Source organism: Pseudoduganella albidiflava (assembly GCF_004322755.1).
GTDB lineage: Bacteria > Pseudomonadota > Gammaproteobacteria > Burkholderiales > Burkholderiaceae_D > Rugamonas > Rugamonas albidiflava.
This window is the reverse complement of the sequence record NZ_CP036401.1, coordinates 400,643-457,407: the sequence shown is the minus strand read 5'-3', so window position 1 is coordinate 457,407 and position 56,765 is coordinate 400,643. Positions and strand designations below refer to the sequence as shown.

Annotated in this window: 51 protein-coding genes (2 of these 51 running past the window's edge); 17 read left to right on the top strand and 34 right to left on the bottom strand. The window is 66.2% G+C overall.

The window, feature by feature from the left end; genetic code table 11:
• The 3 genes in view from EYF70_RS01965 to parC are tightly spaced (at most 30 nt apart) and all read left to right on the top strand, a layout consistent with a single transcriptional unit that may run on beyond the window.
• Window positions 1-742, top strand: partial view of a molecular chaperone HscC gene (locus tag EYF70_RS01965; protein WP_131143891.1) — the end only. It extends 962 nt beyond the left edge of the window; 742 of the gene's 1,704 nt are visible here — the last part of the coding sequence; the start codon falls outside the window, past its left edge; the stop codon is at window positions 740-742.
• Window positions 739-2,511: a J domain-containing protein gene (locus EYF70_RS01955; protein WP_165497555.1), complete on the top strand. Its 1,773-nt coding sequence runs from the start codon at window positions 739-741 to the stop codon at window positions 2,509-2,511. The genes EYF70_RS01965 and EYF70_RS01955 overlap by 4 nt, the downstream gene beginning before the upstream one ends.
• Window positions 2,512-2,541: 30 nt before the next feature.
• A complete protein-coding gene (parC, locus tag EYF70_RS01950) occupies window positions 2,542-4,884 on the top strand; it encodes a DNA topoisomerase IV subunit A (RefSeq protein ID WP_131143888.1) in 2,343 nt (780 codons plus the stop codon).
• 524 nt (window positions 4,885-5,408) lie between these two features.
• On the opposite strand, the gene EYF70_RS01945 is transcribed toward parC, so the two are convergent.
• The 3 genes from EYF70_RS01945 to EYF70_RS01935 form a co-directional block, all read right to left on the bottom strand.
• Window positions 5,409-6,473: a patatin-like phospholipase family protein gene (locus EYF70_RS01945; protein ID WP_165497554.1), complete on the bottom strand. Its 1,065-nt coding sequence runs from the start codon at window positions 6,471-6,473 to the stop codon at window positions 5,409-5,411.
• A gap of 281 nt (window positions 6,474-6,754) precedes the next feature.
• On the bottom strand, window positions 6,755-7,222 hold the full coding sequence (locus tag EYF70_RS01940) for a hypothetical protein (protein ID WP_131143886.1): 468 nt from the start codon (window positions 7,220-7,222) through the stop codon (window positions 6,755-6,757).
• Window positions 7,223-7,364: 142 nt separating this feature from the next.
• Window positions 7,365-8,774 (bottom strand): IgA Peptidase M64, encoded by a 1,410-nt coding sequence (locus tag EYF70_RS01935; protein ID WP_131143885.1) that lies wholly within the window; start codon window positions 8,772-8,774, stop codon window positions 7,365-7,367.
• A gap of 113 nt (window positions 8,775-8,887) precedes the next feature.
• On the opposite strand from EYF70_RS01935, the gene EYF70_RS01930 reads away from it, so the two are divergent.
• Both EYF70_RS01930 and EYF70_RS01925 read left to right on the top strand, forming a co-directional pair.
• Entirely contained in the window at window positions 8,888-9,487 is a 600-nt protein-coding gene (locus EYF70_RS01930; protein WP_371861699.1) for a sigma-70 family RNA polymerase sigma factor, read from the top strand.
• Complete coding sequence (locus EYF70_RS01925; protein ID WP_131143884.1) at window positions 9,484-10,179, top strand: anti-sigma factor; 696 nt, start codon at window positions 9,484-9,486, stop codon at window positions 10,177-10,179. Before EYF70_RS01930 ends, EYF70_RS01925 begins: the two co-directional genes overlap by 4 nt.
• On the opposite strand, the gene EYF70_RS01920 is transcribed toward EYF70_RS01925, so the two are convergent.
• From EYF70_RS01920 to EYF70_RS01880, 9 genes are all read right to left on the bottom strand, one after another.
• Window positions 10,180-12,177 (bottom strand): TonB-dependent receptor, encoded by a 1,998-nt coding sequence (locus EYF70_RS01920; protein ID WP_131143883.1) that lies wholly within the window; start codon window positions 12,175-12,177, stop codon window positions 10,180-10,182. It lies immediately after the preceding gene.
• 1 nt (window position 12,178) lies between these two features.
• Window positions 12,179-13,387, bottom strand: a complete 1,209-nt coding sequence (locus EYF70_RS01915) for a HupE/UreJ family protein (protein ID WP_131143882.1) — start codon at window positions 13,385-13,387, stop codon at window positions 12,179-12,181.
• The gene (locus tag EYF70_RS01910) at window positions 13,384-14,529 is read right to left on the bottom strand and encodes a tetratricopeptide repeat protein (protein WP_131148844.1); all 1,146 of its coding nucleotides are present in this window, start codon (window positions 14,527-14,529) and stop codon (window positions 13,384-13,386) included. Before EYF70_RS01910 ends, EYF70_RS01915 begins: the two co-directional genes overlap by 4 nt.
• 22 nt (window positions 14,530-14,551) lie before the next feature.
• A complete protein-coding gene (locus EYF70_RS01905; protein ID WP_131143881.1) occupies window positions 14,552-14,791 on the bottom strand; it encodes a hypothetical protein in 240 nt (79 codons plus the stop codon).
• A gap of 10 nt (window positions 14,792-14,801) precedes the next feature.
• Entirely contained in the window at window positions 14,802-16,301 is a 1,500-nt protein-coding gene (locus EYF70_RS01900) for a DUF4331 domain-containing protein (RefSeq protein ID WP_229420974.1), read from the bottom strand.
• Window positions 16,302-16,426: 125 nt separating this feature from the next.
• A complete protein-coding gene (locus EYF70_RS01895) occupies window positions 16,427-17,713 on the bottom strand; it encodes a cyanophycinase (protein WP_229420665.1) in 1,287 nt (428 codons plus the stop codon).
• 48 nt (window positions 17,714-17,761) lie between these two features.
• Complete coding sequence (locus EYF70_RS01890; protein ID WP_371861698.1) at window positions 17,762-20,530, bottom strand: TonB-dependent receptor; 2,769 nt, start codon at window positions 20,528-20,530, stop codon at window positions 17,762-17,764.
• 95 nt (window positions 20,531-20,625) lie between these two features.
• Window positions 20,626-21,060 carry a GNAT family N-acetyltransferase gene (locus EYF70_RS01885; RefSeq protein WP_131143880.1) on the bottom strand — a complete coding sequence of 145 codons (435 nt, stop codon included), beginning with the start codon at window positions 21,058-21,060 and terminating at the stop codon, window positions 20,626-20,628.
• Window positions 21,061-21,690 (bottom strand): hypothetical protein, encoded by a 630-nt coding sequence (locus tag EYF70_RS01880; protein WP_229420664.1) that lies wholly within the window; start codon window positions 21,688-21,690, stop codon window positions 21,061-21,063.
• A gap of 105 nt (window positions 21,691-21,795) precedes the next feature.
• Here EYF70_RS01880 and argH point away from each other — a divergent pair, with 105 nt between their 5' ends.
• The 3 genes from argH (at window position 21,796) to EYF70_RS01865 (ending at window position 25,572) form a co-directional block, all read left to right on the top strand.
• Complete coding sequence (argH, locus tag EYF70_RS01875) at window positions 21,796-23,196, top strand: argininosuccinate lyase (RefSeq protein WP_131143879.1); 1,401 nt, start codon at window positions 21,796-21,798, stop codon at window positions 23,194-23,196.
• A 131-nt stretch (window positions 23,197-23,327) separates the two neighbouring features.
• Window positions 23,328-23,900 carry a TRAP transporter small permease subunit gene (locus tag EYF70_RS01870; protein WP_131148839.1) on the top strand — a complete coding sequence of 191 codons (573 nt, stop codon included), beginning with the start codon at window positions 23,328-23,330 and terminating at the stop codon, window positions 23,898-23,900.
• A gap of 13 nt (window positions 23,901-23,913) precedes the next feature.
• On the top strand, window positions 23,914-25,572 hold the full coding sequence (locus tag EYF70_RS01865) for a TRAP transporter large permease (protein ID WP_131143878.1): 1,659 nt from the start codon (window positions 23,914-23,916) through the stop codon (window positions 25,570-25,572).
• A 391-nt stretch (window positions 25,573-25,963) separates the two neighbouring features.
• Here EYF70_RS01865 and EYF70_RS01860 read toward each other — a convergent pair whose 3' ends face one another.
• A complete protein-coding gene (locus EYF70_RS01860) occupies window positions 25,964-26,629 on the bottom strand; it encodes a hypothetical protein (RefSeq protein ID WP_131143877.1) in 666 nt (221 codons plus the stop codon).
• Window positions 26,630-27,151: 522 nt separating this feature from the next.
• On the opposite strand from EYF70_RS01860, the gene EYF70_RS01855 reads away from it, so the two are divergent.
• A complete protein-coding gene (locus EYF70_RS01855; RefSeq protein WP_131143876.1) occupies window positions 27,152-29,704 on the top strand; it encodes a M4 family metallopeptidase in 2,553 nt (850 codons plus the stop codon).
• 251 nt (window positions 29,705-29,955) lie between these two features.
• The gene (locus tag EYF70_RS01850; protein WP_131143875.1) at window positions 29,956-31,209 is read left to right on the top strand and encodes a M24 family metallopeptidase; all 1,254 of its coding nucleotides are present in this window, start codon (window positions 29,956-29,958) and stop codon (window positions 31,207-31,209) included.
• Window positions 31,210-31,217: 8 nt separating this feature from the next.
• Here EYF70_RS01850 and paaZ read toward each other — a convergent pair whose 3' ends face one another.
• The 12 genes from paaZ to paaA form a co-directional block, all read right to left on the bottom strand.
• On the bottom strand, window positions 31,218-33,254 hold the full coding sequence (gene paaZ / locus EYF70_RS01845; protein ID WP_131143874.1) for a phenylacetic acid degradation bifunctional protein PaaZ: 2,037 nt from the start codon (window positions 33,252-33,254) through the stop codon (window positions 31,218-31,220).
• A gap of 12 nt (window positions 33,255-33,266) precedes the next feature.
• Window positions 33,267-33,887: a phenylacetic acid degradation protein PaaY gene (locus EYF70_RS01840; protein WP_131143873.1), complete on the bottom strand. Its 621-nt coding sequence runs from the start codon at window positions 33,885-33,887 to the stop codon at window positions 33,267-33,269.
• Window positions 33,888-33,893: 6 nt separating this feature from the next.
• Window positions 33,894-35,114 carry a 3-oxoadipyl-CoA thiolase gene (gene pcaF, locus EYF70_RS01835; RefSeq protein WP_131143872.1) on the bottom strand — a complete coding sequence of 407 codons (1,221 nt, stop codon included), beginning with the start codon at window positions 35,112-35,114 and terminating at the stop codon, window positions 33,894-33,896.
• Window positions 35,115-35,116: 2 nt separating this feature from the next.
• A complete protein-coding gene (gene paaK, locus EYF70_RS01830) occupies window positions 35,117-36,439 on the bottom strand; it encodes a phenylacetate--CoA ligase PaaK (protein WP_131143871.1) in 1,323 nt (440 codons plus the stop codon).
• A gap of 39 nt (window positions 36,440-36,478) precedes the next feature.
• Window positions 36,479-36,931: a hydroxyphenylacetyl-CoA thioesterase PaaI gene (gene paaI / locus EYF70_RS01825; RefSeq protein WP_131143870.1), complete on the bottom strand. Its 453-nt coding sequence runs from the start codon at window positions 36,929-36,931 to the stop codon at window positions 36,479-36,481.
• Window positions 36,921-38,477 carry a 3-hydroxyacyl-CoA dehydrogenase PaaH gene (gene paaH / locus EYF70_RS01820; RefSeq protein WP_131148838.1) on the bottom strand — a complete coding sequence of 519 codons (1,557 nt, stop codon included), beginning with the start codon at window positions 38,475-38,477 and terminating at the stop codon, window positions 36,921-36,923. The genes paaI and paaH overlap by 11 nt, the downstream gene beginning before the upstream one ends.
• The gene (gene paaG / locus EYF70_RS01815) at window positions 38,477-39,268 is read right to left on the bottom strand and encodes a 2-(1,2-epoxy-1,2-dihydrophenyl)acetyl-CoA isomerase PaaG (RefSeq protein ID WP_131143869.1); all 792 of its coding nucleotides are present in this window, start codon (window positions 39,266-39,268) and stop codon (window positions 38,477-38,479) included. Before paaG ends, paaH begins: the two co-directional genes overlap by 1 nt.
• A gap of 48 nt (window positions 39,269-39,316) precedes the next feature.
• Window positions 39,317-40,399 carry a 1,2-phenylacetyl-CoA epoxidase subunit PaaE gene (paaE, locus tag EYF70_RS01810; RefSeq protein ID WP_131143868.1) on the bottom strand — a complete coding sequence of 361 codons (1,083 nt, stop codon included), beginning with the start codon at window positions 40,397-40,399 and terminating at the stop codon, window positions 39,317-39,319.
• A 74-nt stretch (window positions 40,400-40,473) separates the two neighbouring features.
• Entirely contained in the window at window positions 40,474-41,004 is a 531-nt protein-coding gene (paaD, locus tag EYF70_RS01805) for a 1,2-phenylacetyl-CoA epoxidase subunit PaaD (protein ID WP_131143867.1), read from the bottom strand.
• Window positions 41,005-41,008: 4 nt separating this feature from the next.
• Complete coding sequence (gene paaC / locus EYF70_RS01800; RefSeq protein WP_131143866.1) at window positions 41,009-41,773, bottom strand: 1,2-phenylacetyl-CoA epoxidase subunit PaaC; 765 nt, start codon at window positions 41,771-41,773, stop codon at window positions 41,009-41,011.
• Between the two features lie 8 nt (window positions 41,774-41,781).
• On the bottom strand, window positions 41,782-42,066 hold the full coding sequence (gene paaB, locus EYF70_RS01795) for a 1,2-phenylacetyl-CoA epoxidase subunit PaaB (protein ID WP_131143865.1): 285 nt from the start codon (window positions 42,064-42,066) through the stop codon (window positions 41,782-41,784).
• A 62-nt stretch (window positions 42,067-42,128) separates the two neighbouring features.
• Window positions 42,129-43,118, bottom strand: coding sequence for a 1,2-phenylacetyl-CoA epoxidase subunit PaaA (gene paaA / locus EYF70_RS01790; protein WP_131143864.1), 990 nt, complete (start codon window positions 43,116-43,118; stop codon window positions 42,129-42,131).
• A gap of 133 nt (window positions 43,119-43,251) precedes the next feature.
• Here paaA and paaX point away from each other — a divergent pair, with 133 nt between their 5' ends.
• The gene (gene paaX / locus EYF70_RS01785) at window positions 43,252-44,175 is read left to right on the top strand and encodes a phenylacetic acid degradation operon negative regulatory protein PaaX (protein WP_131143863.1); all 924 of its coding nucleotides are present in this window, start codon (window positions 43,252-43,254) and stop codon (window positions 44,173-44,175) included.
• 42 nt (window positions 44,176-44,217) lie between these two features.
• Here paaX and EYF70_RS01780 read toward each other — a convergent pair whose 3' ends face one another.
• Window positions 44,218-45,702, bottom strand: a complete 1,485-nt coding sequence (locus tag EYF70_RS01780; RefSeq protein ID WP_131143862.1) for a DUF6892 domain-containing protein — start codon at window positions 45,700-45,702, stop codon at window positions 44,218-44,220.
• An 85-nt stretch (window positions 45,703-45,787) separates the two neighbouring features.
• Window positions 45,788-46,276, bottom strand: a complete 489-nt coding sequence (locus tag EYF70_RS01775; protein ID WP_131143861.1) for a DUF1579 domain-containing protein — start codon at window positions 46,274-46,276, stop codon at window positions 45,788-45,790.
• Window positions 46,277-46,445: 169 nt separating this feature from the next.
• On the opposite strand from EYF70_RS01775, the gene EYF70_RS01770 reads away from it, so the two are divergent.
• A complete protein-coding gene (locus EYF70_RS01770) occupies window positions 46,446-47,186 on the top strand; it encodes a hypothetical protein (protein ID WP_131143860.1) in 741 nt (246 codons plus the stop codon).
• A gap of 17 nt (window positions 47,187-47,203) precedes the next feature.
• On the opposite strand, the gene EYF70_RS01765 is transcribed toward EYF70_RS01770, so the two are convergent.
• The 3 genes from EYF70_RS01765 to EYF70_RS01755 form a co-directional block, all read right to left on the bottom strand.
• The gene (locus tag EYF70_RS01765; protein WP_131143859.1) at window positions 47,204-47,554 is read right to left on the bottom strand and encodes a nuclear transport factor 2 family protein; all 351 of its coding nucleotides are present in this window, start codon (window positions 47,552-47,554) and stop codon (window positions 47,204-47,206) included.
• Window positions 47,555-47,655: 101 nt separating this feature from the next.
• Window positions 47,656-48,327 (bottom strand): aquaporin, encoded by a 672-nt coding sequence (locus tag EYF70_RS01760; protein ID WP_131143858.1) that lies wholly within the window; start codon window positions 48,325-48,327, stop codon window positions 47,656-47,658.
• A gap of 134 nt (window positions 48,328-48,461) precedes the next feature.
• On the bottom strand, window positions 48,462-50,060 hold the full coding sequence (locus EYF70_RS01755) for an alkaline phosphatase D family protein (RefSeq protein WP_131143857.1): 1,599 nt from the start codon (window positions 50,058-50,060) through the stop codon (window positions 48,462-48,464).
• A 229-nt stretch (window positions 50,061-50,289) separates the two neighbouring features.
• Here EYF70_RS01755 and EYF70_RS01750 point away from each other — a divergent pair, with 229 nt between their 5' ends.
• On the top strand, window positions 50,290-50,838 hold the full coding sequence (locus EYF70_RS01750; RefSeq protein WP_131143856.1) for a cysteine hydrolase family protein: 549 nt from the start codon (window positions 50,290-50,292) through the stop codon (window positions 50,836-50,838).
• A gap of 155 nt (window positions 50,839-50,993) precedes the next feature.
• Here EYF70_RS01750 and EYF70_RS01745 read toward each other — a convergent pair whose 3' ends face one another.
• The 3 genes from EYF70_RS01745 to EYF70_RS01735 all read right to left on the bottom strand — a co-directional run bounded on the left by EYF70_RS01745 (window position 50,994) and on the right by EYF70_RS01735 (window position 53,507).
• The gene (locus EYF70_RS01745) at window positions 50,994-51,860 is read right to left on the bottom strand and encodes an IS3 family transposase (protein WP_165497552.1); all 867 of its coding nucleotides are present in this window, start codon (window positions 51,858-51,860) and stop codon (window positions 50,994-50,996) included.
• A complete protein-coding gene (locus EYF70_RS01740) occupies window positions 51,857-52,204 on the bottom strand; it encodes a transposase (protein ID WP_131143854.1) in 348 nt (115 codons plus the stop codon). Before EYF70_RS01740 ends, EYF70_RS01745 begins: the two co-directional genes overlap by 4 nt.
• Before the next feature lie 217 nt (window positions 52,205-52,421).
• Window positions 52,422-53,507, bottom strand: coding sequence for a TRAP transporter substrate-binding protein (locus tag EYF70_RS01735; protein ID WP_131143853.1), 1,086 nt, complete (start codon window positions 53,505-53,507; stop codon window positions 52,422-52,424).
• 142 nt (window positions 53,508-53,649) lie between these two features.
• Here EYF70_RS01735 and EYF70_RS01730 point away from each other — a divergent pair, with 142 nt between their 5' ends.
• The gene (locus EYF70_RS01730; protein WP_131143852.1) at window positions 53,650-54,774 is read left to right on the top strand and encodes a M14 family metallopeptidase; all 1,125 of its coding nucleotides are present in this window, start codon (window positions 53,650-53,652) and stop codon (window positions 54,772-54,774) included.
• On the opposite strand, the gene EYF70_RS01725 is transcribed toward EYF70_RS01730, so the two are convergent.
• On the bottom strand, window positions 54,695-55,537 hold the full coding sequence (locus tag EYF70_RS01725) for a helix-turn-helix domain-containing protein (protein WP_131143851.1): 843 nt from the start codon (window positions 55,535-55,537) through the stop codon (window positions 54,695-54,697). The genes EYF70_RS01730 and EYF70_RS01725 overlap by 80 nt on opposite strands.
• A gap of 128 nt (window positions 55,538-55,665) precedes the next feature.
• On the opposite strand from EYF70_RS01725, the gene EYF70_RS01720 reads away from it, so the two are divergent.
• From EYF70_RS01720 to EYF70_RS01710, 3 genes are all read left to right on the top strand, one after another.
• A complete protein-coding gene (locus tag EYF70_RS01720; RefSeq protein ID WP_131143850.1) occupies window positions 55,666-56,061 on the top strand; it encodes a hypothetical protein in 396 nt (131 codons plus the stop codon).
• A gap of 85 nt (window positions 56,062-56,146) precedes the next feature.
• On the top strand, window positions 56,147-56,551 hold the full coding sequence (locus tag EYF70_RS01715; protein WP_131143849.1) for a hypothetical protein: 405 nt from the start codon (window positions 56,147-56,149) through the stop codon (window positions 56,549-56,551).
• Window positions 56,548-56,765: the start of a DUF2145 domain-containing protein gene (locus EYF70_RS01710; RefSeq protein ID WP_229420663.1), read on the top strand. The gene runs 577 nt beyond the window's last position; 218 of the gene's 795 nt are visible here — the first part of the coding sequence; the start codon lies at window positions 56,548-56,550; its stop codon lies off the right edge, out of view. Before EYF70_RS01715 ends, EYF70_RS01710 begins: the two co-directional genes overlap by 4 nt.

Here is a 56,765-nt window from a genome sequence, read left to right as displayed (position 1 = left end):
CCGCTTCCCCGCCATCCACCTGGATCCGGACGAAGCGATCGCGCTGGGCGCCGCCGTGCAGGCCGGGCTGAAGATGCGCGATGCCGCGCTGGACGAAGTGGTCATGACGGATGTGGCACCCTACTCGATGGGCGTGGCGGTATCGCGCCAGATGGGGCCGAACCAGATCAGCCATGGCCACTACCAGCCCATCATCGAACGCAACTCGCCGGTGCCGGTATCGCGCACCGAGCCTTTCCAAACCGCATCCGACTACCAGAAAACGCTGCTGCTGCAGATCTACCAGGGCGAGGCGCGCATGGTGGCGGACAACGTCTACCTGGGCAAGGTGGAGTTCCCGATCCCGGCCCGCAAGGCGGGCGAGGTCGCCATCGACGTGCGCTTCACCTACGACATCAGCGGCGTGCTGGAAGCGGAAGTCACGGTACTGGAAACGCAGGAAAAGCACCGTGTCGTCATTACCGACAACGCGGGCGTGATGAGCGAGCAGGAAGTCGCGCAGCGGCTCGAAGAACTGGCGGCGCTGAAGATCCACCCGCGCGACCAGATCGAGAACCGCACGCTGGCCGCGCGCGCCGACCGCATGTATGAACAGTTGCTGGGCGATGCCCGGCAATACCTGGGCAACCAGATTTCCGCCTTCCACGCCGCGCTGGAAACACAGGATCCCGCGCGCGTGCGCGATGCGCGCACGGCGCTCACGCAGGTACTGAAGCATTTCGAAGACGAGCACTATCTATGAATGCCGGTCCGTGGGAACTGCTGGGCCTGCGTCCCGGCGCGGACGAGCGCAGTGTCAAGCGCGCCTATGCGGCGCTGCTGAAGAAGACGCGGCCGGAAGACGATCCTGAAGCCTACCAGCGGCTGCGCGAAACCTACGAGCACGCGCTGGCCCTGGCGCGTCGGCATGCCGCGCAGGCGGAGCCGGTGGCCGAAGCCGCTGGCGCCGTCATGGTGGAAGCCGCCGTGGTGGAAACGGCGGTGGTGGAAGCCGCGGTGGTGGAAGCCGCCGTGGTGGAAACCGCGGTGGTGGAAACCGTCATGGTGGAAGCCGCAGGGGCTGCAGCCAGCGATGTGCAAGCCGCCGAGGTTCCCGTCCCGCCGGCCATGCCGGACGAGATGGCGTTGCGCCGGCAAGCCTGGAGCGACGCCGCGCCCCTGTGGCAGGATTTCCTGGAACACTGGGACGCTGACCGGCGCCTGTCACTCGACACGATCGCTGGTGGCGGTTCGCCGCTGTCGCTGCTGGGCCACGAGGCGCTGGAAGTGATGGCGGCGCGCTCGTGCGCCAGCGACGATTGCGATCCCGCCCTGCGCGAAGCCGTGGTCGAGTACTTCCGCTGGCACGAGGATCACCGCCACATGGAACGCATCGATGGCGATACCGTGCATCATGTGCTGGACCGCTACCGGGCCGACCTGGCGTTCCTCGACCTGTATGCACGCTACGACGCCAACGTACTGAGCGCCCTGGTCGCGAACGAGCCGCCACGCTTCGCCTTGCGGCTGGCCGACAGCAGCTTCGTCGGCGGCATGCGCCAGGCGGTGCGGCAGGTGCGCTGGCAGGCGCCGGAACTGCTGGGCTTCCGGCTGGACCGCACCGTGTTCGAGTGGTGGGAACAGCGGGTTCTCGCACCGCGCATCACGCTGCAGCTGATCGTGCTGTGCGTGGTTGCCGGCCTGGTCTTGTTCGGTATCTCCGCCGGCGTCACCGGCGGGTCGCTGGACGGGTGGGGCTGGTGGCGGTTCCTGGTCTGCGAAGCGGCAGCGCTGGCCGCCGGTGCCTGGGTGACGTTCAAGGCGCCGCCCATGGCGGGCGCGCTACTTCGCTGCAAGGTCGAGCATGTCGACCCGCTCCTGTTCGGCGACCGCTACCTGCTGGGCCGCTATGGCTGGCTGGCCCCGTTCACTGTCGTGACGCTGGCGATGTTCGTGCCGGAACCCGGGGCCGTGCTGTACGCGGCAACTGCCGTGGGTATGGCGGCCTGCGCCGCGGCGGCGCTGTTCGGCGCCTCGCCCGCGCTGACAATGCAGGGCTACGCGCTGGTGGCGGTATCCGGCCTCATGCTGAGTGGCTTCATGCATGAGGTTTTCCCGGGCTACCACGTCGTGGCCTTCGTGGGCGTGGTGGTGTGCCTGCAAACGCTGTTGCTGTCGCACGGCATGCGGCAGCACGACCTGGGCATGGCGGGGCCCCGGCTGCTGGCCGTGCGCATCGGCTGGCTGCTGGGCAGCGTGGCGTTGTTTCTCGCGCCTTATTACATGGCGCTGCCCGCCGGCGCCGCGCTCCTGCTGTGGCTATGGGTGCTGGGTGGCGTCATCATCGGCAGTTTCTCGGCCCGCCTGCTGATCGTGCTGCCGGCCTGGTTCGTGCTGTGGTTGCTGGCAGCCGCAAAGCGTGATTTGTTGGCGGTCCAGCCCGAAACGCGCGTCGTGGCGCTCGAATCGCTGCTGCTGGCATTGGCGATCTGCATGGCCCAGTCGTTGTGGCGCAACCGGCGCGCCCACTGAATCCGAATACTTTTCACCGAATACGAAACGATGTCCAATCAAGCAAACCTCTTCGACGAGACCCCCGGCAATAACGGGAATGGCGGCAACGACGGCAACGGCGGCGAATCGCTGACCCTGTCCACCTTTGCCGAACGCGCCTACCTCGACTACGCGATCTCCGTAGTCAAGGGCCGCGCCCTGCCCGACGTGTGCGACGGCCAGAAGCCGGTGCAGCGCCGCATCCTGTATTCGATGAACGAACTGGGGCTGAACGCCACGGCCAAGCCCCGCAAGTCCGCCACCGTGGTCGGCGACGTGCTGGGCAAGCTGCACCCGCACGGCGACCAGTCGGTGTACGACGCGCTGGTACGCATGGCGCAGGACTTCTCGCTGCGCTACCCGCTGATCGATGGCCAGGGCAACTTCGGCTCGCGCGACGGCGATGGTGCCGCGGCGATGCGTTATACCGAAGCGCGCCTGACGCCAATTGCGAAACTCCTGCTCGACGAGATCGACCACGGCACCGTGGACTTCATCCCGAACTACGACGGTTCGACGGAAGAGCCGGCGCTGCTGCCGGCGCGCCTGCCGATGGCGCTGCTGAACGGCGCTTCCGGCATCGCGGTCGGCATGGCCACCGAGATACCGTCGCACAACCTGCGCGAAGTGGCCGCGGCCACCGTGGCGCTGATCCGCAACCCGAAGATCACGCACGCCGAGCTGATGGACCTGATGCCGGGCCCGGACTTCCCGGGCGGCGGCCAGCTGATCACGCCGCAGGCGCAGATCGCCGACATGTACGCCTCCGGCCGCGGCAGCATGAAGGTGCGGGCCCGCTGGAAGATCGAGGAACTGGCGCGCGGCCAGTGGCAGGCTGTCGTGTACGAACTGCCGCCCGGCACCTCGGCACAGAAGGTGCTGGAAGAAATCGAGGAATTGACCAATCCGAAGGTCAAGCTGGGCAAGAAGGCGCTGTCGCCGGAACAGCTGGCGCTGAAGCAGCAGATCCTCGGCGCGCTGGACACGATCCGCGATGAATCGGGCCGCGCCGCGCCGGTGCGCCTGGTGTTCGAGCCGAAATCGAAGAACCAGGACCAGAACGAATTCATGCTGATGCTGCTGGCGCATACGTCGCTGGAAACGTCGGCGCCGATGAACCTGGTGATGATCGGCGGCGATGGCCGCCCGCGCCAGAAGGGCCTGACCGAGATCCTCACGGAGTGGATCGCCTTCCGCTTCGCCACGGTTACGCGCCGTACTCAACACCGCCTGGCCAAGGTCGACGACCGCATCCATATCCTGGAAGGCCGCGAAACGATCCTGCTGAACATCGACGAGGTGATCCACATCATCCGCAATGCGGACGAACCGAAGCAGGCGCTGATCGCCCGCTTCAACCTGTCCGACCGGCAGGCCGAGGATATCCTGGAAATCCGCCTGCGCCAGCTGGCACGGCTGGAAGCGATCAAGATCCAGCAGGAACTGGCCGAGCTGCGCAAGGAAAAGGGCACGTTGCAGGACCTGCTCGACAATCCTTCGTCGATGAAGCGGCTGATCATCCGCGAGATCGAAGCCGACGCCAAGCAGTATGGCGATGCGCGCCGCACGCTGATCGAGGAAGCGCAGCGCGCCACCGTCGAACAGAAGATCGTCGACGAACCGGTCACCGTGATCATTTCGCAGAAGGGCTGGGTGCGCGCGCGCACCGGCATCGGCCATGACCGCGGCCAGTTCACCTTCAAGGCCGGCGATGCGCTGCACGATGCGATCGAATGCCGCACCGTCGACACCCTGCTCGGCTTCGGCGACAACGGCCGCGTGTACTCGGTGCCGGTGGCCGCGTTGCCGAACGCGCGCGGCGACGGCGTGCCGATCACCACGCTGGTCGACCTGTCCGGCGGCGCGCGCCTTCTGCACTACTTCGCCGGCCCCGCCTCGACGCAACTGCTGATGGCCTCCGATGCCGGCTTCGGCTTCGTCACCAAGGCGGGCGACATGGTCAGCCGCCAGAAGAGCGGCAAGTCGTTCCTCACGCTGGACGATGGCGCCAAGCCGCTGGCACCCACCGTGGTGCTGCCCGAGGCCAGCGCGATCGCCGTGGTGTCCGAGAAGGCGCGCCTGCTGGTGTTCGGCATGGACGAGATGAAGGTGCTGTCGAACGGCGGCCGCGGCGTGACGCTGATGGAACTGGAGCCGAAGGAAAAACTGGTGGCCGCCTGCGCGATCACGCAGAAAGGCGTGACCGTCATCGGCATCGGCAACGCGCAAAAGGTCAAGGAAGAGAGGATGACGCCGAACGCGCTGGCCGAGGGCGAACACTTCGGCAAGCGCGCGAAGAAGGGCAAACCGATGCCGACCCGGATCAAGCCGACCGGGTTGCTGCCGAACTGATCTTTCAACGCGTGCTCTCGTGCGCTGCCGATACTGAAAAGCCCGGGATGAGTCCCGGGCTTTTTTACGCCCGCCAGCGCATTGGTGTCGGCATCGCATGGAATATCGGCGGCCCTGGGGTCAGACCCCCATCACCGCTACCGACAGGGCTCGCTGCCAATGGTGACGGGGGTCTGACCCCGGCACTTGCTGTCCGTGTATTTCAAGCAGCCGACCGCTTTCGAGCGCGTGCTCTGCTGCGCCGTCGATACTGAAAAGTTCGTGGCGCCAGCGCTGGTGTCGGACACTTTTTCCGGGTGATGTTCCCGGAAAAGGTGTCGGACACCGGTCTTCCCTTCCGGCGTCGGCATTGCATGCGAAACCGGCGGCCCCTGGGGTCAGACCCCCATCACCGCTACCGACAGGGCTCGCTGCCAGCGGTAACGGGGGTCTGACCCCGGCACTTCCAGCGGCAACGGGGGTCTGACCCCGGCACTTGCTGCCGCCGCCTGGGGTCTGACCCCGGCACTTGCTGTTACCGTGTTTCAGGCAGCCGACCGCAGCAGCGGCCGCGGCGCCGTGCGCGCCAGGTATTGCTGCGCCGCCGCGTATCCCGCCTCGTAGCGGCCCGCCACGCCCTGCTGCGAAAAATCGTGGTCGCCACCGGCCGGCGCCGGCGTGGCGGCGATCACGTGCAGGTTCTTCAGCGCGCGCAGGCGCATCAGCCAGGCGAATGCCGGCATCGCCTCCACGGCCGTGCCGGCCGCCACCGTCTCCAGCTTGTCGAGCATCGCCACGAAGCCGTCGAGCTTTGCATCGCCGCCATACTGCGCCCAGAAGCGGTTCTGGTATTGCAGCGCGATCGTGCGCGTCTGCACTTCCTGCATGGTGGCCGGCGTCGGTTGGCCCTCGGTCGGGAACAGGTCGACGACGAAGATCGGCAGCGAGCCGATTTCTTCCGGTTCCAGCAGGTTCAGCAGCGAATCGATCGGCGTGTTGGAAAACAGCCCGCCATCCCAGTAATCGGTGCCGTCGATGCGGGTGACGGGAAAGCCCGGCGGCAGGCTGCCGCTGGCGACGACATGGGATGGCGTGAGCTTCGTGCGCACCGCCCTGTGGTAGCAGCTGTCCACGTGCGCGCCATGGGCCACGTGGTTGGAGAACGTGGTTTGCCCGCCCGTGTGCAGGCTGGTGGCCGTCACGCCGAAGCGGATGTGCGCGGGATCGTTGAGCTGCTCGAAGTCCAGGTGGGCCGCCAGCGTGGCAAGCATCGGCGCCGTGGTGCAGAAGCTGGTCCAGCCGGCCAGGTTCCAGTAATCGGTACGGGACAGCCAGAAGTTCGGATTGCCCAGCAGTGACAGGTCGGCCTGCTTGTCGGCCGGCAGGAACGGCACGGTGGGCAGTGTGATCGCCTGCCACATCTTCTTCAGGCTGGCGGCGATATCGCCATCCTTCGCGCCGGCGATCGACGCCGCGTTGATCGCACCGATCGACACACCGGTGACCGCCCTCGGATACCAGCCTTCCTCGACCAGCGCCGTGACCACGCCATACTCGAACGCCCCCAGCGCACCGCCACCTTGCAGGATCAATGCCATCGGCTTTTTCATGAACTCCTCCATACGAACAGATCAAGAGAAGTTCCAGATTGCCGGGCGGACGCGAGGCGGTGTTGATCCGCGTCAATGGCTCACGGAAAGCAACAGCGGCGCAGAAACCGCCGATAGCGTTCGCGGATTTCGCAGGATGTCCGGAACGAACACCGGTGTCCGACACCACAGCGCTACAGCGTTGCTGCCCCTGACCGCATCGCATGTCGCTCACTGAACGGCAAAACGCCCGGGGCCGTGTCTTTCAACACGGCCCCAGGCGTTCTTACTGCGCTGCCGGCTTAGTGCTTGGCAGCTTCCTTCTTCACGTCGGCATTGGCCTTGGCGATGGCTTCATTGGTCTTGGCGGCGGCCAGCGCTTTTTCCTTGTCGGCTTCAGCCACTTCCTCGGCTACCTTGGCATCGGCCTTGGCGATTTTCTTGGCGGCCGTGGCATCGGCGGCGGCGATCTTCTTGTCGGCCTTGGCTTCAGCCTTCAGGCGGTCTTCCGGATCGGCGTCGGCCACTTTTTCACCGGCCTTCAGGTGTTCCTTGTTGGCCTTTTCCTGGGCCTTGGCGACCTTCTCATTGGCCTTCGACTGGGCTTTCGCTACGTCTTCATCCGCGTTGGCCACTTTCTTGGCCTGCTTTTGCTGTGCCTTGGCGATGTCCTGCTGGGCTTCGGCCTGGGCCTTGGCGACATCGTTCGACTGGGCGTAGGCCGTGGTTGCAAAGACGCCGGCGATCAGGGTTGCGAGCAGTTTGTTCATGATAGACACCTTTCCAGTGGTTTTATCGGAGTACGTTCTTGTACGTTGTTGAATGCGTTTTGTTCTGTCACGGGATCAGAATAAAGTTTCCAACCGATATCCACTGTGCGGTATCGAACCTAGTAACATTTTGTTATCTTTCTTACTTTCTTCCCGGTCGCGAGTAGAGATCGATGGTCTGCCCCACCGCCTCGGCGCACACGGCGCAGAAGGCTTCGCTGCGGTCGAACATCAGGCATTGCTGCTGCGAGCGGTAGTAACCCTTGGCCTCGTAGTTGGCGCCCTCGAACGCGCCTACCGTCTTCGCGTGGGGTGCCTGCGAGAACAGGCGCCCGGTCCAGGCAAGGTCCTCGGCGAACAGCTTGCTCATCTCGGCCTCGGGCCGGTTGTCCTCGCGCAGCTGGGCCCGCACCTTCTGGTACTCGCGCGAATGGGCCTCGTAGGCGTCCTTCGGCCACGGTGTCGGCAACGGCGTGCCCGGCTTGACGAAGTGCCGCCACTTCACATTGGCCGGATCGTGCAGCGCCGTCACGTTCGGCTCCCACGGCTCCGGGCGCCCGGCGCTGGCCTGGTAAGCGACAGGCGACGTGTAGTACTCGTCCGCCAGCCCGGCGAAGTGGTGGCCGAACTCGTGCACGAACAGGTAGTTGGCCCAGTCGTTGTTGGCCGCCGCCGTGCTGAACTGGCCGTAGATGCCGCCACCGCCGTAGGTATCGTTGTTGACGAGGATCTCGATGAACTCGTAGGGCGCGTGCTGGGCGATATCGCGCAGCGCGCGGTTATCCGTGGTCAGCACATAGCGCTCGCTGCCGAAGATGTCGTAGCGGGTGTTCAGCGCCGAAGCGTGATGGGTGTTCGTCGACGGCCGGCTGACGCCCGGCTCCTCGGTCGGCACGGCCAGGCCCCACACGTTGAAGTCCTGCGCGCGTTCCTTGAACGGCGACACGGTGAACAGGTAGTCGGCCAGGCGCTTCGCGGTCTGCTCGAACTTCTTCAGCTCGGCGCGCGTGTAGCCGTCGCCGAGGATCAGAAGGTCGACCTTCTGCGGCGATGGCCCGCTGACCCGGATCGGGATCGGCCGCGCCGGCGCCGGCGGCTGCTTGCGCACCACGTCGAGCGCGTCGGTGTCGACGTCGGCCGTCCACACGATGGAGAACTGGTTGCGCTCGTCCCGTTTCAGGATGCGCACCTTGACCGGGGCGTCTGGTTTCGGAAAGCGCACCGATTCGCCGAACGCGCGCGTCGCCCTGCTCGCCTCGTCGGTGGTCTTCCACTCGCCGAACACGGTGGAATAACCGCGCGAGTACAGCAGCTTGCCCGTCTTCGCATCGACCACTTCCACCTTGTTGATGCCGCGGTCGGTATCGTCCAGCGTGCGCGTCATGTCGCCCGGCCAGGGCAGCGGCTCGATTACCACGCGGTCCAGCGCGTAGTGCTCCGACAGCGCATTGCCGCTGTGGAGATAGTCGACGCGCACGGTGGCGGGTTGGGCGGCAAAGGCCGTGCCGGCGCAGGCGAGACAGGCCAGGCCGGCGAGGGAAAACGCGCGCATACAAGCTCCTGTAAACAAATGTGGCGGCCATTGTAACCGCGGCACCGGCAGTCCTTGCCCGCCCGGACAAAGCAGGATAACCTGCAGTCACCATCCGCCAGCCACCGAGCGCCGTGCCCTACGACACCCCGAAAGATCCGGACCAGATTCCGGATTACCTGCACGGCCTGCTGCTCGCCGCCGCCCGCCGCGATGCGCAAGCATTCCGCGCGCTGTACGACGCCACCGCGCCACGGCTGTTCGGCTTTGCCCTGCGCATCCTGCACAAGCGCGAACTGGCCGAGGAGGCGCTGCAGGATGCCTACGTGGCCATCTGGCATGCCGCCGCCACCTACCAGGCCGCGCTGGCCGCGCCGATGACATGGATGGCGACCATCGTGCGCAACAAGGCGCTCGACATCCGGCGCCGGCAGGACCATCCGGTGGAAATCGATGCGGAAGGTTTCGACAGCGATATCGTCGCCGCGCTGGCCACGGCCGGTCCCGGCCCGGAAGATGCGCTGCAGCGCTCGGCCGAGGCGCAGGCGCTGGCGCGCTGCCTGGCCACGCTGGAACGCCGCCACCAGCAAGCCATCGGCCTGGCGTTCTTCCATGACCTGACGCACGGCGAAGTGGCGCAGCAGCTGGCACTGCCGCTCGGCACGGTGAAAACCTGGATCCGCCGTGGCCTGGACCGGCTGAAGACTTGCCTGGCACGCGGGGAGGCGCCATGAACCACCGCGACCATCCCGACCTGTGCGACCGCCTGGCCGCCGAGTACGTGCTCGGCACGCTGCAGGGTGGCGCGCGGCGCCGCTTCGAAGGCTGGCTGCATGGCGACGCGGCCCTGCGCCGCACGGTGGCCGAATGGCGCGACCGGCTGGTGCCGCTGGCCGAATTCGCGCCGCCGCAGGAGCCGCCGGCCCGCGTATGGCGCGGCATCGCCCAGCGCCTGCGCCTGGAGGATGGCGCGGCGCGGCCGTGGTACCGCGAGGCGCTGCAATGGTGGCGCATGCTGGCCGGCGCTTCCACCGCGGCGGCCGTGGCGCTGGCGGTGGTGCTTGCCGTGCAGGAGCCGGCATCCAGCATCGACACCTTCGCCGCGCTGACGGACGACAGCGCGCGGGCCGCGGTACTGGTCACGGCGGACCGCCGCAACAAGGTGATCGCCATCCGCGCGGTGAGCGGCACGCCGGTGCCTGGCGACCGCACGCTGCAGCTGTGGGCCATCACGCAGGCCGGCACGCCGCGTTCGCTGGGCATCCTCGACGAACGGGGCAGCGCCGCGATCGCGCTCAGCGACCGGGCTCTGGGGCCGGATGTCGCGGTGCTGGCCGTCAGCCTGGAGCCGAAGGGCGGCTCGCCGAACCCGAACGCGCCTACCGGGCCGGTACTGTACAAGGGTGCCTGGGTGCGCGTGCTGTGATCAGAACGCGTGGCTGAGCGTGAGCCGCACGGTGCGCGGTTCGACGGGGTGGAAATGCACGTCGTCGCGCCCGGCTAGTCCGGCCCGCGCCTCGGCCGGCAGGCGCGACGCATAGTAATACTCGATGTCGCTGGCCTGCCGGTCGAACAGGTTGAACACGTCCAGCGCCAGCCGGGTGTGCTGGCCGAAGCGGTAGCCGATGCGTGCCGCGGCCAGCGTGGACGGTCGCGAGCGCACGCTGCCGTCCTCCACCAGGGCACGCGGCCCCAGGTAGCGCACGTCGAAGCCGGCCGACCAGCGCCCGCCGGCCGGCGCATGGCGCACGTCCAGCGTCGCCATCCGTTCCAGCGCGCCAGGCACCCGGTCGCCCTCCTCCGCCGGCCGCGTGTAGCGGGCCCGCGAAACGGCCAGGTCCAGGTCGGCCCGCCATGACCCGCGCTTCAGTTGCGTATTCCACTCGATGCCACGCCGCCGGCTGGCGCGGCTCGGCTCCGTGGTGCCGGCATCGCCCACGTAGACCAGCTCCGAAGCGCTGCCCAGGCGCCATGCCGTCAGCGATGTCTCCAGCCCCGGCGCCAGCTCGCTGCGCAGGCCTAGCTCCATGCCGCGCGTGCGCACCAGCGGCGTCACGCCATCCACCACGCCCCGCGCATCGTTGCTGTGGAAGCCATGGCCGGCATTGAAGAACAGTTCGGTCTTGCGCCACGGCCCGGCAATCACGGCCAGCTTCGGCGTGGCGATCGTGGCATCGGCGCGGCGCCCGTCGACATCGAAGCGGTAGGCGTCGCCGCGCAGTCCGGTGACCGTGCGCAGCCACGGCGTCCACTGCACCGAGCTCTCGGCGAACACGCCCGCGCTGCTCTCCTTCACGCGGTCTTCGCGCACGGTGGCCGTGGTGCGCCGTGCCACGGTCGTGTACAGCCCGACTGGCGACACCCGGTCGCTGCGCACCTGCACGCCGGCGCGGTTGTCCAGTTCCAGCCCGGCCAGCGTGCCGCGCCACGCATACTCCGCATCGCCGCCCAGCATCAGGCGCCGCTCGCCCTGGCGGAACTGGTCGCCGTCGTCCGGCCGGTCCAGCGCGTAGGTGAAATTGCTGTACAGGTCGAGCGCCGAGCGCACCGCCCACGCGTTCAGTTCGACGCGGCCACCGCCCCACGGCCCCTGCCGGCCGGCGGACAGGCTGTAGCGCGAGGCCCGGCCGCCGTCGCTGGCATCGAGGCTGCCAAAGCGGCCGACCTGCGCCACGGCGCGCAGCGGGATCTGGTCCGTCGCGCGCCAGCGGTTGCGGTAGGCCATGGCCGTCACGTACCAGCCATCTTCGGCGCCGCCTTCCCCGCTTCCGCCGCTCCAGCGCAGTACGCCGGAGAAACGGCGCACGTCTTCCGGAACGGTCCAGGGCCCGTCGTTGCGCTGCACTTCGAGGCCATACAGCAGCCTGTCCGCTGAAGTACCGGCCACTGTCGTCCCGGCCAGCACCGCGCGCCGGTAGCCACGCTGGCCCGCCGTGATGCTGGCGGTATCCGGCACGGTGTCGGCCAGCCCGATGCGCGCGCTGCCCGCCGAAGCGAAATCGCCGTCGCCGGCGGCATACGGCCCCTTGCGGTAATCGATGCGCCGCACCAGCTCCGGCATCACGAAGTTCAGGTCCGAATACCCCTGGCCGTGCGCATGGCTGCGCATGTTGACGGGCATGCCGTCGACGAAGGTGGCGAAATCGGTGCCGTGGTCGAGGTTGAAACCGCGCAGGAAATACTGGTTGGCCTTGCCGTCGCCGCTGTGCTGGGTGACGGCGAGGCCCGGCACGAATTCGAGCAGTTCGCCGGTACGCAGCAGCGGCCGGGCCGCGATCTCGGCCGCGCCCACGCTGCCGGCGCTGGCCGCATCGGCGCCGCCATCGCGCTGGCCGGTGACCTGGACCACGGCCATGCCGGGTTCGGCTGCCGCGCAGCAGGTCGCCGCGAGCAGGCCGCCCGCGGTGAAAATGGTTCGCCACATGTCAGGCTCCAGAGAAAAGGACATTCGATGCGAGCAGGTCGACGGCACTGACATCGAAGGCGCGCTCGCCCAGCCAGACCACGGCCATCACGGCGATCGCCAGCGAGGCACCCGGCAGCAACACGCGGCGGTAGACATGCGTGGCGCGCAGTGCGAACGCCAGCGGCAGGACCACGGCCACGATCGCCAGCTGGCCCAGCTCCACGCCCAGGTTGAAGCCGGACAGCGACGCCGCCAGCGCCCCGCGCGGCAAGCCCAGGTCGGCCAGCACGCCGGCAAAGCCGAAGCCGTGCACCAGGCCGAACAGCAATGCCGCCGCCCAGCGCGGCCCCGGGATCACAGGCCATACATTGTTCAGGGCGGCCACCACGACGGAAGCGGCGATCGCCGATTCGACCCAGCGCGCCGGCGGCGCGACCACGCCCAGCGCGGCCAGTGCCAGCGTCAGCGAATGGGCCAGCGTGAACGCCGTCACCGTCTTCAGCACGTCGGTGGCGGCAACCCGGAATGCCGGCACGTGCCGCCAGCCGCCCTCGCGCCGCACCAGCACGGCCGGCAGCAGCAGCGAGACGAGGAACAGCACGTGGTCGTAGCCGATCCAGATATGCCAGGCACCGTGGCGTACGTAATCGAGGAACTGGCGAAGCGCCTGGCTGGCCGCGTGTTCCCGCGCCAGCGGCACGGTCTGCACCGGCCGCTCGCCGCCAAGGATGGCCGTGCGGGCCGTTTCGCCCTTTTTGCCCGCGCCGATGCGCAGCAGTCCGCGGTGCTGCGCATCGACATCGCCGAACAGCCGGTACGCGACGGTCAGTTCCTTCGGCGTGGCGGCGCACGTGCCGCGCAACGGCAGCACCGTGTAGGCCCCGTCCGTGTGCTGGTCGACCTGCTGGGCACCGGCGGTGAGCGTGCACGGCACACCGCCGGCGGCGATGCTGAGCCGGGACAGCGCATAGGCCTCGATCGTGCCATGCCGGGCGCGCAGCTCGTCCCACGTCAGCCGGCCATCGCCGTCGCCATCGAGGCCCACGGCCATGTCGAGGTCGCGCAGCGCGATATCCCAGTGCCCTTCGATGCGGTTGCCGTCCATGCGCAACACCAGGTAGCTGTCGCTGGGCTTGTGCGCGAAGGCCGGCAGCGCCTGTAGCAGCAGGAGCGGCAGCAGGAGCTGCAGCAAAAACGGAAGCCTGAAACAGGCGGCGAAGGTTGTCATGATGCCGTCTCCGCCAATCGGGCAACGACCACGTCCTGCAGCCCCTGCTCGCGGATCCAGCGCAGCACCGGCTGCAGCGCCGTCCGGTCGCGCGCCGCCAGCCCGGCTTCCAGCAGCAGGCGGGTATCGGCCAGCTCCTTCTGCACCTGCCAGTTGCGCTGCGCCAGCGCCAGGGCGGCCCGGGCATCGCCGAGCACGTGCAGCGTGAAGCGGGCCTGTTCGCGCAGGTGCACCGCGTCGCCGCGCAGCGCGGCGGCATCGAAGCGGGCCTGCAGTTCGGCGCGCACCGGCGCCAGCGCCTCCTGCCTGCCGAGCGCGCGCAGCGCCAGCGCATGGCGCAGCAGCAGCGCGTCGTTGCGGTGATGGTCGCGCAGCAATGCCGGCACGTCGGCCGCGCGCCCCCGGTCCAGAAGGAAGTCGGCGTAGGCGCCCAGCAGGTAGCTGTCGGTGGGTGCCGCGCGCAACGCGGCGGCGAAGCGCTGCTGCGCCAACGGCACGTCGCCGCGCCGCGCCGCGAATTCCGCCAGCATGGTCAGTGCCCATGTCCTGGTGTCCGGCGCGGCATCGCCTTCCCGCTCCAGGCCGAGGGCGAGCAGCCGTTCCGCGCCGCGCATCCGGCCCGTGTTGGCGCCGGCCACGGCCAGGCAGGCAAAGGTCTCCAGCTGGCCGGTCAGCGACGACAGCCTGGCGCAGCTGGCGACCGCGCCGGCGCTGTCGCCCTGCACCGCCTGCACCGTGGCTAGCGTGAGCCACGCCTGCACGGCGCGCGGCTCGCTGGCCACGATGCGGCGCAGCTCGGCCTGCGCCTCGGTGAAATGGTGGCCGTTCTGCAGCAGCGTGGCGCGCAGCAGCCGTACCTCGTTCGGTGCATCGGGCCGGCCCCACCATGGCGCCAGCACCGCCTGGGCTTGCCCGTAGTAGCGCGGGTCGGCGCTGCCGCGGCCCAGCGCCACGTAGCGCCGCGCCAGCGCCACCGCGGGCGCCGGGTCGCGCGGCGCCGCCGCCACGGCGGCCCGCAACGTGCGCAGGCCATCGACCTGCCGCGGCAGTTCGGCGATGATTTCGTTGCCGGAGGCCGGCGTGCGCGGCGCCGCCGCCCCTTGCACCAGGGGCAGCAGCGCCAGCGCCGCGGTGGCGAGCATGCGTTTCACGGCGCGCCCCGGCTCAGTTCAACACCTGCGGTTCCCGGTCCTCGACCGGGGTTGCCCCGCTCTCGACCGCGACCGGCTCGCCGTCGGCATCGCGGCCGAGCAGGCCCTGCACGCTGGTGACGAAGGCATCGGCCCCGGCCACGGGGCCGGGGGCGGGAGGAGGAGCGGCCGGGCCCGCGCCGGCCGGCGAATCACCACTGCCGCCACCGCAACCGGCAAGCAGCAGGGCCGCCACGAAACAAGCCGTTCTCATGGTGCTCTCCTTATGGCCGCGACGCGACCGATTGCGGCGAACCGGCGATCGGCGTGGTCAGGTAGGGGAACGCCGCGTCGAACGCGCCGTCATCCAGGTAGGCACCATCGGTGAAGCGGATCGCGCCGGAGGGCGCCTGGGCCGGCGCGCAGCCCAGGTTCAGCGTGCACAGCTTGCCCATCGCCACGCGCAGTTCGATGTCCACCACGTCGTCACCGGGCCGCCGACCGTTCGGGAAGCCGGCATTGTCGCCATCGATCACGCCGAGCCGTTTTTGCGCCCCTTTCGGTACCGGCGCGATGGCCGTATTCAGCCGCAGCATCTCGGACGGCGTCACCTTCACAGGCTGGTTCAGGCCCGGCACGCCCGTCAGGAACACGGTCACCAGGTCGTTGCGCGGGAAGTTCGTGGGCGCCTTCACGCCAGCGCTCGCGAACAGCGTTTCCACCAGTGCCGGCAAGGTGGGGTTCGTCACGTAGTCGAGGAACTGCGTGTCGCCGTTGGGGCGGCTGTGGTTGAAGCGGTCCTTGTCCTTCAGGCCGATCACCACTTCGTTCACCAGCGGCATGCCCAGGCGCGACACCTGGGTCCAGGCGCCGCCCTCCTTGGTAGTACTGTTCAGGTTATTCGGCACAGGATTGATCAGCCTCGCCTGCGGCAAGCTGGCCGTGGTCCAGGCGCCGATGACGGGATCGGCGCCGCCGGCGGCCACCAGGCAGCTGGCCGCCACTTCCATGGCGATCGTCGTCACGTTCTTGTCGGCCAGGTCGTCGCGCGCGCTGCGCTCGGCGTTCGCATCGAATTCCACGGCCGGCGACTTGTAGTTGACGAGGTCGAACGTTTCGCCCAGGTTCACGGCGAATGGATCCTTGCGCTGGCCCACGAACATCCGCGCCGGCGTGTCGCAGCCCGGAATCGTCACGTCGACCACATGCCGCCCCGCATAGCCGGCATAGTCGGGAATCGCCTTGTTGCCGATATTGTCGACCGGCTTGTCGAACACTTTCGCGCCGCTGGGGTTGCCGACGCGGTCCCGCGTGCCGGTCCGCCGGTCGCCACGCACCACGGTCACCGAGTAGGTTTCGCGCACGTTCAGGCCCGGCGGATTGACGTCGTTGATGGCGCCGCCATTGATGATCAGCGGAATCGGTACTTTCTTGCCGCCGACAACGAAGGCGTCGTTGCGGCTGGTATTGGCGAAGCGGAACTGGAACGTGATGTCTTCCCTGGCGTCGCCGTTGTTGTCGACGTGGATCTCGTACAGCGCATTGGGATCCAGCTGGAAGTAGTTCGGCCCGCCATAGGCGTCCTGCAGCGGCAGGTAGTTGGCCACCAGCGTGACGAATTTCTCGCGGCCGGGCTCGTAACTGCGGAACATGTAGAAGTCCGTCGCATCGGCGCGCGGCATGCCGGCGATGAACGGTGCTTCGCGGTGACTCGATGCCTGCGCCGGCAAGGACAGCAGCGCCAGCGCGAACGGCAGTGTAACGGGTAACGAACGTTGAATCAGGTTGACCACGATATTCCCCTTTGTGTAGTGGAGACAGCGTGGCCTTATACGCACCGGCGCGCCGGGCGGATTCAATTAATTTAAATTTATTGTTTCATGCTCAGCAATACAATCGCCGGCGTGATTCAGCGGTACTTGTATAGTGGCCTGGGGATATCGATCGGGCGGATGTCGAGCCGCACGTTGAGCACCGAATAGGCCTCGACCGTATTGGAGATGTAGCCGACCGTTTCCGGCGTCTTGGTGAAGCGGAACTCGAAGCCCACTTCCGGTGCCGTCGAGCGCGGGTTGCCGCTGGCGATACCGATCGCCTCGGTCTGGTCGCTGTCGATCAGCCGCTCCATGATGTTGACGACGGCCTTGTTGCCGAGGATATCGTTGCTGTACACGGGGCCGCGCAGCGCGGTACGGGCGGGGTCCATCCTTCCGCCCGCCTTGTCCGGCGATGGCGTGAAGCTTTGCGTGATGATGTTGAACTTGTCGCCCCGGTCGAGGTAACTGATGCGCACATTGCTGACGTTGAAATCGGGCCGGCTGGTGTCCGTGACCGCCAGCGACAGGTCCATCAGCAGCGCCCCCGTGTAGCCGATGACTTCCACTTCGCGCTGGGCATTGATGACCATCGCGCTGTCCTCGTCCACCCCCAGCCCCAGCTTGTAGTTCTTGGCCAGCATGACGGGGATCATCCGGGCGAAGCGGCCGCGTACCAGCAGGTGCTGGTCGACGAACACGTCGTCGCCGATGAAGCCCAGGCCCGGGGCGATTTCCTGCCCGTCCTTGACGCCGCCGCGCAGCATCGCCAGGATCGCGTCGGGCCGGTAGAACATGGTGCTGCTCATGATGGCCGCGCCGGCGCTGGTGCCGGCCACCACGCCGCCGCGGCGGTACAGGTCCCAGATCGCCTCGAGCGCCCGGGTGCGCGTGCCGTTCTCGCGGATCAGCGCCTGCGTGATGCGGGCCTGGTCGCCGCCGGCGAAATACACGCCATCGGCCTTGCGGATCTTTTCCGCCAGCGCCGCATCGTCCGCCGCCTTGCGGTAGTCGCTGTTGGCCAGCCGCTGGGCCACCGGCACCGCGAACGGCTCGGCGCCGTATTTCTTCAGGTAGGCGATACTGGTGGCCGCCGCCCGTTCCGGGTTGCCCGATGCCGAGGGAAAGACGGCGATACGGGCGCCCTTGCCGCCCGCCAGGCTGACGATCTTTTGCCACACATCGGCATTGTCGGCACGCAGGCCGCCACCGATGATCACCAGCGAACCCTTGGCCGCCGGCAGCGGCGCGCGCGACGCCGCCGGTTCCTCGGGCACCGGTGCCAGGGTCTGCGCCGTGGCTGCCGGGCTGGCCAGCGCTGCAAGCATGACGCAAGCCGTGGCGAAACGCGTGGCGAGGCTCGCGGCGAGGTTTGGCTTCAAACTTGGCTTGAACCCTGGCTTGGACCCCGGCTTGGACATCGGCTCTCCTTATTTGAACGCGTAATTCACGCTGGCATAGAAGCGGCGGCCGCGCGGGTCCGTGTACGTAGGGTCGTAGCCTGACAGGAAGTGGTACGCCTGGTTCGAGTACGGCGGGCTGCGGTCGAACATATTCTGCACCCCCGCGCGCACTTTCAGCGCACGGCTCGCCTGCCAGGCGGCGGACATGTCCCACAGCGAGTAGGACGTCACGTGGTTCGGCTCCACCACGCTGCCGTCATCGATGTTGATCGCCGAATTCTGGTCTTCGTACGACGACGAGAAGGTATTCGACAGGCTGGCCGAGAACGGGCCCTTTTCCCAGTCGAACGTGATGGTGTGGCGCCAGCGCTGCACCACGCCGTCGGTGACGAAGCGGCCAAGGTTGCTGATGAACGGGTCGCCCGGCGCGGTCTGGATCTTCGAATCGATCACATAGGTGCCCGACAGCCGGCCGCCGAAGCGCCCGGCCGGCGTATCGACACCGTGCAGGTCGACCACCAGGTCGACGCCGCTGGCAACCTGCGCGCCGCGGTTTTCCTTGAACAGGTCGATGTACTCGATTTCATTGTTTTCGTCGCGATGAACCAGGTCGCCGTATTTTTCCAGGTTGGACAGGATGATGTCGTCGCCGATCGCGCTGATCAGGTTGGTGCGCCTGATCTTCCAGTAATCGATGCTGGTGGTGATGTTGCGGGTCGGTTCCAGCACCGCCCCGATCGAGTATTGGCGGCTGCGTTCCGGCTTCAGGTCAGGATTGCTGTAGCGCCGCGTATCCCAGTTGTTCGCGCAATCGGCGTAGTTGTAATCGAGTTCGGCGCACAGCACGGGATCGGGCAGCGTGGCCGTGGCGCTGTAGACGGTGGGGCGGTGCAGGTCCGTCATCGACGGCGCGCGGAAGCCGCGGCCCGCCGAAGCGCGCAGCATCGCCCATTTCACCGGCGTGTACGACAGGCCAAGCTTCGGGCTGAAGGCGCGGCCCACCGCTTCGTAATGGTCGTAGCGCGCCGAGAGCTGCGCCTGCCAGGCCTTCGCGAACGGCGCCTGCAGCTCGCCGAACACGGCGGCCACCTTGCGGCTGTCGTGCGTGGCGCGCCCGCCTTCCGGCGCGAAATCGTCGTTGATGTTGTCCGTCAGGAGCAGTTCGGATGGCGTGAAGTCGGTTTTCTCGCGGCGCCATTCGCCGCCCACCGCCATTGCCAGGTCGCCGCCGGGCAGCGCCATCAGCGTGCGCGTGGCCTTGAAGTCCACCGAATCCATCACGCCCTTGGCATGGCGCACCACGTCGTTGACCTGGATGCTTTCCAGGTACGCGCGCCCTTCCGCGCTCGATGGCCCGAACGGATTGATCAGGCCGGCCGAAATGCCTTCGATCAGTTCGTTGTACAGCACATAGCCGTGCGTGTCCCGGTCCTTCACGGTGTTCACGCTATGGTTGTAGGCCACGTCGTAATCCCATTTGCCGAAGGTGCCGTTCACGCCCACCACGTAGCGCTGTCCGATGCTCGTCAGCTCGCTGGTGCGGTTGCCCGCCTCCAGCAGGCGCATGCGCAGCTGCAGCATGCGGTCGCCATCTTCCGAGTTTTCCAGCCCGGTTCCGGCCAGCGCCGGCACCAGGCTGTAGTCGATGTCGCCGGTGACGCGGGTCGACGAACCCACGTAGTTCGTACGCGCCCGGCTCAGCATCACTTCGCCGTACAGCTGGTGGCCGCCGCCCAGGTCCAGCACGCCACGCGACAGGAAGCTTTGCTTGGCCGACTTCGGGTACAGCTCCGTGTCGCGCATGTAGTCGTAGGTGCAGGCATCGATGCCGCCGGTGCCATCGGGCAGGTACAGGTTGGCCGGCGGATTGCATTGCGGGATCGACAGGTTGATGGTCTGGTTCGTCAGTTCGCGGCCGTCCAGCGTGAAGCCGATCGAATTCAGGTAATCGCGCTGGTCCCGCGACAGCCGGATGTTCGCCGGGCTGGTGTAGCTGGACAGCAGGTGGCCCAGCCGCTCGGGAATGCGCAGCCCGCCGATGAATTCGCGCTGCGACGAACGCAGCGCCTCGGTTTCCTGCGCATCGAAGGTGGCGAACACGTTGTAGCCATCCTTCTGCAGGTCGCCGATGCCGCCGCTGATCGTGACCTGCCGCTTGGCCGCGCCGCCTTCGTCGGTGCCGCCGCCATAGGCACCGAGCTCGATGCCCTGGAAATCCTTGCGCGTGATGAAGTTGATCACGCCGCCGATCGCATCGGTGCCGTACAGCGCCGATGCGCCATCGAGCAGCACTTCGACACGGGCCAGCGCCGCGGCCGGGATGTTGTTCAGGTCCACGCCGGTATCGTCGCCGGGGGATGCGAAGTTGGCCATGCGCCGGCCATTGAGCAGGACCAGCGTGGACGAGGTGCCGATGCCGCGCAGGTTGGCGCTGTTCATGCCGCGCTGGTCGACGCCGCCCACGTTGATCGACACGCCGTCCGTCAGCCCGCCCACGTTGGCGGAAATGCGCGTCATCAGCTCCGCCGCGGTGGTCACGCCGGCCTTGTCGATTTCCGCGCGCGTGACCACCTGCACCGGCAGCGGTGTTTCCGATGCGATCTGCTTGATCGCCGAACCGGTGATTTCGACGCGCGGGACGCTGTTCCCGATGGCCGGTTCCTGCGCCCATGCGGCTTGCACCGCCAACGCCATGACGGCACCGGCGGCCAGCCGCCCATGCAGGCAATGACGAACTTTATTTCGTGTTTTCTGGTGGTGAGGCTTGCCCATCGTTCCCGCGCTCCGATCGATCATGTTTTTCTGCCAAAATTGACATTCGCGCGCTAATGTACGCAGGTCGGCGGCAAAACTCAAACGTGCTCGGGGCGGGCGTGGTGCACAAGCGACTGTCAGCGGTCTCGCCGCTGGCGGTGGATATCCGCGAAAGCGCGCTCCATCAGCGCTTCCGGCATGGCCGGCGGCGTGAAGCCATAGCGGGCATACAGCGGGGCGGCGGTGGTGGTGGTGAGCATGAACTTGCGCAAGCCCTGCAACCCCGGATGTGCCATGACGGCATCCATCAGCCGCGTAGCGTAGCCCCTGCCCTGGTACTCCGGCAGCACGAAGACGTCCAGCAGGTAGGCGAACGTGGCCTGGTCGGTGACCACGCGCGCGAATGCCGCCTGTTCGCCGTCCACGTAGCCGCCGAAACAGAGCGAATGGGCGATCGAGCGATCGACCGTTTCACGCGGAATGCCGCGCGCCCACGTCGACTCCTCGCCGAGGTACCGGTGAATGCGCGCCACGTCCAGCCGCGCCTTGTCCGTATCGACAGTGAACCCCATTCAACGGCCTCCCAGGTAGCGCTCCGGCAGCGGATTGCCATCCGTCTCGGCCTGCCACACGAGCGACTGTACCCACCAGCGCTTGCCGTCGTTGACCAGCTGGATGCTGTTGATCCCGCGCTGGAACGGCCTGGCCTCCTCTTTCGCATGGCGCGATTCGTAGGTGGAGAACACGTGGGCGATCTGGCCGAACTGCTCGCTCTTGCGCGCCAGTTCCGATTCGAAGAAGCCCTCCTTGGCGAACAGCGGCGTGACTCGGGCGATGTAGTCGTCCACTGACAGCACGCGGGTAGTGAATACGCCTTCCCGGTTCCGGCCATGCACGATCATCTTGCCGTCGGGGCGGAACAGCGCGCGCAGGCGGTCCCAGTCGCGCGCCTTGCCGGCCGGGCCGGAGATCGTGTCGTACAGCGCGGCGATCACGGAATCGACGCTGGCCACGTCGGCAACGATGGCGGTAACAGGGCTGGAAGCAGGGCTGGAAGCAGGGCTGGAAGCAGGGCTGGAAGCGGCCGCGGCGGGCGAGGCGGCCGGGGGTGCCGCCCTGGCCGCGGCCGGCTGCGCAAACGCGCTTGCGGCCATGCCGGCCGAGGCGGCGGACAACACGAACTTTGCGATCGACTTCTTCATCGTGGGCTCCTGTACTCAAAAACACAACAATAGCACCGGCCGACAAAAGGACGGAAGGGCGCCAACGTTGGCTATAATCGCCGGATTACCTGGACCTCCCTAATCATGACTGAACAACTCTCCAAAAAAGGCGAGGCCTGGTCGGCCCGCTTCTCCGAACCCGTCTCCGATCTCGTCAAGCGCTACACCGCCTCGGTATTCTTCGACAAGCGCATGTGGAAGGCCGACATCGAAGGCTCGCTGGCCCACGCTGAAATGCTGGCCGCGCAGGGCATCATCCCCACCGCCGACCTGGAAGCGATCCGTGGCGGCATGGCGCAGATCACCGCGGAGATCGAAGGCGGCCAGTTCGAATGGCTGCTGGACCTGGAAGACGTGCACCTGAACATCGAGAAGCGCCTGACCGAACTGGCCGGCGATGCCGGCAAGCGCCTGCACACCGGCCGTTCGCGCAACGACCAGGTAGCCACCGATATCCGCCTGTACGTGCGCTCGGCCATCGACGACATCACCGCCCTGCTGACGCAGCTGCGCAGCGCGCTGGTGGACCTGGCCGAACAGCACGCGGACACGATCCTGCCGGGCTTCACGCACATGCAGGTGGCCCAGCCGATCACCTTCGGCCACCACATGCTGGCCTATGTCGAGATGTTCGGCCGCGATGCCGAGCGCATGGCCGACTGCCGCAAGCGCGTCAACCGCCTGCCGCTGGGCGCCGCCGCGCTGGCCGGCACCACGTTCCCGATCGACCGCCTGCGCGTGGCGCAGAACCTGGGCTTCGACGACGTGTGCCACAACTCGCTGGACGCCGTGTCGGACCGCGACTTCGCCATCGAATTCACGGCGGCCGCCTCGCTGATCATGACGCACGTGTCGCGCATGTCGGAAGAACTGGTGATCTGGATGAGCCCCCGTGTCGGCTTCATCGACATCGCCGACCGCTTCTGCACCGGTTCCTCGATCATGCCGCAGAAGAAGAACCCGGACGTGCCGGAACTGGCGCGCGGCAAGACCGGCCGCGTGTACGGCCACCTGATGGGCCTTCTCACGCTGATGAAGGGCCAGCCGCTGGCCTACAACAAGGATAACCAGGAAGACAAGGAGCCGCTGTTCGACACCGTCGATACCGTGGTCGACACGCTGCGCATCTTCGCCGACATGGCCGGCGGCATCACCGTCAAGCCGGAAGCGATGCGCGCCGCCGCGCTGCAGGGCTATGCCACCGCGACCGACCTGGCCGACTACCTGGTCAAGAAAGGTTTGCCGTTCCGCGATGCGCACGAAGCCGTCGCGCATGCGGTGCGCACCTGCGTCGACGCAAACTGCGACCTGGCCGACCTGTCGCTGGAGCAGCTGCGCGCGTTTTCCCCGCTGGTCGGCGAAGACGTGTTCGAGGTGCTGACCCTGGAAGGTTCCGTGGCCGCGCGCGACCACGTGGGCGGCACCGCGCCGAACCAGGTACGCGCCGCGATCGCGCGCGTGCGTGCGCAACTGGCCGGTAACTGACCGATGGCCGGCAAGCAGACCACGCGGGGAGTCACGGCCATGTAAGCGATCGCCCTCGTCACCGCATCACCTAAGCATCTTGGGCGCCAGAGCAGCGCCCGCTAATAAAAGCAAAGGAGACAACGATGTTGATGGCAATATCCCGGGCAATCGATGAACTGAACGACAGGATCGCGGCGGCGGTGTCATGGGCCCTGCTTGCCGCGGTGCTGGTCTGCGCGGCCAACGCGCTGATCCGCTATACGTTCAATGCCAGTTCCAATGCTTGGCTGGAGATCCAGTGGTACCTGTTTGCCGCGGTCTTCATGCTGGCCGCGCCGCACACGCTGCGGCGCGACGAGCATGTCCGCATCGACGTGGTCGTCGGCCGCTTTTCCCGCCGCACCCAGGTCTGGATCGACCTGTTCGGCTTCTTCCTCTTCCTCCTGCCCATCTGCTGCGTGATCCTGTACTACGGGATTCCGTTCGCCTATGAATCGGTGCGCAGCGCCGAGATGTCCAGCAATTCCGGCGGCCTGATCGTGTGGCCGGCCAAGATCCTCGTACCGGTCGGCTTCGCGCTGATGATCCTGCAGGGAGTGTCCGAAATCATCAAGCGCATCGAGTACCTGCTCGGGCGGCTCGACGAGCGCGCCTTCGTGAAGCAGGCGCCGACGCCGCAGCAGGAAATCGACGCCATCAAGCAAGCCAACCGGATCGACTGAGGAAGCACGGGACATGGAAGCATTCATCATCGCCAATATCGCGCCGATCATGTTCGGCACCCTCGTGCTGTTCCTGCTGTGCGGTTTCCCGGTGGCCTTCGCGCTCGCCGCCAACGGCCTGTTCTTCGGTTTCGTGGGCATCGAGCTGGGCCTGCTGAAACCGGAACTGCTGCAGGCCCTGCCGAACCGGATCTTCGGCATCATGGCCAACGACACGCTGCTGGCCATCCCCTTCTTCACGCTGATGGGCCTGATCCTGGAACGCTCCGGCATGGCCGAGGACCTGCTCGACACGATCGGCCAGCTGTTCGGCCCGATCCGCGGCGGCGTCGCCTTCGCGGTGATCTTCGTCGGCGCGCTGCTGGCCGCCACCACCGGCGTGGTCGCCGCCTCGGTGATCTCGATGGGGCTGATCTCGCTGCCCGTGATGCTGCGCTATGGTTACGACAAGCGGCTGGCCTCGGGCGTGATCGCCGCTTCCGGCACGCTGGCGCAGATCATCCCGCCATCGCTGGTGCTGATCGTGATGGCCGACCAGCTGGGCCGCTCGGTGGGCGACATGTACAAGGCCGCGTTCATCCCCGGCCTGCTGCTGACGGCGATGTATGCCGGCTATGTGGCCGCGATCGCGATCTTCCAGCCGCACAAGGCGCCGGCCCTGCCGCTGGAAGCCCGCAACCTGCGCGAACCGAACGGCGATTCGGGCGTGCGTTCGCTGCTGGTGCTGCTGGTGACGACGGTGGCGGTTTCGTACGCCTTCGCTTACTGGTACGATCTGCGCCACCCGGATGCCCACCGCGACGAAGTGGGCATCTTCGCCGCCGCGCTGGGCATCGTCGGCGCATTCCTGTTCGCGCTGGCCAACCGCTACCTGAAACTGGGCCTGCTGTCGCGCATGGCCGAGAAGGTGGTGTTCGTGCTGATCCCGCCGCTGGCGCTGATCTTCCTCGTGCTGGGCACCATCTTCATCGGCCTGGCCACGCCGACCGAGGGCGGCGGCATGGGCGCCGTGGGCGCCCTCGTGCTGGCGCTGATGAACCGGCGCCTGACCTGGTCGCTGCTGAAGCAGGCGATGATGTCGACCACGCGGCTGTCGTGCTTCGTGATCTTCATCCTGATCGGCTCCACCGTGTTCGCGCTCGTGTTCCGCGGCGTGAACGGCGACCTGTGGGTCGAACACCTGCTGACCAGCCTGCCCGGCGGCTCGACCGGCTTCCTGATCGCCGTGAACATCCTGTTCTTCGTGCTGGCGTTCTTCCTCGATTTCTTCGAACTGGCCTTCATCCTCGTGCCGCTGGTTGGCCCGGTGGCGGAAAAGCTGGGCATCGACCTGATCTGGTTCGGCGTGCTGCTGGGCGTGAACATGCAGACCTCGTTCATGCACCCGCCGTTCGGCTTCGCGCTGTTCTACCTGCGCTCGGTGGCGCCGAAGGCGGTGAAGACGTCCGACATCTACTGGGGCGCCATTCCCTTCGTGTGCATCCAGGTATTGATGGTGGCGCTGATCATCGCCTTCCCGAAACTGGTGTCCGTGGAAACCCGTACCGACATGACCGAGGAAGTCGAGCTGAAGATCGACGCCCCAGCCGACTACGGCTCCCCGGCGGAGGAGCCGGCGGAAGGCGAAGCGCCGCAGCTGAACTTCTCGACGGACGAGCCGGCGAAGAAATAGCGTGCCGCTGGCGGAAAAACGGTGACAGTCACCATTTGTTTTGCAACATTTCCTGGAAATGGTGACTGTGACTGGATGCCGCTTAGATATACCCACCCCAAGTGCAAATTCCGGGGTCAGACCCGGCGGGTCTGACCCCGGCAGCTCGACCTTGGGTTAGATGTATGCGCTTGTGGCATTGCCAGGAAGCCATGACAGAAAAACGGTAACAGTCACCATTTGTTTTCGCATGATGTTGCCGATTTCCTGAGCAGCAAACCGGTGTCCGACACATTTCCGGATGAAGCGCCCGGAAAAATGTCCGACACCAGGCACGCTGACGCCAACTCAAGTCATCACGTCGCCTTGACTTGACGGCATTCGCGCCTGTCACCGTTTTTGATGCAACTTCCTAGTGCTGCACGAGGCTGGCCAGCACGGCGAATGCGGCGCCGGTGTGCTGCCGCTCGAGGATCAGCGTCAGCTCCGTGTGCGTGGAAATCAGGTTGACGAGGTTGACCTTGTCCCATGCCAGCTTCTTCAGGATCGCGTGGTAGATGCCGGGGGTACGGTGCGAGTCGGCCGTCAGCTGCAGCGTGACGGCGTCGAGGTTTTCCAGCCGCGCCAGCAGGCATTCGCCGTCGAACACGGCCTCCACCAGCGGGATCAGCGGGCGGCTGCAGATCACCATCGCTTCGTTGACGCCGCGCGTGGCGGTCAGGAACATGTCGCCGCGGCGGCCGGCCTGCGCCAGCAGTTCGCGGTGGCAGTGGTCGATGCGCGGCGATTCGCGCCACGTCAGTTCGACGAGGTCGGTGCGCGCGGTCAGTTGCCCGGTGCGCCGGGCCAGCAGGATTTCCCGGGTATCATCGCAGCCCTGCCCCGGCAGGCGCTCGGCCAGGCGCCGCAGCGCCATCACCACGGCCGCCTGGCCGACAGGTTTCCACAGGTCGCTCTCGAGCTGCGGCTGCAGCTGGCGCGCCAGTTCCGACAGGTTGATGAGGCCACGGCGCAAGCCCTCGCTGAGGAAGGGCGACTCCATGACGATGCGTTCTACTCTGGTAGCGATGGACAGCATGGCTCCACACCCGCGAGGGCGCTCCTTGAAATGGCATGCGCGGTGCCACCGCCGGGCATGGCGGATCGCACGAACGCGCGGAAAGTGAAAGGAAGCGGCGAAGGCCTAAGCGGGTGGCGGAGGCGGGCGGCGAGGAGCCAGGGTGAAGCGGCGGTGTGATGGCATGGTCATGGTTGTGCGTCCCTGAATGTGCTCAGCGCTTACTGATGATGTGTACCTTCCCGGTGCGCTGTTATCGTTGGCCCGGCAGGCATGCGTGGCTTGCCGGGCTGTCGTAGTGTAAATCGAATTGTTGCGCAGGCGTGAAAAAGCACGCCACAATTCGCGACCGTTGCATGGCGCCGACAAGGGCGCCAATCGTGCGCCGCGGCACGTACGTTCGTGCCTGAAAGAATGTCCCATTCTTAACAAACGGGAGCTCAGCGACTCATTTCGGAAGATTTTTGACATGCGATGTGCCGGTTGCATAGTGTCGCGTTCACCCGCGGTCACAGCGGGCCTGTCACTCACATTGGAGAAGAAATGAACCTTCGCTTGAGCATCCTGGCGGCCGCAATCGCCATCCTTCCCTTCGGCGGCGCCGCGGCGCAATCGCGCGGCATCCTGCCCGACAGCCTGATGGCCGCGCCGGCCCAGGAAATGACTGCCGCCGCCAGGGCCGGCCTGGAAAACCGGCTGGCGTCGCGCCGTGCCGCCGCGGGCCTCGATGAAGACCATGGCTTCAAGGTGGGCCGCCAGCATCCCGGCACGCAAGGCACGCGCATCGTGCGCGCGCAGCATACCTGGAAGGGCCTGCGGGTATTCGGTTCGGAATCGGTGGTGGTGACGGACGACGATGGCGAGATCGTCAGCGAATCGGCCTCCAGCCGCCGCGAAGGCCTCGACGGTTCGCGTGCCACGGCCGCCAGTGCGCAGCCGGCACCGGACGTGACGCCGGCGATCTCGAAGGAAGACGCCATCGCCAGCGTGGTACGCCGCGTCGCGCCGGTCGGCAAGCACCGCTGGAAGCCCGAAGCGGAACTGCTGATCTACCCGGTGATGAAGACCGTGCGCGTGCCGGGCGCGGAAAAGAAATCCGAGGCGGCACTGAACGCGCTGGACGTGGAAGAAGTGGTCGAGCGCTATGCGCTGGCCTACCTGGTGCAGACGCGCATGGCCGTCAACAAGAAGCTGGTATACCGCGACAGCATCGTCGACGCGCACACGGGTGAGCTGATCGCCGAATGGGATGCGCTGCAAACGGTGGCCGGCACCGGCAAGAGCCAGTACAACGGCACGGTGCCGATCAATACCACGCTGTCGGGCAGCACGTACCAGATGCTCGACGGTTCGCGCGGCACCGGCGGCCGTTACGGCGGCATGGCGATCACGAATGCGAACCACAGCCCGGAAACGAATCCGAACCCGGGCAGCATCTACACCAACACCACCAATACGTGGGGCGACGGCCAGCAGTACATCAACGGCGGCAGCACGACGAATGCCAACGGGCAGACCGCGGCCGTGAATGCGCTGTGGGGCCTGATGAACACCTACGACGCGATGAAGAACGTGCTGGGCTGGCAAAGCCTGGATGGCAACGACACGTCGACCTACATCGCCGTCCACGTCGACAACCAGTACGACAACGCCTTCTTCGAGCCGGGATGCAAGTGCATGTACATCGGCGATGGCGGCAGCACGTTCTACAACCTGGGCTCGATCGACGTCATCGGCCACGAGATGCACCATGGCGTGACGGACGCCACGTCGAACCTGATCTACTCGGGCGAATCGGGCGGCCTGAACGAATCGTCGTCCGACATCGGTGGCGAGATGACGGAAGCCTATGCCCGCGCCGGCGGCACCGGCAGCGTGATCCCCGCCACCGGCAACGATTGGGTGATGGGCCGCGAGATCAGCCGCTCCGGCCAGCCGCTGCGCTACCTGTACAAGCCGAGCAAGGATGGCAGCAGCCCGAACGCGTGGACGTCGTCCCTGAAGAACCTGAACGTGCACTACAGCTCCGGGCCGAACAACCGCATGTTCTACTTCCTGTCGCAGGGTTCCAACGCCACCAGCAGCAGCGAGTACTACAGCGCCTACCTGACGCAGCAGCCGCTGGCGATGACGGGCATCGGCAACGACAAGGCCTTCCGCATCTGGTTCAAGGCGAATACGACGAAGCTCACGTCATCGTCCAACTACGCCGATGCGCGCGCCAAGATGATCGCCTCGGCCGAGGAACTGTATGGCACCGGCAGCCGCGAAGCCATTGCCGTGAAGCGCGCCTATGCGGCGATCAACGTCGGCACGGACGTGGCCGAAAGCGGCGGCGCCGGCACGGTGCTGGCGATCGCCACGCAGCCGGCCGGCATGACCGTCTCCGCCGGCGGCACCGCGCGCTTCACCGTCGCGGCAAGTGGCGGCACCGCGCCGTACAGCTACCGCTGGTACCGCAACAATGCACTGGTCAGCGGTGCCACGGCAGCCACGTATTCGTTCACCGCGCAGGCCACCGACAATGGCGCCGTGTTCAAGGCCACCGTGACCGATTCGGCTTCCACGCCGGCCACTGTCACGTCGGGCAATGCCACGCTGACCGTCAGCGGCACCGGTGGCGGCGGCACGGGCAGCGAACGGGTGACCAACGGCGGCTTCGAATCGGGCGCCACCGGCTGGGCCGGCAGCACCGGCGCCATCGGCACCTTCTCCGGGCAGACGGCGTACGAAGGCAGCCGCTACGCCTGGCTGGGCGGCAACGGCCGGACGTCGACCGAAACGCTGACGCAGGATATCTCGATCCCGGCGACCGCCACCGCCGCCTCGCTGACGTTCGCGCTGCACATCGACACGGCCGAATCGGGCTCCACCGTCTACGACCGGCTGGCCGTCACGGTGAAGAACACGTCCGGCACCACGCTCGGCACCTTGGCCACCTACTCGAACGCCAACGCCGCCGCCGGCTACCAGGTGCGCACCTTCAGCCTTGCCGCCTACAAGGGCCAGACGGTGCGGCTGTCGTTCGCGGCAACCGAGGACAGCTCGCTGCAAACCTCGTTCGTGGTCGACAAGGTCAGTGTGGCAACCCAGTAATTGTTTCCTGAAACTGCCATCAAGTCGGGGGGTGTAGCAGGGGTTTCGCGGAGCATGCTCCGCGCCTGCGAAACGGTGCAGGCTTGCAAGCCTGCACTCCTCCCAGTCCCCCTTTTCCGGAAATATTTCCAGGAACCGGGGTCTGACCCCAAATTCCGGAAATATTTCCTAGAATCGGGGTCTGACCCCGGTTTTAGGAAATGTTTCGGCATAGCACTGCTATCATCTCGCTTCGAATCAAGGGAGCAAGCATGGGCATCGGCGGAAACACCATCGAGCGGGCATTGGCGACGCTGTCGGACATGACAGCGGGGGCGGTGCCCATCGGGCGCGAGGAACACGTGGCGCGCATCGCCAGGGCGCAGGCGTTCATGCGCGCGCAGGGCATCGCCGCGCTTTGGCTGAACGCGGGCACGAACCTGCTGTACTTCACCGGCATGAAGTGGCACCCGAGCGAGCGGATGGTGGGGGCGATCCTGCCGGCGGAGGGCGAGCTGGCCTACCTGGCGCCGGCCTTCGAGGAAGCCACGCTGCGGGACTTCATGGTGGCCGATGGACCGATCCACACATGGCACGAGCATGAAAACCCGTGCACCCTGTTCGTCGATACCCTGCGGGCGCTGGGCATCGAGCCAGGCGTCCGCGTCGGCATCGATGAAAGCACGCCCTTCTTCACGTCGGACGGCATCCGCCAGCAGGCGCCCGACTACACGCTGGAAAACGCCAAGACCGTGACAGCCCACTGCCGCACCCGCAAGTCGCCGGCCGAGATCGCGCTGATGCAGCGCGCCAAGGACATGACGCTGGCCGTGCACGTGGCCACCGCCAGCATCCTGCGCGAAGGCATCACGACCAGGGAAGTGGCCGACTTCATCGACCGCGCGCACCGCAAGGTGGGCGCGCCGGCCGGCTCGTATTTCGTCATCGTGCTGTTCGGCGAAGCCACGGCCTTCCCGCACGGCGTGTCGTACGTGCAGACGCTGAAGGACGGCGACACGGTGCTGATCGATACCGGCTGCAAGCTGCACGACTATATTTCCGACATCACGCGCACCTACGTGTTCGGCACGCCGAGCGAGCGGCAGCGGGCCGTGTGGAATGCGGAAAAGGCGGCGCAGCAGGCGGCGTTCGATGCGGCGCAGCTGGGCGTGCCGTGCGAGGAAGTCGATGCGGCGGCGCGCCGCTCGCTGGCAGCGGCCGGCTTCGGCCCCGGCTACGCCCTGCCCGGCCTGCCGCACCGCACGGGCCACGGCATCGGCCTGGATATCCATGAATGGCCCTACCTGGTGGGCGGAGACAAGACCCCGCTGGACGTGGGCATGTGCTTCTCGAACGAACCGATGATCTGCGTGCCGGGCGAATTCGGCATTCGCCACGAAGACCACTTCTACATGACGGAAAACGGGCCGCGCTGGTTTACCCGGCCGGCCCGCTCGATTGACAACCCCTTTGACAACCCCTTCGACGATCCCTTCGACGATCCGTCCGGCCTACAGGGGCAGTGACCGGTTGGTCACGCCTTCTTCGATACCAGCGTCAGGATGTCGTAACTGGCCACCAGCTCGTCGTGCTGGTTGGTCACCTGCACGTCCCACGCCACCACGCCCTGCCCCACGCCCTTGTCGTCGGTGCGGTTCCGGTCCACCTTGCGCTTGCAGGTGAGCCGTGCGCGGATCGTGTCGCCGATGGCAACCGGCGTGATGAAGCGCAGGTTGTCGAGGCCATAGTTGGCCAGCACCGGGCCGGGCGCCGGCGAGACGAACAGCCCGGCCGCCGCCGACAGCACGAAGTAGCCGTGGGCGATGCGCTTGCCGAACTGGGTCTCCTTCGCGGCGATGTCGTCGAAGTGCATGTAGAAGTAGTCGCCCGAGACGCCACCGAAATTGACGATGTCGGCCTCGCTGACGGTGCGGCGGTGCGTCAGCAGCGAGTCGCCCACCTGCAGGTCCTCGAAATGCCGGCGGAATGGATGCACCTCGGATTCGCGCACCGCGCCACCGCGCACGTATTCCCCGGTGATGGCCGACAGCATCGTCGGCGAGCCCTGCACGGCCGTGCGCTGCAGGAAATGCTTGACGGCGCGGATGCCGCCCAGCTCCTCGCCGCCGCCGGCGCGCCCCGGGCCGCCGTGCTTCAGTTGCGGCAGCGGCGAGCCGTGGCCGGTCGAATCGACCGACGCCTCGCGTTCCAGCACCAGCACGCGGCCATGGTGCGAAGCCGCCACCGGCACCGCATGGGCGGCGATCTTCGGATCCTTCGTCACCAGCGTGGACACCAGGCTGCCCTTGCCTTTCGCGGCCAGGGCCAGGGCCTCGTCGATCCCCTCGTACGTCATCAGGGTGCTGACCGGGCCGAACGCCTCCACGTCGTGCACGGCGTCGTTGTCCATCGCATTGCGGCACATCACCAGCGTGGGCGCGAAGAATGCCCCATCGTGCACGCCATCGCCGACGAGCTTCAGCTCGCCGCCGTGCAGCAGCTCGTTCCCGGCCAGCAGCCGCTCGACCTGCGCAGCCACGTCGCGCTGCTGGTCCTTCGATGCCAGCGCGCCCATGCGCACGCCATCGACCGACGGGTCGCCGACGGTGATTTTCGACAGCCGGTCGCGCAGCCGGTCGGCCACGGCCTCGGCCTGCGCGCGCGGCACGATGATGCGCCGGATCGCCGTGCACTTCTGCCCCGCCTTGCCGGTCATCTCGCGCGCCACTTCCTTGACGAACAGGTCGAACTCCGGGTCGTCCGGCGTCACGTCGGGCGCCAGGATCGCGCAATTGAGCGAATCGGCTTCCGCCGTGAACGGTACCGAGTTCGCGATCAGGTTGCGGTTCGAGCGCAGCTTCTGCGCCGTATCGGCCGACCCGGTGAAGGTGACGGCATCGAAGCCGGTCAACCGGTCCAGCAGGTCGCCGGTACTGCCGATTACCAGTTGCAGCGCGCCGTCCGGCAGCAGGCCGGATTCATGCATCATCCGCACCAGCGCTTCCGTGAGGTAGCTGGTCGCGGTGGCCGGCTTGCCGATGCAGGGCATCGCGGCCAGGAAGCTGGGCGCGAATTTCTCCAGCATGCCCCAGATGGGGAAATTGAAGGCGTTGATGTGCACGGCGACGCCGCCGCGCGGCACCAGGATGTGCGTGCCCGAAAAGCCGCCGCGCTTGCCCAGCGCCATCGCCGGGCCTTCGTGCAGCACGTTCGACGACGGCAGCTCGCGGCTGCCGATGCTGGCGTAGGCGAACAGCGTGCCGATGCCGCCTTCCACGTCGACCCAGCTGTCCGGCCGCGTGGCGCCGGTGAAGCGCGAAATCTCGTACAGCTGCTCCTTGCGTTCCATCAGGTACAGCGCCAGCGCCTTCAGGCGCGCCGCGCGCTGCTGGAAGTCCAGCGCCATCAGCGCCGGGATGCCGGTCTTGCGGCCATAGTCCAGCACTTCGCCGAAATCGATCGATTCGGCATGCGTGTGGTAGATCAGGCTGTTGTTCAGCGCGCTGTGCAGCGGCTGGTGCGCTTCCCTGCCGTGCCAGCGGCCGCCGATGAAGCTTTGCAAAGTACCCATGTCCGTCTCCTGTCAGCTTGTTTTCTTGTGTACGTGCAGCGGTACCGAACTTTCCCATGCGATGCGCCGGCGGTCCGGTTCGGGCTCGGTGAATGCCTCGACCTCGCGCATGGTGTCGCGCGAACGCACCGCCAGCTCGTGGTATTGCGCGGTACCGATGTTCTTCCACGCGATTTCCTCATCCGTGACCTCGCGGACGATCCGCGCCGGCATCCCCATCGCCATGCTGCGCGGCGGGATCGCCATGTTGGCCTTCACGAAGCTCATCGCCGCCACGATGCTCTCGCTGCCGACCACCGCGTTATCCATCACGACGGCGTTCATGCCCACCAGCGCATTGCGCCCGATCCGGCAGCCGTGCAGCACGGCGCCGTGGCCGATATGGCCATCCGCTTCGACCACCGTGTCGCAGTTGGCGAAGCCATGCATCACGCAGCCATCCTGCACGTTCGAGCCTTCTTCCAGGACGATCCGCCCGAAGTCGCCGCGCAGCGATGCCAGCGGCCCGACGTAGCAGCGCGGGCCGACGATCACGTCGCCGACCAGCACCGCGCTCGGGTGCACATAGGCCGTCGGATGCACCACCGGCCGCACGCCATTGATTTCATAGACTTTCACGACGCTGTTCACCATGGCCGCTCACACCCGTTCGATGACCAGCGCGATGCCCTGCCCCACCCCGATGCACATGGTGCACAGCGCGTAGCGGCCGCCGGTGCGTTCGAGCTGGTTGACGGCCGCGGTGACCAGCCGCGCGCCGGATGCGCCCAGCGGGTGGCCGATGGCGATCGCGCCGCCGTTCGGGTTCACGTGCGGCGCATCGTCGGCCAGGCCCAGGTCGCGCGTCACGGCCAGGCCTTGCGCCGCGAACGCTTCATTCAGTTCGATGACGTCCATCTGCCCGATCGTGAGGCCCAGCCGCGCCAGCAGCTTCTTCGATGCCGGTGCCGGCCCGAAGCCCATGATGCGCGGCGCCAGGCCGGCCACGGCCATGCCCAGCACCTTCGCGCGCGGCTTCAGGCCATATTGTTCGACCGCCTCGCGCGACGCCAGCAGCAGCGCGCCGGCACCGTCGTTGACGCCGGACGCATTGCCGGCCGTGACAGTGCCGTCGGGCCGCACCACGCCCTTCAGCTTGGCCAGCTTGTCCAGCGTGGTGTCGGGCCGCGGATGCTCGTCCGTATCGAACACCGTCGATTCGCCTTTCTTCGAGTGCCGCGTGACCGGCACGATCTCGGCGCCGAACACGCCGGCCGAATGGGCGGCGGCCCAGCGCTGCTGGCTGCGCAGCGCGAACGCATCCTGGTCGGCGCGGTTCACGCCGAATTCCTGCGCCACGTTTTCCGCCGTTTCCGGCATGCTGTCGATGCCGTGCAGCTCCTTCATCTTCGGATTGACGAAGCGCCAGCCGATCGTCGTATCCTCGATCTTCGCGGTGCGCGAGAACGCGCTGTCGGCCTTGCCCATCACGAACGGCGCGCGCGTCATGCTTTCCACGCCGCCGGCGATGACCAGGTGCGCCTCGCCGGACCGGATCGCCCGCGCCGCGCTGCCCACGGCATCCAGGCTGGAACCGCACAGCCGGTTGATGGTGTTGCCGGGCACGTCGGGCGGCAGGCCGGCCAGCAGCGCGGCCATGCGGCCCACGTTGCGGTTGTCCTCGCCGGCCTGGTTGGCGCAGCCGAACAGCACGTCGTCGACGCTGCGCCAGTCCACGCCGGGATTGCGCTCGATCAGCGCGCGGATGGGGATGGCGGCCAGGTCGTCGGCCCGCACGCTGGCGAGCGCGCCGCCGAAGCGGCCGAACGGCGTGCGGACCGCATCGATGATGTAAGCCGGGTGTTGGTCGAAATCCGTCATGGTCAGTTCCTCGGTCGTTTGTCGATCACGCGGCGCGCCTTGCCGGTCAGCGTGCGTTCGATGCCGTCGGGTGCCACCACGCTGACGCGGGTGGAAACGCCGACGTGGGTCTTGATGCAGTGTTCCAGCTCATTTGCCAACTGCTGGCTGAGTGCCTCGGCGTCGGCGCCGGGCGTTCCCGGGCGCAGCTCGGCGATGACGTCGAGCTTGTCCAGGTGCCCGTCGCGCGTGACGACCAGCTGGTATTGCGGCGCCAGCTTCGGCATTTTCAGGATCAGTTCCTCGATCTGCGTGGGGAAGACGTTGACGCCGCGGATGATCAGCATGTCGTCGGACCGGCCGGTGATCTTGCCCATCCGGCGCATGGCGCGCGAGGTGGGCGGCAATAACCGCGTGAGGTCTCTCGTCCTGTAGCGGATCACCGGCATCGCTTCCTTGGTGAGCGACGTGAAGACCAGCTCGCCCTCGGCGCCGTCCGGCAGCACCTCGCCCGTTTCCGGGTCGATGATCTCCGGATAGAAATGGTCTTCCCAGATGACTGGGCCATCCTTGCTTTCGATGCATTCGCTGGCCACGCCGGGCCCCATCACTTCCGACAGCCCGTAGATGTCCACCGCATCGATGCCGGCGCGCGCCTCGATCTCGCGGCGCATCGCATCGGTCCACGGTTCGGCGCCGAAGATGCCCACTTTCAGCGACGAGGTCGCCGGATCGATGCCCTGCTTCTGGAATTCCTCGATGATGTTCAGCATGTACGACGGCGTGACCATGATGATCGACGGCCCGAAGTCGCGGATCAGCTGCACCTGCTTTTCGGTCTGCCCGCCGGACATGGGAATCACCGTGCAGCCGAGACGCTCGGCGCCGTAGTGCGCGCCCAGGCCGCCGGTGAACAGGCCGTAGCCGTACGAGATGTGCACCATGTCCCCGGCGCGCCCGCCGGCGGCGCGGATCGAGCGGGCCACCACATCGGCCCACGTATCGATATCGTTCTGCGTGTAGCCGACCACGGTCGCCTTGCCGGTGGTGCCGCTCGACGCATGGATGCGCACCACTTTCTCGCGCGGCACGGCGAACAGGCCGAACGGATAATTGTCGCGCAGCGTCTTCTTGTCCGTGAACGGGAACTTCGCCAGGTCGGCCAGCGAACGCAGTTCTTCCGGATGCACGCCATGCGCATCGAAGGCGGCACGGTAGTGCGGCACGTTGTCGTACGCATGCCGCAGGGTTTTCTTCAGGCGCTCCAGTTGCAGGGCCTGCAGTTCGTCGCGGCTGGCGCGCTCGATCGGCTCCAGGTCCGCCGGCGCGGGAATAGATTGAACCATTGTCTCCTCCAGTTTGATGCCGAAATTCGTGGCTTGGACTCAGACGACCGTGCCGCCCACCCGGTGCGACTTGCCCCGGAACGTGGCGACCAGCCGGCCATCCTGGTTGACGACGTCGACGTCGTAGATGCCGGTCTTGCCGGCCAGTGCCCGCTCGACCGCTTCCGCGGTGAGCAGGTCATCGTGGCGCCCCGGCGCCAGGTAATCGATGGTGCAGCCGGCCCCCACGGTGTTGTGGTTATGGCTGTTGCAGGCAAAGGCGAACGCGCTGTCCGCCAGGGCGAAGATGAAGCCGCCGTGGCAGGTGCGGTGCCCGTTCAGCATGTCGGCGCGCACGCGCATCGACATGCGTGCATAGCCGGGGCGGATCTCGTCGAGCGTCATGCCCAGGCCCTGGCTGGCGGGATCGCGGTCGAACATCGCCGCGCCGGCCGCTTCGGCCAGCGCCTGCGCCTCCAGCCCGGCTGGCAGGGAAGACGAATCATTCGGCATGGATCGCCTTCCTGCCGGCCTGGCGGCGGCGCAGCAGCGGCGACACGCGGTAGCGGTCTTCCCCATACGTGGCGGCCAGGTTGTCGAGCACCGTGACGATGTGACCGACACCCACCGCGTCCGCCCAGGCAAGCGGCCCGCGCGGGTAGTTGACGCCCTTCTGCATCGCCATGTCCACGGCGCGCGCGCTGCACACGCCCTGGTGGACGGTATCGGCCGCTTCGTTGGCCAGCATCGCCACGGTGCGCATCACGGCCAGCCCGGGCACGTCGTCCAGCCGGGTCACGGCGAAGCCGGCGGCCTGGAACAGCGCCACGGCGGATTGGTAGGCCGCCTCGCCGCACTGGTCAGCGCGCGCCACGGCGATGCGAGGGGCATTGGCGGCATCCAGCACGAGATCGAAGACCACCGTGTCGTCATGCCGGTTGGCGCGGGCCCGGGCGGTGGCGCTGCGGCCATCCGTCAGGTAGATCGCCGCGCCGTTGCAGTGGAAGGCCGGCGCCTCGCCATGCTGGTGCCCTTCCATGGAGGTGCGGCGGGTGACATGCAGGCCATGCGCCTCGAAGCGCGCCAGCATCGGCGCCGTCTGCTCGCTGCTGGCGCCGGCTTCCAGGCTGTAGCCCACGTATTCCGGCCGCGGGCAAAGCGGCTCGCTTTTCGGCTGCGGCGGCACGGCGTTGTCGCCATAGCGGTAGAAGCCGCGGCCCGACTTGCGGCCCAGGAAGCCGGCATCGACCATTTCGCGCTGCAGCACGGAAGGCGTGAAGCGCGGGTCGCCAAAGTAGGCATCGAAGACGGACTTCGTGACGGCATAGTTGACGTCGTGGCCGATCAGGTCCATCAGTTCGAAAGGCCCCATGCGGAAGCCGCCCGCCTCGCGCATCACCGCGTCCAGCGTGGCCGTGTCGGCGGCGCCTTCGTTCAGCAGGCGCCATGCCTCGGCATAGTAGGGCCGCGCCACGCGGTTGACGATGAAGCCGGGCGTGGAGCGCGCATGCACCGGGCTCTTGCCCCATGCGGCGGCGGTATCGTGCACCGCCTGCGCCACCGCGCGGTCGGTGGCGAGGCCGCTGACGACTTCGACCAGCGCCATCAGCGGCACCGGATTGAAGAAATGCATGCCGACCAGGCGTTCCGGCCGGCGCAGCGGCGCGCCCAGCGCGGTCACCGAGATCGACGACGTATTGGTGGCCAGGATCGCCTCGTCGGCAACGACGCCTTCCAGCTCGGCGAACAGCGCGCGCTTGGCGTCGAGCTGCTCGACGATCGCCTCGATCACGAGCGCGGCATCGGCCAGGTCCCGCAGCGAGCTCGCCGCCTGCAGCCGGCCGCGCGCGGCTTCCGCTTCGGCGGCGCTCATCCTGCCTTTCGCGGCCAGCTTGCCGAACGTGCCGGCGATGTCGTCGATGGCCCGGTTCACGGCCTCGGGGCGGGCATCGTACAGCTTCACGGTGTGCCCGGCGGCGGCGGCCACCTGGGCGATGCCGGCGCCCATGGCGCCGCTGCCGATGACGGCAACGATGGAATCGGTGGTGAGCGCGGCCATCATTCCCCCGTGAAGTGCGGCGTGCGCTTGGCCACGAAGGCATCGACGCCTTCGCGGTAGTCGTGGCTGTTGCCCAGCTCGCGCATCATGTCGGTTTCCAGCTTCAGCTGGGCGTGCAGGCCGTTGCAGGCGCTGAGCTGCATGGCCCGTTTCGTGAACGCCAGGCCCTTGGTGGGGGCGCAGGCGAAATGCTGGGCCATGGCGATCGCCTCGGCCATCAGCGCATCGTCCGGCAGCGCCTTCCAGATCAGGCCCCACTCTTCGGCACGGTCGGCACTGAGCTTGTCACCCAGCATGGCCAGGCCCATGGCCCGCGCCGGCCCGACCAGGCGCGGCAGGTGCCAGGTGCCGCCCGTGTCGGGAATCAGCCCCAGCTTGCAGAACGACTGGATGAACGAGGCCGATTTCGCCGCCAGCACGATGTCGCAGGCCAGCGCCAGGTTGGCGCCGGCACCGGCCGCCACGCCGTTGACGGCGCAGATCACCGGCATCGGCAACTCCTTGATCGCCATGACCAGCGGCGCATAGTATTTTTCCACCGATTCGCCCAGGTCGACGGGTTCGCCACCGGGCGACACGGCGCGGTCCGACAGGTCTTGCCCGGCGCAAAAGCCGCGGCCGGCGCCGGTCAGCACCAGCACGCGCACGCTCTTGTCGGCGCGGATCCGGTCGAAGGCATCGCGCACCTCGAGGTGCATCGCCTGGGTAAAGCTGTTCAGTTTGTCGGGGCGATTCAGGGTCAGCGTGGCGACGCCGGCCTCGATGCCGAACAGGATGTTCTGGTAAGTCATTGCTAGTCTCCTTTTCAACCCCGGAATTTGCCTTTGGGGTGCTTCGAGTTATTCCGCCTGGTCGAAATCGATCACCACCCGGTCCGTGGCCGGGAAGCTCTGGCAGCTCAGCACGAAGCCGCGCGCGATCTCGTAGTCTTCCAGCGCATAGTTGACATCCATGTCCACCTTACCGTCGACGACCTTGCAGCGGCAGGTGGAACAGACGCCGCCCTTGCACGAATAGCGCATTTCCAGCCCGGCGCGCAGGCCGGCGTCGAGGATCGATTCCTTGTCCTTCTCCATCGTGAACGTGGCGGCATTGCCGTCCTGGATCACGGTGACTTCGGTCAGGTGCTGGGCCGCCTGGGCGTCCAGCTGGGCGCGCGGCACGTGCCGGTGCTTCGGGATCGATGCGGCGAACAGTTCGATCTTGATGGCCGATTTCGGCATGCCCGCTTCCTGCAGCGCTTCGGAAACGCCATGGAGCATGTCTTCCGGGCCGCACAGGAAGGCCGCGTCGTAGTCGGCGATGTCGATCCACTGCCGCAGGAACTGCTGGGTCTTTTCCTTCGTGATGCGGCCGTTGAACAGTTCGATATCCTGCTGCTCGCGGCTCATCACGTAGACGATGTTCAGGCGCTCCAGGTACAGGTCCTTCAGCTCCATCAGCTCGTTCCTGAAGATCACGGACGACGACGAACGGTTGCCGTAGACCAGCGTGAAACGGCTGCGCGGTTCCGTCATCAGGGTGGTCTTGAGGATCGACAGGACCGGCGTGATGCCGCTGCCGGCGGCGAACGCGAGGTAATGCCGCTCGCTGTCGGCCCGCAGCGGCACGTTGAAGTGGCCCATCGGCGGCATGACGTCGATGATGGCGCCCGGTTTCAGTGATTCGTTGGCCCAGCAGGAAAACATGCCGCCGGGCGTGCGCTTGATGGCCACGCGCAGCGCGCCGTCCTGCACGGCCGAACAGATCGAGTAGGAGCGGCGCACGTCTTCGTCGCCGATCCTGGCGCGCAGGGTCAGGTGCTGGCCCTGCTGGTAGCGGAAGTCACCGGCCAGTTCGGGCGGCACGGCAAACGTGACGGCGATGCAGTCGCGCGTTTCCTGGTGCACGCGGGCGACGGTCAGCGGGTGGAATTTGCTCATCTCAGTTGCTCGCTCGGTTGTTCACTCGGTTGCTCATGTCGGTTGCTCATCTCGGCTTGTCCCCGGTACCCCGGTCAGTGGCACTTGAAGTAATCGAACGGTTCGCGGCAGGCGCGGCACCGGTACAGCGCCTTGCAGGGCGTGGAGCCGAACTGGCTGGTGAGTTCGGTGTGCGTGGAACCGCAGTGCGGGCACGCCACCGCCGGCGCGGCGCGGGCACTGCGCGAAACCGCGGCGGCGAGACCGCCGCGCAGGCCGGAAATGTCGATCACCTGCCGGGCCGGCGGGGCGATGCCGTAGCCATGCAGCTTGCGCTTGCCCTCTTCGCTGAGCCAGTCGGTGGTCCAGGCCGGCGACAGCCGGGTCACGATGCGGACATCGTCGACGCCGTGGGCTTGCAGCGCCTCGCGCACGGCGGCCTCGATCACGTGCGTGGCCGGGCAGCCGGAATACGTGGGCGTGAGCGTGACGGTGACGCTGTCGCCGTCGACGCCGACGGCGCGCACGATGCCGAGGTCGACGACGGAGATCACGGGGATTTCCGGGTCGGCGACTTCCGCGAGCCACGTCCACACGATGGCTTCGTCCAGGCCGGTGCTCACCATGGCGTCACCATGCTGCGCCGGGATAGGCGCGCTGCAGGAACTGCATCTCGGCCAGCAGGTAGCCCAGGTGCTCGCTGTGCCGCCCCGTCTTGCCGCCCTTCTGCATCCACGCATCCGGCGACGGCATCGCCAGGGTGGCCTCGGCGAAGATGGCGCCCACGTGGGCCAGCCATTGCTCGCGCAGCCCGGCGGCGGGCGGCGCGATGCCGGCGGCCACCATCTGTTCGTCCACGGCGTCGTAGTTGAACATCTCGCCGGTGTACATCCACAGCTCGTCCGCGGCGGCCTGCGTATATTCATGGCTGAGCGCCGTGCCATCGCCGAGGCGCACCACCAGGTCGCCGCTGCGCCGCAGGTGGTAGGTGATTTCCTTCAGCGATTTCTCGGCGATTTCAGCGATGCGCGGGTCCGACGACTGCACCAGCGCGCCGACCAGGAAGTAGTGCCACGTATCGAAATAGAACTGGCGCACCAGGGTGTGCGCGTAATTGCCGTTCGGCTGTTCGACCAGCAGCACGTTGTGGAACTCGTGCGCATCGCGCAGGTAGGCCAGCGCATCCTCGTCGCGGCCGCGGCCTTCGAGTTCGCCGGCATAGGTGAACCACAGGCGGGCCTGGCCCAGCAGGTCGAGCGCCACGTTGGTGAGCGCCATGTCTTCTTCCAGTGCCGGGCCCTTGCCGCACAGTTCGGACAGGCGCTGGCTCAGCACCAGGGCGTTGTCGCCCAGGCGCAGGAGGTATTGGACCAGATGAGGTACTTTCGCGTCCATGGCGTGCCTTACAGGTTCTTCACTTCTTCCGGCATCGGGAAGAAGGTGGGGTGGCGGTATACCTTGCTGTTGGCGGGCTCGAACAGCGCGCCCTTGTCGAACGGGCTGCTGGCGACGATGTCCGCCGCGCGCACCACCCAGATCGACACGCCTTCATTGCGCCGCGTGTACACGTCGCGGGCGTTGTTGACGGCCATTTCCGCATCCGGTGCGTGCAGGCTGCCCACGTGCTTGTGGGCCAGGCCGTGCTGGCTGCGGATGAATACTTCCCACAGGGGCCATTCCTTGCTCATGCTTGTCTCCGTGTTGTGTGATTGCCAGGCCGCTGCCTGAGCAGCTTCCCCAGGCCGCTGCCCTAGGCTGCCGCCTTGTCCTGAGCGTGCTTTTCCGCATGCGCCACCAGCGCGTCGCGGAACCACTGGCCGTCGTCCCACGCTTTCACGCGGGTGCGCAGGCGCTCGCGGTTGCACGGGCCATTGCCTTTCAAAACGTCGTGGAATTCCTGCCAGTCGATCTCGCCGAAATCGTAGTGGCCGCGCTCCTCGTTCCATTTCAGGTCGGGATCGGGAATCGTCAGGCCGAGAAATTCGGCTTGCGGCACGGTCTGGTCGACCATGCGCTGGCGCAGTTCGTCGTTGGAGAACAGCTTGATGCGCCATTGCGACGATTGCGCGCTGTTGACGGAGTTCGCATCCGACGGGCCGAACATCATCAGCGACGGCCACCACCAGCGGTTCAGCGCATCCTGCGCCATCGCCTTCTGCTCGGGCGTGCCGCGGCACAGGGCCAGCATGATGTCGTAGCCCTGGCGGGCATGGAACGACTCTTCCTTGCAGACGCGGATCATGGCCCGCGAATACGGCCCGTACGAGCAGCGGCACAGCGGGATCTGGTTGATGATCGCGGAACCGTCGACGAGCCAGCCGATGGCGCCCATGTCGGCCCACGACAGCGTGGGGTAGTTGAAGATGCTTGAATACTTGGCCTTGCCCGAGTGCAGCGCCTGCAGCAGTTCGTCGCGCGAGACGCCCAGCGTTTCAGCCGCGCTGTACAGGTATAGCCCGTGGCCCGCTTCATCCTGGATCTTGGCCAGCAGGATCGACTTGCGCTTCAGCGTGGGCGCGCGGGTGACCCAGTTCCCTTCCGGCAGCTGGCCGACGATTTCCGAGTGGGCATGCTGGGAAATCTGCCGGATCAGCGTCTTGCGGTAGGCCTCCGGCATCCAGTCCTTCGGCTCGATCTTGATGCCGTCATCGATGCGCGCCTGGAAGGCACGCTCCTGCTCGCTCATCGACTCGGCCGTCTGCACGTTCTTGAGCCCGGTCTCCACCATCTGTGCGTACATCGTTGTCTCCTCCGCTGTCTTGTCGACGTTCTTTGCTGCTCGATTCATAATACGATACACAAATTCATTTGCAAACGGTTTTTTTGAGTCACTTTCAAAAACCGTATCTTCTTCGGCTGAGTACAATGGCGGCATGAACAATGATTTGAACAACTGGATCGACCGCTTCCTGGCCGAGGAACCGCCCCGCTCGAAATCGCTGGTGATGACGGTGTTCGGCGACGCGATCGTGCCGCACGGCGGCCTGGCGTGGCTGGGCAGCCTGATCGACCTGCTGGCGCCGTTCGGCGTCAACGACCGGCTGTTGCGCACGTCCGTGTTCCGGCTGGCGCAGGAAGGCTGGCTGGTCTCGCAGCGCGACGGGCGGCGCAGCCACTACACGATCACGCCGGCGGCGGCGCAGCGCTTCGCCCGCGCCTTCAGGCGCGTGTACGCGGCGCCGCACGTGCACTGGCATGGCAGCTGGACCTTCGTGCTGGGCACTAATGGGCTCAACACGGCCGAGCGCGCGGCGCTGCGCAAGGAATTGCTGTGGGAGGGCTACAGCGTGGTGGCGCCGGGCATCGCGGGCCACCCGGCTGGCGACGCCGAAGCGCTGGACGACCTGCTGGGCCGGCTCGACATGCGCGGCAAGGTGTATGTGGTGCAGGCCGCGCAGCTGCCCGGCGTGCAGGGCAAGTCGCTGGCGGACCTGGTGGCCGAGGGCTGGGACCTGCGGCAGGTGGCGGCGGGCTACCAGCGCTTCATCGACCGCTTCGCGCCGCTGCGTACGCTGCTGGCCGGCGACGTCACACCCGAGCGGGCCTTCGTCGTGCGCACGCTGCTGATCCATGCGTACCGGCGCGTGCAGCTGCACGATCCGCAGCTGCCGGTGGAGCTGCTGCCCGAGCCGTGGCCGGGTGCCGCCGCTTACGAACTGGCGCGCGAGCTGTATCTACTGACCCACGCTCCCGCCGGCGAACATGTGCTGGAGGCGTTGCGGCGCGAGCAGCCGGATGTGGCCGACGCGGGGCCGGTGTTCTTCGAGCGGTTCGGCGGCTTGCGCGGGCCGGACTAGGCGCGCGGCCAGGAGAGCGGCCGCTCGCCAAATGTACGGCGCTCAGTCCGTTTCAATCCCGCTTTCGCGCAAGGCCGTCGCATGCCGCTCGATAAATTGATCGGGCATGTCGGACATCCGCTTCAGGTTCGGCAGCAAGCCGATATCCTTGATGGACTGGACGTCGAACGTGTCGCATTCGCCATCCCAGTACGGGAAGATCTGCGAATAAATCTCCGCGCCTCCGTCGAAATTCAGTTCCTCGACCCGAGCCAGCAGCTCCGGCGGAATGACGAGGGTGTCGAAATAATGCAGCGCCTCCGGAATCACGCCGTAGCCTTCCTGCTCGATCATGATTTCCCGCGCCGTGTATTGCCTGGCAAACTCCTCGAGGTCGAATCGGGGCAGCAGGATTCCCTGGTGATACATCAGGTCGTCGATCACGAGCAGCTTCAGGTTCAGGTCCTTGAATTGCCGTTTGGCCGGCGGCTTGCGCGCCGCCGGCTTTTCGGCGCCAAGGCCGTTGTACAGCGAGCGGAGGGCATCGATATGGGTGCCTGAATGCTTGCTGTCGACGATCATGCTTGCCAGTTGCCGCACTTTCGCGGATTTGGCCATCAGCAGGCGCCTGTCCTCGTCGCTTTTCAAGCGGTAGAAAAACGCAAACCGGGTAAAGAAGTCCATCTGCTCGCTGGTCCATTGCGAGGACGACACGGCGAGCCTTTTCGTGATCTTGCCGAGATCCTCGTAGACGAAACTGTTGCCACCGTTGTCTACGAGCTTGAGCATCAAGCGATAAAACATGCCGAACTCGAGTTCGGGTTCGCTGACGCCGAGGTACAGTTCGATAAGTTGGCAAACGATGTCCGCACGCCCGGGATGGCTATCAAGCAGAGCGAGCGCGAGGCCGTCGCCAATATGCGGATCGGCTCGCACCAGCAAGGGCAGCATGTCGGCGGCCTCCGCCCGCAAGTCATGGTCCGTGCCCGGGCCCGTATGGTGGAAGTAGACGTCGAGCAGCATGTCGATCGGATCCGCGCCCACGCCTCTCTGTGGTTTGACGGGCGCCTTGAACAACACCCGCTTCGAGTCGGGAAGCAGGTGCCGGATCAGCGCAAGGAGCCTTGGCGAATGCAGCCGCAGGCCGTGGCGCACGTGATCGTTCGCGCCCAAAAAGTGCAAGTGGTTTTCATGGAAGGCGTAGAGCAGCTGGTAGCCGGCCTGCGCCTCGTCCGCATGCTGCCAGTCGGTTTGCTCCAGGCATTCAATCACGTACCGATAAAGCTTGTCCGCGGCGGCATCCGACTGGTCAGCGAACACCATCCACGCTTTGTTCACCGCCTTGATGATGTGGCCGTACTTGTCTTGCGTGGGCGGCAGTTCCCGCACCAGTTGCATGGTCTCGATGACGAGTGCCCAGCCATCCTTGGCGGAAACGCTGTCGATGCTGCCGGTGAATTTCTCCAGTTCGCGGATCAGTCTCTTGCTGCGGGTTTGCAGGGCATACAGGAGGTCTTTGCTGAGCATTTCCTTGTTCCCATCGGCCATGGGTCGCGTGTCTTGAATTGCATATCATATCGGCAAGTCAACGGAACCTTCAAGATTGAGGTGGCGGACCGACGGCGATGAGGAATCAGGCGTGGCGGTGGAAAGTCATGATCCAGTTGGTCTCCCAGGTCTTGCCATCATCCGTGGAGAATGCCTGGTCCCAGCGCAGTTCGTCCGGCCCGATCCGGCGCCAGATGAATCGGACAGTGACCGGAATGTTTCCGTGGAAATCGTTGGCGAGAAATGTACCGACGCCATCCTTGAACCCGCCGACGACAGGCACGTCGAGCCGGCCGGGGAAGCGCCCGTCGAGCCACCAGATCGACCATTGTTTCGTGGCCGCGTCGTAGGAGCGCAGCGCGATGGCGCGCACTTCCTGGTCGGGGAAGCGCAGGATGTTGTCCTCGACGTTGCCGAACCCGCCCAGGATCTTGCGGGTGGACATGGCCCCATCGAACTCAAGCCAATCCTCGCAGCTGGCCAGGCGCTCCTTGAGGCGCCGATGCCTGACATGCCAGTCGCCGATGACGAAATCGAAGTCGGGCGGTGCGGAAGCGAGTAGTTCAAGTGTCATGGTGTTCATCAGTTGGAGGTTGTGGCGCAGGCATGCCCTCGATGGTAACGGCCCGCATGCGGAGAGTGGCACAGGCCAGCAAGCTGCAATAACCGATGCATTGCTGCTGGTGGCAAATTAACAACAAACCATGAGGTTGTCGTATTTTTATTCGGCAACGAAAAGTACAATGAAGAATCCATTGCCCCGCCTCCTGCCGGCGCCCCTGCTCTTCCACGACACGAATTCGATGCGCCATCTGTTTACTGCATTGCTGACAGCAAGCCTTTACTACACCTCCGCGGGAGCGACGGACCTGGACATTCTTCCCATCGCCAAGCCGGTCACTGCCCGCGTGATGCAGCTCGGCGCCCCATCGGAGATCGTCCGGATCACCGAGCGCCTCGCGGCAGCAGCGGCAAGGCAGCCGGAATGGTTCATGGCCTATGTCCAGGAACACGAAGGTACCAAGGGGACATTGCCCTACCACGCGAACATGGGCGTGAGCGAGGACGAATACCGGAAAATGGTCGAGTCCTCGACAGCGATGACGCTGATGCAGGTGGGTACGGTGAAGCTGTCTGCTACCAGGCAAGCCGATGGCGGCCTTCGATTGCAGACCGTGCCGCCCATGCCGGGGCTCGATGGCATCGTCATCGAGCAGGGCGGCATGGGTGTGACGACGCGCCATGCCCGGCTGGCCGAGCAGAGCCGGATCGATAACCGCAATGCCAATGGCCCTACCGGGCGCTGGAGCGGAACGCAATGGAAGCATGAAGCCCTGTCAGCCAGTCATGCGCTCGCCGTGAAACTGGCGGTTGGCAAGAGGTCCGATCATGGCGACGGCATCCTCTATCTCGACGTGAAGGATGTCGGCGAAGGCAAGAAGGACGTCTTCTACGAGATCCTGCTGTTTCCGGTCGGGCGGTAGCCGGCCGGCAGAGGGACTCAGCCCACCGGTATCACGAACGCCCGGAGCTCGGCCAGCTTGCCATCGCGCAGGCGCCACACATCGCAGTAGGCGTTCCGCACCGTATTGCCCGCCTCGTCCCGGCTGTCGATATCGCCGATCGCCACCACCAGCTCGCCATCGGCCACCAGTTCGCGCACGGTGAACGCCGGCGGCTGCACGTATTCCTTCGCCATCCAGGCGCGCACCGCCGGCTTGCCATGCAGCGTTTCGCCGCCCACCGTGGACCAGACGACATCGTCCACGCAGTGGGACAGGAAACCTTCGTTGTCGCCGGCCGTCACCGCCGCATTCGCCTGTTGCAGCACACGCTTGTTCGCATCGGACATTGGCACCCTCCTCGTGGTCGTTCACGCGAATCTATCACGCCGGGCAAGTGCCAGGGGATGCGGGAGCGTTGCGAAAACGGGGTAGCTGTGTCGCAGTTTGCTCAGGTGCGTACCGCGCCGCGCGCCGTTCCGTGCAGCCAGATGAAGAGGGCCGTCGCGGCGCCGCCACCGGCCAGTTGCGCCAGCACGAAGGCCGGTGCGTCGGCCAGGCGCAGCACGCCCGCTTCGCCGAAGGCCCTGGCCAGCGTCATCGCCGGGTTCATGAAGGCCGAGGATGAACTGAACCAGCAGGCCGCCATCACATAGGCCGACACGGCGAAAGGTGCCACCACCGGGCGGGCCCGGCCGCAGCCGATGAACACGCACAGCAGGCCGAAGGTGGCGATGCATTCGCCCAGCCACTGGCCGCCGCCGGTGCGCGCCTGCTGCGTGGCCATCGCCAGGTCCAGCCCGTACATGCCGTGCACGGCCGCCACGCCGGCCAGCGCCCCTGCCGCCTGGACCGCGATATAGGGCGCCACGTGGTCGGCTCGCAGCGTGCCGCGCCATGCCTCGCACAGCGTCAGCACCGGATTGAACAGGCCGCCGGAGATGGTGCCGAAGGTGAGGATCAGCACGGCCAGCCCGGTGGCGCCGACCAGCGCGCTGACCAGCAGCGCCATCGCCGCGTCGCCGCCGGCGAGACGCTGCGCGGCAATGCCGGCACCGCTGCCGATCGCCAGCAGCAGGGCTGTACCGATGAACTCGGCCGCCAGACGCTTTGCAAGAGCCATCGCACACCTTCCCGGATTACGGATTGAAAACGCGTACTCTAGGGCAACGCGACGGGCGCGGCTATCCGGGCAAGGCTATATTCAGTATGTAGCGGCAGTGCGGTAATGGTTGCCTGCCGCCCCGTCCCCGCCTGCTAGGCGCCCGCCGCCGCGATGGTCTGGACGAACTGCGATACCCCGTCGAGGTTGAACAGTTCGACCGTCATCGCCTTGGTCCGCGGATCGATATTGACCTCGCCGAAGAACTGGTAGCCGGCAAACGGCGACGAAGCCTGGATCGGCGGCGCCTTCGAGAACACCACGCTCGGGCCGAAGGTCCTGTCGAGCACGCCGGGGCCGAAGCTGCCGGCGTTCATCGGGCCGGCGACGAATTCCCAGAAGGGCGAAAAATTCGTGAACTGGGCCTTGGCCGGATCGTAATAGTGGGCCGCGCAGTAGTGGACGTCGGTGGTGATCCAGACCACGTTGGGGACATCCCTGATCGCGCTGAGCAGCCGGGCCATTTCCAGTTCGCGGCCCAGCGGGACGCCGTCGTTGCCGTTGGCCAGCGCCTCCCACAAGGCATTGCCCTGGCCATCCTTGCCGTCGCCGACATTCAGGCCGATGGGCATGTCGGCGGAAATCACCTTCCACGTCGCCGTCGACGCTTTCAGCCCGGCGATCAGCCATTCCACCTGTTCGGTGCCCAGGAATGCCGAGCTGGCGTCTTCCAGGGCTTGCAGGTTGGTGCTGTTCGGGCCGCGGTAGCTGCGCATGTCCACCACGAAGACGTCCAGCAGCGGGCCATGCGACATGCTGCGGTAGATGCGCTGCGGCTCGCTCTGCTTGTAATAGCGCATCGGCGCATATTCGAGGAAGGCGCGGCGGCCGCGCTCCGTGAGCGTGGCGATGCTTTTCTCGGTGTAGCGCGCGTCGCCGGACAGGTTCTTGGCGGCGCTGTAGTTGTTGGTCACTTCGTGATCGTCCCATTGCCACACCTGCGGCACCTGGGCGGCGAACTTGCGGAAGTTCTCGTCCATCAGGTTGTACGCATGGCGGCCGCGGAATTCCTTCAGCGTTTCCGCCACCTTGCTGACTTCTTCCGTGACCACGTTGCGCCAGACCTGGCCGTTTTCCGCCTTGACCTCGGCCTGGATCGGGCCGTCGGCATACACCGTGTCGCCGTTGTGGATGAAGAAGTCCGGATCGCGCACGCGCATCGCCTCGTAGATCTTCATGCCACCGAAGCTGGTGTTGATGCCCCAGCCCTGGCCGCACTGGTCGCCGCTCCAGTGGAACCGCACGGCCTTCGTGCCATCGGCGGGCGTGGTCCTGAACTGCCCCGACAGGGTTTCGCTTTCGATCTTCGAATTGTCGGGATCCACATAGCGCACGCGCACGAAGATGGTCTGCCCCTGGGGCAAGCCGCCCAGGTCGACACGGGTGGTGAAATCGGTGGCTTCGCTGGCGTACGGGCCGGCGATGCGGCTGGCGTTGGCGAAACGGTCGCTGGTATCGTATTCGACGATCATCTGCGCCTTGCGGTCGCTGCGGCTCCAGATGATGGCCCGGTTATCCGTGATGTCGCCGAACTGTATCCCCGACGGCATCTTCGGCCGCTCTTTTTCGCTGGCGCCGATGGCCACGCTGCTGCCCCCGCAGCCTTGCAGCAGCAGGGAACTCCCTAACGCCGAACTGCCCGCGAGGAGGCCACTGTGAGACAGGAAACGGCGACGCGAAATGGATGAAGTCATGCTTGCTCCGGTAATCTGTGAGCGGGCAAGTGTAGGTTGCCGATATGACATGACGATGAAAACGCGGCGCGCGCGGCGGATGGGGCAGTCCAGGCCACGGCCCGAAACCATCGGTAATTGGCGCGGGGGCCAATGTCGGTTTCAACGCCGTGCCGTCACAATGGGCAGGACAATGTGCTGCACGCCTGGCAGCGCATGCCGATGTCCAAACCCAAGGAAGGAAACTCCCATGAGCAAAAGAGCCGTTGTCGTCGTCGACCTCCAGAACGAATATCTCCCCGCCGGCAAACTGCCGCTGGACGGCATCCACGATGCGCTGAACAATGCCGCACGCGTGATCGCCGATGCCAGGACCAGGGGCGAGCTGGTGGTCAACGTCCGCCATGAATCCGCCGATGCGCAAGCGCCGTTCTTCCAGCGCGGTACGGATGGTGTCCAGATCCACGACGCCGTGGCACCGCTGGAAGGCGAACCCGTCATCGTCAAGAACTTCCCGAATTCCTTCCTGAAGACCCCGCTGAAGGAAATGCTCGACGAAAACGGGATCGAGGAAGTCACCGTCATCGGTGCCATGAGCCACATGTGCATCGACGCCACGGCACGCGCCGCTTCGGACTTCGGCTACAAGACGAAGGTCGTGCACGATGCCTGCGCCACGCGCGAGCTCGAGTTCAACGGCTCGACCGTACCGGCGGCGCAGGTGCACACCGCACTCATGTCGGCACTCGCGTTCGGCTATGCGTCGGTAATCAGCACCGACGAGTACCTGGCCGGCTGACACGCTGCCAGCCGGTTCGTGCGGCCTGGCTGGGCATGGCGGTGGCTGGGCCTCGGCAAGCATTGTGAACGGCGTGGCCGAAGCCCGGATGCGGCAGCGACGGAAGTTGCCAAAAACCGGGGTCAGACTGAGATGTCCCGGGTTACGTAGACGCTTCAATTAAGCATCTGATGCTGTTTTTCGATTTCGATCGGGCTGCGGTACCCCAGCGTTTGATGGGGCCGCCGCAGATTGTAGTACAGCTCGATGTAGTCGGATATTTGAGTGATCGCTTCGGCCCGTGTCGTAAAGATGATGTGGCGGGTTTTTTCGTTCTTCACTGTGGAGAAAAAGCTCTCCGCCACAGCGTTGTCATGACAGTTTCCACGTCGGCTCATACTTGGGATTAAGTCGTTCGTCTCGAGCACGTTCCGATACTCCTTTGAGCCATAAACTGAGCCTTGATCGGTATGGCATATTAGTCCTGGTGCCGGCCGGCGCTGCACGATCGCCATCTGGAGCGCGGCAATCGGCAGCGTTGCATCTTGACGAGGGCTCATGGCCCAGCCAACGATCCGGCGAGCAAACAGGTCAAGAACAATGGCCAAATGTAGCCAGCCTTCGCGGGTGTGGATGGTAGTGATGTCACTGACCCATGCCTTGTTCGGTAAGGGCACGGTGAAAACTCGGTCGAGCAAGTTCGGTGCCGGTGGCTCTGTGTGCTGATGGGCACGCATGACGCGAAACTTTGCCTTGCGCAGTGCCTCAATGCCCTCAAGTTTGCGTAATCGCGCAACGCGATGCTTGCCACACTCTACGCCATCGCTGTTCAGTTGGTGCCACGTCTTCACCGCTCCCAAAGCCTGGTGACTCGATTCGTGCAGGCACCGAATTTTCTCACGTAGTGAGAGATCCTCCTGGCTACGTCGGCTAGGTGGCCGGCAGCGCCAGGCATAAAAGCCGCTGCGACTAATCTCCAGCACGCGGCACAGCGCTTTCACAGGGAAGTGATTGCGGAGTTCTTCAATGGCGGCGTACTTCACTGCTTCTGTCGCTTCAAGTACGCGTCGAACTTTTTTAGGATGGCCAGCTCCTCCTGGGCGCGAGCCAACTGACGCTTTAATTGCACGATCTCACTTTCTTCGCTCGCCGGCTTACGCCCTCGCGAACTGAAGCTGGCCTCCGGCCCCTTTTGCTCTAGGGCCTTGGCCCATTTATAGAGCTGATTGCGCCTGACGCCCAGCTCCAGTGCCAGCGCTTCCGCCGTCTGTTTGCCATCGTTAAGACGAGCAACAGCGGCAAGCTTGAATTGTTTGGTGTAAACAGAACGATGCTGCCGTTCGGCGGCAGCATCTTCAGATGGGGATTTTTCTGGCTTGGTTGTCATGGATTCCTCTGAGACGTATTGTCTCTTGTTTAGGATGTCCACGAAACCCGGTACACCTCAGACCCCGATTTTGGGAAATATTTCCCATAATCGGGGTCTGACCCCGGTGTGCATGCATCGCCAGGCTCGGCGAAGATGCAAGGCCACGGTTCGCTGCTCCACGGTCTGTCCGCCCGAACCGTGCTCACTTGGCGCTCTCTTGCGGATGACTTGCGGATCACTTGCGCGCCGCGGCGATCAGGTAATTCTGCATGGCCGCCTCGGCCACCGAAGCCCACTGGTTCTGGTCGTGCCGGAACTTCTTCCACGGCTCGTAGATCTTGCGGAATTTCGCGTTCTTCGCCGCTTCCTCTTCCATCACGGCGGTGGATTGCTTGAACGCCGCATCCATCACATCCTTGCTGAAATGGTGCAGTTTCGCGCCGTTCTTCAGCAGCCGGGCCAGCGCGGCGGGGTTGCGGGCGTCGTAGTCGGCCTGCATGCGCACGTGGCATTCATAGGCGGCCGCCTCCAGCGCGGCCTGGAATTGCTTCGGCAGCTTGTCCCACTGCCCGCTGTTCACGTAGAGCGACAGCTGCGGTCCGGTTTCCCACCAGCCCGGCGTGTAGTAGTGCGGCGCCACGCGCACCAGGCCGAGCTTTTCGTCGTCGTAGGGGCCGACCCATTCGGCGGCATCGATCGTGCCTTTTTCCAGCGCGGCATACACGTCGCCGGCGGCGATCTGCTGGGGCACCACGCCCATCCGCTCCATCACGCGGCCGGCGAAACCGGCCACGCGCATCTTCAGGCCCCGCATGTCCGCCACCGAGCGGATTTCCTTGCGGTACCAGCCGCCCATCTGCACGCCGGTGTTCCCGCCCATGAAGTTGACGATGCCATAGCCGCGGTAGAACTCGCGCAGCAGTTCGCGCCCGCCGCCCTGGTCGAACCACGCCGTCTGCTGGCGGGACGTGAGCCCGAACGGCACGGCGCAATCGAACGCGAAAGTGGGGTCCTTGCCGAAGTAGTAGTAGGCCGGCGTGTGGCCCATTTCAACGGTGCCGGCCTGCACCGCGTCCATCACCTGCAGGCCGGGCACGATTTCGCCGGCGGCGAACTGGCGGATCTGCAGCTTGCCGCCGGTGAGCTGGGCCACCCGTTTCACGAAGTTTTCGGCCGAGCCGTAGATGGTGTCCAGCGTTTTCGGGAAGCTCGACGCCAGCCGCCAGCTGACGGTGGGCTGGGCCTGGGCAAGGGCCGGCGCGGCAAGCGAGGCGGTACCCGCCACGGCGGCGGAACTGGTCAGGAAGGAACGGCGCTGCATCGTCGGACTCCTTGTGAATGGACGAGCCATTGTAGCCCCGCCAGCCGGTGCGCGGCTCGCCCGGGGCTGCGTTGGCCACACAAAAGCCGTATCATGGCGGGCTCGCGCCACAAGGCGCCCCAATCCATAACAGGGACACACAATGTCTATCAAGATCAGCAGCCAGTTCGACGCTGGCGCCATCGATGTCGTCAGCGTTACCAGCGCCGGCGACATCGACCTCAATATCCGCAAGGATTCCCATGCCGACATCACCCAGTGGTTCTACTTCCGCGTGCAGGGCGCGGCGGGCGTGCCGCTGACGGTGCGCTTCCTGAACGCCGGCAAGGCCGCCTACCCGGATGGGTGGAAGGACTACCAGGCCGTTGCCAGCTATGACCGCGACACGTGGTTCCGCGTGCCCACCAGCTACGACGGCGAAGTCATGACCATCGAGCACGCGCCCGAATACGACAGCGTGTACTACGCCTACTTCGAGCCGTATTCGTGGGAACGCCACCTGTCGCTGCTGGACAATGCCCAGCTGTCGCCGCTGGCCGAACTGGTCGACCTGGGCTCCACCGTGGATGGCCGCGACCTGAACATGCTGGTCATCGGCGACCCGGACGCGCCGAAGAAGGTGTGGGTCATCGCGCGCCAGCACCCGGGCGAAACGATGGCCGAGTGGTTCGTGGAAGGCATGGTCGAAGCGCTGCTCGATCCGTCCGACCCGTTCGCCAGCCAGTGCCTGAAAGAGGCCGTGTTCTACGTGGTGCCGAACATGAACCCGGACGGCTCGGTGCGCGGCAACCTGCGCACCAACGCGGCCGGCGCGAACCTGAACCGCGAGTGGAACACGCCGACGATGGAGCGCAGCCCGGAAGTGTTCCTGGTCAAGCAGGCGATGCAGGAAACCGGTTGCGACCTGTTCCTGGACGTGCACGGCGACGAAGGCCTGCCTTACGTGTTCGTGGCCGGCAGCGATTCGCTGGAAAACTTCACGCCGGAACAGAAGGCCGAGCAGGATGCCTTCATCGCCGACTTCAAGGTCGCCAGCCCGGACTTCCAGAGCGAATTCGGCTACCCGGACGCGCCGTTCACGCCGGAAGTGCTGACCATGGGTTCGCCGCACATCACCCACCTGTTCGGCTGCCTGTCGCTGACCCTGGAACTGCCGTTCAAGGACAACGCCAACGACCCGGATCCGGTCAACGGCTGGAACGGCGCGCGCTCGATGAAGCTGGGTGCCGCGGTGCTGCAGCCGGTGCTGGCCGCACTGCGCCGGTAAGGTCGCGAGCGGCCTGGCCGGGAGCATTCAGTTCCCGGCGGAGCGCCGCGAAGGCTTCCGGCATCCACGGGCGCGCGGCCAGCAGGAACGTCATCGACTGCCGCGCCTCGTACGGCAGCCGCGCATCGGCCTGGTGCTGCTGCGAAAAGTCGTCCGCCACCTGGCGCAGCCGTTCCAGCAGCGCCGCGGTGGACGCCGGCGACAGCATCACGCTCACCAGCCGCAGCATCTCGCCTTCGCCGTCGAAGTGCGCATCGAGGTAGTCGGCGGCCGCTTCGCGCCGGAACCAGGTCTGGATCGGGCCGTCCGGAATCCAGTCGAAAGTGCGCGCCACCAGCAGTTTCACCCGGTTGTTCGGCTTCAGCACGAGGAAGCCGATCTTGTCGAGCCGCAGCAGGTACTTCACGGTTTCGGCCTCGGTCAGCGCGAACATGGCCACCAGTTCATCGACCGGCACGCCATTGAGCGCCGCCACCGCCACCAGCAGCAGCTTCGGGTCGCCGATCAATTCCTCTTCCTGCGCGTAGCTCAGTTGCGCGATCAGCCGTGGCGCTTCCAGCGCGGAGCGGGTCAGGTCGAGCAGTTCGAGGCCCGCCGCGGCCAGCACTTCGTCGAGGCGCTGCAGGGTAAAACTGCGCTGTGCGAACATGCGCTTCACGCTGGCTTCGGACATGCCGATACGCCGCGCCAGTTCCGCATACGTGATGCCGCGCGCCTTCAGCTCGCGCTTCAATCCATCCACCAGCATCATGCTGCTCGACATACTCTCCCCCTTGATAGTATCGCTTTACGATACTTTAACAGCAACGGCCCGCCACTGTGGACGTGGCACTTGCCGCGCCGTGCGCCACGGCCGATGATGCGTGCACCTTCACTTATACGGAACGCATCATGAAAAGCCTGCTGCTCGCCACCCTGCTCTCGTTTGCCTGCGCCACCGGCCAGGCCGCGGACGCATCCAGCCCATCCGGGGCCATCGGCGATGCTTCGGGCTTCGTGGTGGCCGGTTCGCTGGTATCGGTCGTCATCGCCGGCAGCGTCGTCGTGGTGGCGGTGGACAAGGCCGCCGACGGCATCGACCTCGTGCTGGAAAGCGTGAAGGATGGCAGCCGCGCCACCGTGCGCCTGTCCGGCAAGGCGGCCGAGGGCTTGTCGGTGGCTGCCGGCACCGTGGTGAACGTGTCGGCCACGGCCACCGGCCACCTGCTGGTCGCATCGGGCAAGGTGATCGCCTTCATCCCCAATGAAGCCGGCAAGGCGCTGCTGCGCACCGAACGCGCTTCCTGATCCGCTGGCTGCGGTTTGCCAGAGCCATTGCCCAACCGACCCAGGCGCGCCATCATGGCGAGCCGATCATCGCCAAGGAATATTGATGAAGAAAATCCTGCTCCCCCTTGCACTGGCCGCGTCGCTGCTGGGCACGCTGCCCACCGCGCAAGCCGCCCCTTCCGAAGCCTCGATGGTCAGCGGGCTGGCCTCCGGCTATGTCGTGCTCGGATCCGTCTTCGTGGCAGGAGCTTCCGGCGCCACCATCGTCGAGAGTGTCAAGGACATCGGTGATGGCGTGGAACTCGTTCTGACCAACACGTCCAACGCCAGCAAGGCCACGGTGCGCCTGTCCGGCAACGCCGCGCGGCAGTTGTCCGTGGCGGCCGGCACGACGCTCGACGTGGTGGCCACGGCATCGGGCCACATGCTGGTCTTCTCCGGCAAGGTGCTGGCCTTCATCCCGAACGAGCTGGGCAAGGCGCTGCTGCATCACTCGGAGGTGAAATGATGGCGGGCAAAGCGATGCGGCGGCTGCTGGTTGCCGCCTGCCTGGTCGTGGCGGCGCCCGCGTGGGCCGGCCGCTCGTGCGAGGAAACGCCGATGTCGGTGGCCGAGACCGTGAAGTCCATGGACCTCGCGCAGCGCACCTTCGAGGCGCTCGATGCCAGCGGCAGCCAGGTGGCGCTCGTGTCGCGGGCCGGCCAGGACCTGAGCAAGTACGG

Bases quoted from the DNA above. Each gene is read 5' to 3' on its own strand.
- EYF70_RS01955 (WP_165497555.1), top strand. From the start codon at position 739: ATGAATGCCGGTCCGTGGGAACTGCTGGGCCTGCGTCCCGGCGCGGAC.
- parC (WP_131143888.1), top strand. From the start codon at position 2,542: ATGTCCAATCAAGCAAACCTCTTCGACGAGACCCCCGGCAATAACGGG.
- EYF70_RS01945 (WP_165497554.1), bottom strand. From the start codon at position 6,473: ATGAAAAAGCCGATGGCATTGATCCTGCAAGGTGGCGGTGCGCTGGGG.
- EYF70_RS01940 (WP_131143886.1), bottom strand. From the start codon at position 7,222: ATGAACAAACTGCTCGCAACCCTGATCGCCGGCGTCTTTGCAACCACG.
- EYF70_RS01935 (WP_131143885.1), bottom strand. From the start codon at position 8,774: ATGCGCGCGTTTTCCCTCGCCGGCCTGGCCTGTCTCGCCTGCGCCGGC.
- EYF70_RS01925 (WP_131143884.1), top strand. From the start codon at position 9,484: ATGAACCACCGCGACCATCCCGACCTGTGCGACCGCCTGGCCGCCGAG.
- EYF70_RS01920 (WP_131143883.1), bottom strand. From the start codon at position 12,177: ATGTGGCGAACCATTTTCACCGCGGGCGGCCTGCTCGCGGCGACCTGC.
- EYF70_RS01915 (WP_131143882.1), bottom strand. From the start codon at position 13,387: ATGACAACCTTCGCCGCCTGTTTCAGGCTTCCGTTTTTGCTGCAGCTC.
- EYF70_RS01910 (WP_131148844.1), bottom strand. From the start codon at position 14,529: ATGCTCGCCACCGCGGCGCTGGCGCTGCTGCCCCTGGTGCAAGGGGCG.
- EYF70_RS01905 (WP_131143881.1), bottom strand. From the start codon at position 14,791: ATGAGAACGGCTTGTTTCGTGGCGGCCCTGCTGCTTGCCGGTTGCGGT.
- EYF70_RS01890 (WP_371861698.1), bottom strand. From the start codon at position 20,530: ATGATCGATCGGAGCGCGGGAACGATGGGCAAGCCTCACCACCAGAAA.
- EYF70_RS01885 (WP_131143880.1), bottom strand. From the start codon at position 21,060: ATGGGGTTCACTGTCGATACGGACAAGGCGCGGCTGGACGTGGCGCGC.
- EYF70_RS01880 (WP_229420664.1), bottom strand. From the start codon at position 21,690: ATGAAGAAGTCGATCGCAAAGTTCGTGTTGTCCGCCGCCTCGGCCGGC.
- argH (WP_131143879.1), top strand. From the start codon at position 21,796: ATGACTGAACAACTCTCCAAAAAAGGCGAGGCCTGGTCGGCCCGCTTC.
- EYF70_RS01870 (WP_131148839.1), top strand. From the start codon at position 23,328: ATGGCAATATCCCGGGCAATCGATGAACTGAACGACAGGATCGCGGCG.
- EYF70_RS01865 (WP_131143878.1), top strand. From the start codon at position 23,914: ATGGAAGCATTCATCATCGCCAATATCGCGCCGATCATGTTCGGCACC.
- EYF70_RS01860 (WP_131143877.1), bottom strand. From the start codon at position 26,629: ATGCTGTCCATCGCTACCAGAGTAGAACGCATCGTCATGGAGTCGCCC.
- EYF70_RS01855 (WP_131143876.1), top strand. From the start codon at position 27,152: ATGAACCTTCGCTTGAGCATCCTGGCGGCCGCAATCGCCATCCTTCCC.
- EYF70_RS01850 (WP_131143875.1), top strand. From the start codon at position 29,956: ATGGGCATCGGCGGAAACACCATCGAGCGGGCATTGGCGACGCTGTCG.
- paaZ (WP_131143874.1), bottom strand. From the start codon at position 33,254: ATGGGTACTTTGCAAAGCTTCATCGGCGGCCGCTGGCACGGCAGGGAA.
- EYF70_RS01840 (WP_131143873.1), bottom strand. From the start codon at position 33,887: ATGGTGAACAGCGTCGTGAAAGTCTATGAAATCAATGGCGTGCGGCCG.
- pcaF (WP_131143872.1), bottom strand. From the start codon at position 35,114: ATGACGGATTTCGACCAACACCCGGCTTACATCATCGATGCGGTCCGC.
- paaK (WP_131143871.1), bottom strand. From the start codon at position 36,439: ATGGTTCAATCTATTCCCGCGCCGGCGGACCTGGAGCCGATCGAGCGC.
- paaI (WP_131143870.1), bottom strand. From the start codon at position 36,931: ATGCCGAATGATTCGTCTTCCCTGCCAGCCGGGCTGGAGGCGCAGGCG.
- paaH (WP_131148838.1), bottom strand. From the start codon at position 38,477: ATGGCCGCGCTCACCACCGATTCCATCGTTGCCGTCATCGGCAGCGGC.
- paaG (WP_131143869.1), bottom strand. From the start codon at position 39,268: ATGACTTACCAGAACATCCTGTTCGGCATCGAGGCCGGCGTCGCCACG.
- paaE (WP_131143868.1), bottom strand. From the start codon at position 40,399: ATGAGCAAATTCCACCCGCTGACCGTCGCCCGCGTGCACCAGGAAACG.
- paaD (WP_131143867.1), bottom strand. From the start codon at position 41,004: ATGGTGAGCACCGGCCTGGACGAAGCCATCGTGTGGACGTGGCTCGCG.
- paaC (WP_131143866.1), bottom strand. From the start codon at position 41,773: ATGGACGCGAAAGTACCTCATCTGGTCCAATACCTCCTGCGCCTGGGC.
- paaB (WP_131143865.1), bottom strand. From the start codon at position 42,066: ATGAGCAAGGAATGGCCCCTGTGGGAAGTATTCATCCGCAGCCAGCAC.
- paaA (WP_131143864.1), bottom strand. From the start codon at position 43,118: ATGTACGCACAGATGGTGGAGACCGGGCTCAAGAACGTGCAGACGGCC.
- paaX (WP_131143863.1), top strand. From the start codon at position 43,252: ATGAACAATGATTTGAACAACTGGATCGACCGCTTCCTGGCCGAGGAA.
- EYF70_RS01780 (WP_131143862.1), bottom strand. From the start codon at position 45,702: ATGGCCGATGGGAACAAGGAAATGCTCAGCAAAGACCTCCTGTATGCC.
- EYF70_RS01775 (WP_131143861.1), bottom strand. From the start codon at position 46,276: ATGACACTTGAACTACTCGCTTCCGCACCGCCCGACTTCGATTTCGTC.
- EYF70_RS01770 (WP_131143860.1), top strand. From the start codon at position 46,446: ATGAAGAATCCATTGCCCCGCCTCCTGCCGGCGCCCCTGCTCTTCCAC.
- EYF70_RS01765 (WP_131143859.1), bottom strand. From the start codon at position 47,554: ATGTCCGATGCGAACAAGCGTGTGCTGCAACAGGCGAATGCGGCGGTG.
- EYF70_RS01760 (WP_131143858.1), bottom strand. From the start codon at position 48,327: ATGGCTCTTGCAAAGCGTCTGGCGGCCGAGTTCATCGGTACAGCCCTG.
- EYF70_RS01755 (WP_131143857.1), bottom strand. From the start codon at position 50,060: ATGACTTCATCCATTTCGCGTCGCCGTTTCCTGTCTCACAGTGGCCTC.
- EYF70_RS01750 (WP_131143856.1), top strand. From the start codon at position 50,290: ATGAGCAAAAGAGCCGTTGTCGTCGTCGACCTCCAGAACGAATATCTC.
- EYF70_RS01740 (WP_131143854.1), bottom strand. From the start codon at position 52,204: ATGACAACCAAGCCAGAAAAATCCCCATCTGAAGATGCTGCCGCCGAA.
- EYF70_RS01735 (WP_131143853.1), bottom strand. From the start codon at position 53,507: ATGCAGCGCCGTTCCTTCCTGACCAGTTCCGCCGCCGTGGCGGGTACC.
- EYF70_RS01730 (WP_131143852.1), top strand. From the start codon at position 53,650: ATGTCTATCAAGATCAGCAGCCAGTTCGACGCTGGCGCCATCGATGTC.
- EYF70_RS01725 (WP_131143851.1), bottom strand. From the start codon at position 55,537: ATGTCGAGCAGCATGATGCTGGTGGATGGATTGAAGCGCGAGCTGAAG.
- EYF70_RS01720 (WP_131143850.1), top strand. From the start codon at position 55,666: ATGAAAAGCCTGCTGCTCGCCACCCTGCTCTCGTTTGCCTGCGCCACC.
- EYF70_RS01715 (WP_131143849.1), top strand. From the start codon at position 56,147: ATGAAGAAAATCCTGCTCCCCCTTGCACTGGCCGCGTCGCTGCTGGGC.